The organism is Hyunsoonleella aquatilis, assembly GCF_014270105.1.
In the GTDB taxonomy this organism is placed as follows: domain Bacteria; phylum Bacteroidota; class Bacteroidia; order Flavobacteriales; family Flavobacteriaceae; genus Jejuia; species Jejuia aquatilis.
This window is the reverse complement of record NZ_JACNMF010000007.1, coordinates 1-57,671: the sequence shown is the minus strand read 5'-3', so window position 1 is coordinate 57,671 and position 57,671 is coordinate 1. Positions and strand designations below refer to the sequence as shown.

The window sequence follows — 57,671 nt, the reverse complement described above, 5'->3', positions numbered from 1 at the left end:
CTTTTATCCAATGGATGATGGATAAATTGCTCTGCCCGCCTAACACTGGGAATGCTACTAATTTTGAAAGAATCTGTTCTGTTGTCATTTTATTTGGGCTTCAATACCTTGAATAATTTGGGGTAGGTCGGTGGTATAATCAAACCAACAGGTGTTTTCGTTCTTTTTGAACCATGTTAGCTGTCGTTTTGCAAAACGTCTGGTATTCTTTTTTATTTCCGAAATGGCAAAATCCAGCGTCCACTCTCCATCCAAGTAGTTGAACAATTCTTTGTAGCCTACCGTGTTTAGTGCGTTCAAATCCTTATAGGACAAAAGTTGTTTTACCTCTTCCAACAGACCATCTTTTATCATTAAGTCCACCCGCTGGTTAATGCGGTCATAAATAACCTGTCTTTCTGCCATGAGGCCAATGCTAATGGTTTCGAATGGCCTATCATTTTTCGCCTTATTCAAAAACGAAGAGTATGGTTTCCCAGCACCAATACTAACTTCCAATGCGCGAATGACCCGATGTGGATTGTCGATGGCAATGGTGTCATAGCTTTTACGATCCAAATCCTTAAGTCGATCCTGTAAGTAAGGTAGCCCTTTTTCCTGAAATTCTTTATTTAAAGTATCCCTAATAGAGGCGTCCACATTAGGAAAATCGTCCAAACCATTGGTAACGGCATCAACGTACAAACCTGACCCGCCAACCATTATTACCAAATCGTATTTCCGAAAAAGTTGATTTATCCGGTCGATAGCGTCCCTTTCAAAAGCCCCGACATTGTAATCTTCCATGATGGATTTATGATGGACAAAATGATGTTTGGCTTGTTGTAGCTCTTCTGGAGTTGGCGCAGCCGTGCCGATCTGCATTTCCTTAAAAAACTGCCTAGAATCCGCAGAAATGATTTCAGTACCGAAATGTTGCGCCAGTTTAATACTTAGCGGGGTTTTGCCGATAGCAGTTGGCCCGATGATGGAGATGAGGTGTTTTTTAGAGGTTTTGATACTTTAGTTTTTAAACTGTGGTTGCAAAGATAGTTGCATTTTGAAGAAAATTTATAATGGTTAGACTATCAAAAACGCGATAAAGTAATATTACTTTCGTGAAGAGTCTCTAATTCTTCTTAACCAATATTCATAAATTTTGTCTCTTTCAACAGTGTCTATTGAATACCTGGAATTTTCATTTGAAGGTTTGTACCATGAAAAATTGTTGATCCTATATTCGACCATGACTTCATCAGCTTCGGGTAAGTTAGTGTGCGTTACTTTTAAAAAATTCACTTCAGGTTCCCATAAATTAGTCAAAATCAAATGAATGACCACAGACTTGTTTTCGTTTTTAAACGAATCTAATAATTGAGAAGATACTTGTTTGCCAAGTTTTTCCAGTTCAATGGCTTCCTTGCCCACGATTCTTACCGAAGTTCCATATGTTGTGGCTATTTCTATTGAATTCCAGGAAAGTTTTGAAATGAGATTTTTTACGTAATTCTTATCTATACTCTGGTATATATCCTTTGGAATGGAAGAGCAAGCTAGGAATAAAAAAATAAGAGCGTATTGGAAAATTCTTTGTTTCATAAGCAATAATCCCTTCATTTATATTGGATCACAAGAAGAACAATTCTAAAAAGTTTACTTTGTCACTAACCATACAACCGCTCCCCGCAATTATAACAATACTCAGCTTTGTCCTTGTGGTTTTCCGCCAGGCAGTTTTCACAGGATTTTGAATTCAAAGGTATTTTTGGCTCCGGCCCAGGATTTATTTTTCTGCCCTGTGCGGTATATTCCGCAGAAACAATTCCTGTTGGAACCGCAATGATGCCATAACCCAAAATCATAATCAAAGCCGCAATAAACTGGCCCAATGGTGTAATTGGCGCAATATCCCCAAAACCAACAGTTGTAAGCGTTACAATACACCAATACACGCTTACGGGAATACTGCTAAACCCGCTTTCCTCTCCTTCGATCAAATACATGAGTGTTCCAAAAATGATGCATAAAATAAGTACTGCAAAAAGGAATACAGATATTTTAGCACGACTGGATTTTATTGCTGACATCAGTAAATTGGAAGCCCCGAGGTATCTCGCCAGCTTTAATATTCTGAAAATCCGCAACAAGCGCAACGCCCTAAGCGCAGCCAAAGCGTGGATGCCCCCAAACAACAGTGAAATATATTTTGGAATAGTGGACAGTAAATCCACAATACCATAAAAACTAAACACATAGCGCCAAGGCTTTTTTACGGTGATGATCCTTGCAATGTATTCGATACTGAAAAGTATGGTGATGACCCACTCCGAAATGTTTAAAAAGTTATGATATTTCTCATCGAAGCTTTTAATGCTTTCCAGCATAACCAGAATGATACTGGCCACAATGGTGATAAACAGAATGACATCAAAAAGCTTTCCAGCTCGGGTATCCGCTTCATAAATGATATCATGAAGTTTATGCTTCCAGTTGTTTTTAAATTCGCTCTCAGGCATATATCAAAAGTACTAAAAGATTTACGATTTCTTTTTGAGTACGATTAATGAGTTTGTTTGAGTATTTACGACGCTACTCATCAATTCCTTAAGGTAGGGGTAATAATCGGGAGGATAAACGGCCTCGTTAAAACTTAGGTTAAATATCAGATTGATTTTATTGCCAATTAAACTTGCAGATAAGTTTAAATCTCCTGCTTTATTAGGTAAAGCCAATCTTGTTTTTTTCGGCATTTCAATAACTTCATAAACATCGCCCAGGTCCAAATTTAACATATACACATATTTATCTTTATACCCAAAATCTATCGGATAGGTTCGCTCTTGTAATTTGAATGGGTTTTCCTTAAAAAATGGAAATAAAAATGGGTTTAAGTATATGGTTTCCGATATATCTTCAGCTTGGTAGTTAATTCTGTATGTTTCGGAAAATTGAGGGCTTGTTTTTGTGGAATTTTTTAGAGAATAATCGGAAATAACAATATCCTCGTTACTTTCATCCAATTCGGATACGTAATTATCCGGATTTGGAAAATAGGCTTTTCGTGAACCTAGTGCGTGGTAACCTGTTGTTCTGGTATTTACTATGCCTGTCAGATTTTCTTCATCATCAAAATGAAGTTTGAGGCTATAAAGTGTTGATGATTGAACTCGAGGTCTAATATCTATCCAAGTACTGCCATTTTTAAAATCAACTAAACGGCCAAATTGATTAAGGCACCTAAAGGGAATTTGGCCAAAGGATAAAAATTTGTCGGTGGCATCCAATAAATAAGTGTCGTTATCAATTGTTGCTTGAACAATTAGGTAGTTAAAGTCAGTAAGTACCGGATATAATTTTGTAGCTCGTCCATGGCCGCGAGTTGATAAAAATACGGGTTTAACATCAATACCACTCTCCCTAAGTAAGTTGTGAAGTAAAATATTAATTGCGCCAACATTGCCAGATCTATCTTTTATGATATTTCGTATAGATACGTCTTTGAAAATATGAAAAGATTCATCCCACGTGTAGTTGGTCTGCACGTAATTGTAAATGCCTTTGGCTTTTTTTAACTGGTCTGTTTCGTTTAATACATCTAAACTCAACAATTCTTCAATATCGACCGATTTTTTTATTTGCCTTCCAATATCTTTTTCTGAACGCAATTCTTTATCTACATCTTTCCATGTTTTAGTGTAGTGAGTTACCGTGCCATCCATTCCTCTAAAGGTCTCCAGTTCGTAATCAATTCTTGCGAGATAATCCTGTTTTACGGTCATGTAGTCTTCTTCAATAAAAGCAGGTACATCTTTCATGACATATTTTCCAATGCTACAATCGGCAAAGGCGCCATTATACATTTCTAAGCACCTTTTTTCTATACGCATATCGTTGGTGCTTAACTTTTTTCCTCCTGAGAGTTTAATATGGTACAGCCAATTGCCAGGTATGCTTGTATTGTACTCGCTATATTGCTTTGGGATGTCACCTTGAAACTCCCAACCATGATATTTTCGCATATATGGCGAGCGTAATGTGTAACGGTATGTAATTACAGAACCCTCCTGAATATTAGGTAATGTAAATTTTACTATTGTATAATTCTCGTTATATTCTTCACGATAAACATCCTTGGGGTCTAATTCAGTTGTTTTTACTTTACCATCTACCAAAGTATAGGTGGCGCCAAAAATATTATCCACTCTTTCATATTTACCATTATTGCCTTTGTATAAATAAATAGTAACATTAGCTTTATCAAAACCCTCTTTATTAAAAATTTTAATCTTGCGCATTATGTTGGTTCTTAGATCGTAATCCTGTCTATCAACATAACTTTTTCCATATTCATAGAGTACTAAAGCGTTGGCCGTTGAATCCTTTTCATATGATTTTAGCTCGATATCGGGCAATGAAACCCTAAAAACGGGATCTTTTTCTGATGGTTGAGAATTTAAAATGGAACTACAGGCAATGGAGAGGAGCAGTAGGATTTGTTTTAGCATTTGTGTCAAAAAATTATTTGTTTTATTTTTCTATTGCGTCTTAAGTAACTTTGGATAATGTGTTGGGTATCCCGATTGTTTTGCATGGGGGTAATGATGGATTCGAGAATCTCAAGGTTATTAATTTGATAGTTTAAACTGAAGAATCCTAGACCTTGGAATACGCCGTCTTTAATTAATATGGCACTGCGCTCGTCAATATCGCGCCCCTTGTCGATAAGCACCACATTTTTATTATCATAACTGCTTTTCTCTATTAAGGAAAGCACACGTTTATTGTAATGTTCAGGAGATTCTATACCCAAACAAGCACCTTCACAGGCTTTTATTTCGTAATTAAAACAACTTGATTGGCTATTGTAAAGTCCAATAAGTTTTTGGCATAAGTTATAATCCTCCAAGGCTCGAGTCATAAAGCTTTTGCCACTTTGCCTATTACTAAAGGTAGTAATTGGTTTGCTTTTGCCGTTTACTACTTCAATCTTTAAATTGATGTAATTATTGTTATCTGTGTAGCTGAACAAACCATGGGTGAAACTTGTACGCCTTAGTGCCCTGTTTAAAATCGGTTTATTTTTCTTGATTTCCTCGCTTTCCTTTAGAAGGGCTACCAATTCGCTTCCTGTCGCTTCATAAGTAACTGCTGTTACCAGAGCTTGAAGCTTTTTGGATTTTGGGCTCGTACTTGTAAAATGCTGGTTGATACGTTTTTTGATATTCTTGCTCTTGCCGATATATATGATTTCGCCGTCTTCCTTGTGGATGTAGTATACTCCTGTTATGGTTGGCAGCTCAGCAATGATATCAATATGCTTGGGTTCCAATTGACGTTTTGGATTGAGGCTGACACTGTTTTGGACAATATTTTTTTTGGTGTCCTTATCCAAAAGCATTTTGAATAGCTTTACGGTAGCCTGAGCATCGCCCGAGGCACGATGGCGGTCTGCCACGGGGATCCCGAGGGAGCGAACCAATTTGCCCAAACTATAAGAAGGTTGCCCCGGAATTAAATGTTTCGCCAGTTGCACAGTACATAGGGATTTCCGTTCGTACTCAAACCCCAATCGGCTAAATTCAGTACGCAGAATTCTATAATCGAATTGGGCATTATGCGCCACTAAAATGCAGTCAGACGTGATTTCTACGATGCGTTTTGCTACCTCATAAAACTTTGGGGCATTGCGCAACATACTGCTATTGATTCCTGTAAGATTCACTACAAACGGTTGAATTTCCCTTTCAGGATTGATAAGGCTGATAAATTGATCCACCACCTGGTGGCCGTCATATTTGTAGATGGCAATTTCGGTTATGCCCTCCTCATTATACTTGCCTCCCGTGGTTTCTATGTCTAATACTGCGTAAATGGTGTTAAGCTGTTTGTTGTTAAGGTGTTAAGCTGTAAACTGAACACTGCGACTGCCTACTGATAATTCCTCGCCCCAAATATACTACTTCCAACCCGAATCATTGTGCTACCACATGCAATGGCCAATTGGTAATCCCCGCTCATGCCCATGCTAATGGTTTCAGGTTTGAAATTAGTGGTTTCTAAAGGCTTTAAGTCCTCAAAGGTTTGTTTTAAAACATTGAATTCCTGTTTGATTTGAGTCTCATTATTCGTAAAAGTTGCCATGCCCATCACACCAGTAATTCTGATGTTTTTTAATTCTGAAAATGATTTGGATGTGATGATTTCCTTTGCCTCATATGTGGACATACCAAATTTTGAATCCTCTTCCGCAATCTTGATTTGAAACAAACAATCAATTACTCGATCGTGTTTTTTTGCCTGCTTATTGATTTCTTTCAACAATTTAAAATTATCAACACCATGAATCAAACGCACAAAGTTGGCCATGTATTTTACCTTATTCCGTTGCAAATGACCAATCATATGCCATTCAATATCCTTGGGCATTTCCTCGTATTTTTCAACCATTTCCTGCACCTTATTTTCGCCAAAAGTGTTGTGCCCGGCCTCATAGGCTTCCATAATGGTATCGACGGGTTTCGTTTTGGAAACTGCAACCAAGGTCACGTGTTCCGGTAGTTTTGATTTTATGCTACTAAGGTTTTCTTTTATACTCATTACTTTTACTAAAATTCATAAATGGTGACGCCACTTCTTAATTTGGGTTCAATAAACGTACTTTTTGGGGGCATGGTCAGGCCTTCATCCGCAATGGCTTTCAATTCTGAAACTGTTATCGGAACCAATCCAAAGCCCACAGCGAATTCCCCGCTATCTACTTTTTGTTTTATGGTCACCAAATCATTTCGCCCATGGGAGTAAGATATTCGTTTGTCGTTGCGCAAATCCGAAATTCCTAAAATCGGTTCCAAGATGGTTTTATAGAGAATTTGGGTATCCAGAGCATCCAACGACGAATTGATTTTATAATTGCCTTTTCTAAGATAAAGCGAATAAAACTCACCATCCAAATACATACTGAAATGGTGCTTTTTATTGGGTTTGTAAAGGTCCACCCCTCGGTTTTCAATACGGAACATGGCGTCCAATTTGATCAAAAAACGCTCTTTTGAAAACCCATTCAAATCTTTCACCAGACGATTAAATTCGTAAATTTTAAGTTCTGTTTCAGGAATCAAATACACCATAAAGTTGTTGTAAGCCTCATTTCCTGAATGTGCTTTGTTTTCTGATTTGAGTTGCTCCGCCAGTAAGTTTGAGGATGCTGAACGGTGATGGCCGTCAGCAATATAAATGGTACCTATATCCTGAAATATTCCTCTGATGGTTTCGATATGCTTGGCGTCTTTCAAGAGCCACATATAGTGGGTATCCCTAAAATGTGTGGTGAATTCAAATTCTGCCCGCTTTTTTTCCACCTCGGTAATGATTTTGGTGATTTCAGGTTTATCAGGATACGTTAACAAAACAGGTTCGGCATTAAATCCGACAGTCTTTAAATAATCCTTGAAAATTTCTTCCCGATAGGCAATCGTGTCTTCATGCTTTTTGATGACACCATTTTTGTAATCCTCGGCACTCGCGCCAGCTACAATACCACAAAATGTGTCGCCATTCCGATTAACTATTTTATAGATGTAAAAACACGGCTGGTCGTCCTGCATAAAGATGCCATCTTCCTTAAACTCCAGATATCGGTTTCTAACCAAAGCATAGCGTTCCACGCCTTTAATGTCTTGCTGGTATCTGTAGCCAGGGTTGATAATATGCAAAAACGAAAAGGGGTTATAATTCAATCGGGCTTCAAGCTCCGGCTGTGTGTAGCTTTGATAGGAGCGCGAGGCTACCAATCCAACTTTGTCCCTAGTGGGGCGCACTGCTCTAAAGGGGAGTATTTTTGCCATTGAATTTAGTTTTCAGTCGCAGTCTAAGTATTCAGTTTTGGGTAAGGCTACTTCATAAATTGTGAAGCAACTTTATCAGCTTTCTTATTTTCCGAATAATCATAAAACCCTTCCCCTGATTTTACTCCTAGTTTACCAGCACGAACCATATTTACCAAAAGAGGACAGGGCGCATATTTAGGGTTTTTAAAGCCCTCGTACATCACATTTAAAATAGACAAACAGACGTCCAAGCCTATAAAATCAGCCAATTGCAAAGGCCCCATTGGGTGTGCCATGCCCAGCTTCATAACGTTATCAATTTCTTCAACCCCTGCAACTCCGTTATAAAGCGTTTCAATGGATTCGTTAAGCATTGGCATTAAAATACGATTGGCCACAAATCCGGGATAATCGTTCACTTCAACAGGAACTTTACCCAGGGTTTTCGACAAATCCATTATGGTTTTGGTTACCTCTTTGCTCGTGTTATAGCCATTTATAATTTCGACTAGAGGCATAATCGGTACAGGATTCATAAAATGCATGCCAATAACGCGCTCTGGTTTTGAAGTCACCGACGCAATTTGGGTAATCGAAATGGAGGACGTATTGGTTGCAAGAATTGCCGTTTCAGAGCAGGCCTCATCTAATTCCTTAAAAATCTTTAGTTTCAAATCCAAGTTTTCGGTGGCAGCCTCCACTACCAAGGTTACATTATCAACTCCTTCTTCTATATTGGTGAAGGGTACAATATTGTCCAGCGTATCCTGCTTCTGTTGCACCGTGATTTTTTCCTTGGCCACCATGCGGTCCAAATTGGCGTCAATGGTTTGTAAGCCTATCTTTAAAGCATCTTTATTAATATCAATCAAACAGACTTCAAATCCGTTTTGGGCAAAAGTATGAGCAATACCATTCCCCATGGTACCTGCGCCAATTACAGCAACTTTTTTCATATTTTAATGTTTAATACTCAAAGTAATAGTTTCAATGCATTAATCCATAATATTTATAAGGGCAAGAGTAAAATTCCTCCACTTCGGGAGTCCCGATAGCTATCGGGAAGGAGGGGCTTCTTTTAAAACTGGTTAATAATCATATTGGCCACACGAAGGGCTTCAGTACCATCATGCAAGGTCACCACCGGGGTAGTGTCATTGTTGATAGCATCGGCAAAGGTTTCCAGTTCATCCAAAATTGAATTATTGTCAGGAATTTTCGGATTATCAAAATAGATTTGCTTCCGAACCCCTTCAGCATTTTGCAAAATCATATCAAAATCCCCTGGAATTTCTGGGGCATCCTTCATTTTAACCACCTCGCATTTTTTGGTCAGAAAGTCCACAGAAATATAGGCATCCTTTTGGAAAAACCGTGCTTTGCGCATTTTCTTTAATGAAATTCTGCTGGCTGTTAAGTTGGCTACACATCCATTTTTAAATTCGATACGGGCATTGGCGATGTCCGGCGTATCACTAATGACTGCAACACCACTGGCAGAAATATGTTTCACTTCAGATTTTACGGTACTCAAAATAATGTCGATATCGTGAATCATCAAATCTAAAACAACAGGTACATCCGTACCCCTCGGGTTAAATTCCGCCAAACGATGCGTCTCGATAAACATGGGGGATTTGATATCATCTTTCACAGCAATAAAAGCGGGGTTAAAACGCTCAACGTGGCCCACTTGGCCTTTTACTTTGTGAAACGCAACTAAAGCCCTAATATCTTCGGCCTCGGCAAGGGTATTGGTAATCGGCTTTTCAATAAAAATATGCCTGCCCTTCGTGATAGCTTTAATGGCGCATTCGTGGTGTGACAAAGTGGGTGTTACAATATCCACAACATCCACGGCATCTATTAAATCTTCAATAGAATCAAATGGTCTATAACCGAATTCGTCCGCTACTTTTTTCGCATTGGAGGCATCCGGGTCGTAAAACCCGACCAATTCATATTTTTCAGATTGATTGAGCAGTCTCAGATGAATTTTTCCAAGGTGACCTGCACCTAAAACACCAGCTTTTAGCATAGTTTTATATTTATATCGAAGCTATTATTAGTAAAATATTAATGTGAAAATCGACGGAAATTCCTTAAAAATACGCCATGATTTCAACGCTTAAAGATACTAAATTTAAATTCCGAAAAAATTGTTTTTAGCTTAAAAATGTTTGAGTATTTTGAAGAAGAACTCCTCTACATTAGTGTTGAGGTTTCCTTGTTGAACCTGCCTGCCGGCAGGCAGGATTGTCATTCCCGAGACATCGGGAATCTGATTAAAAGAATTTCGTTTCCTTGAAAATTTTGGACTGAAGTATTAGATTTTTAAACACTCAGTTCGATAGTTCTTTTGAAGAAATTCTTTTATTTTTGGCAGAAATAACCTCCCGAAAACATTGAAAGATACTTTTAAACATCAAGGACTGCGACAGCAATTGGTTAACACCATAGCCGCCAAGGGTATAACAGACGAAAAGGTGCTGAAGGCCATTGGCGATATTCCGAGGCATTTATTTATGGACTCCGGATTTTTGGACCATGCTTATCAGGATAAGGCCTTTCCGATTGCCGCAGACCAGACCATTTCGCAACCGTTTACCGTGGCCTTTCAAACGGAATTGCTAAAAGTTTCGCCGGGGGATAAAGTACTGGAAATCGGTACGGGGAGCGGCTACCAAACTGCCGTCTTATGTAAGCTGGGCGTTAAGGTTTACAGTATTGAGCGCCAACAGGAATTGTTTAAAAAAACGAGCAAGTTTTTACCCAAAATAGGCTATCGCGCTAAAAAACTCATTTTCGGTGACGGTTATAAAGGACTGCCGGAAGAAGCGCCTTTTGATAGCATTATTGTGACCGCCGGAGCACCTTTTGTACCAAAACCATTGTTAAGTCAACTTAAAGAAGATGGTGGGCGTTTGGTTATTCCGGTGGGTGATGATGTGCAGGTAATGACCTTATTTATTCGAAAGGGTCCAAAGGAATTTGAAAAGCACGAGTTTGGGGAGTTTCGGTTTGTGCCGTTGTTGGAGGATAGGAATTAGTTTTGTTAGCTGTTAGCTGTTAGCTGTTAGCTGTTAGCTGTTCGGGATGACTTGTATTTTAATCTCCCAGAATCTTCGTTTCCAACCCATCAATACTTTTCGTATTCTTTTCCTTCCAATAATTTTCAATGCGTTCCCTGCCTTGCTTTTCTGCCCAAGAATTGAGTTGTTGGCGTTCTTCCTTAAAATCCATAAAAGGCACGGCATAGCCACAGGAAGTTTGTACACTTTCAATAGTCATATCCACTATCTGTCGCGTACCCGGTATTTCGGGAAATAGATGGATGTTATCCTGAAAACCTTTGTCCCTTTCGTGATACATTTTAGCGGTTCCGTATAATCTTAAAATCAATGGCTTGCCTTCAAAAGAGCAAAACATCACCGTGATCCTATTATTCTGTAACAAATGGGCCGCGGTTTCATTGCCACTTCCAGTTAAATTCAACCAAAGCACCCTTTTATTATCCATCACTTTAAAGGTGTCGGCCAAACCTTTAGGCGATAAATTGATTCTACCATCGGCCGCAGCTGTGGCCACAAAAAATATCTTTTGGGCCTCTATAAACTCTTTTAATTCAGGGGTAATTTCATCAAAAAATTTCGCCATAGATTTATCATTTTCTTGGTAAATACGCCTTCGGAATAGGGTTTTCTTCAGTTTCTTGGGACCAGTAAATATTCATAATCCACCAACGTTTGCCATCATTCAATAATTGAATGCTGTTAATGCCCCGCATAAAAGGTTTTTCATCATCCTTGCTGTGATAGCATTCATAAGTACTAAATACATGTGCGATATTGCCATAAGCATTTACCTTTCGGTGGATTTCCTTCTCGATAAAGCCATTCAATTTCAGCCACTTATCTGAGCTTTTGATATACTCCGAGGGGCTCATAAATTTAGCTTTGTAAATGTCTTCGCTGTTTTTTCCTGTGGGAATCAATTTGGCATCCGGGTGGAACAAAAACTTAAACTGCTTCCAATTCCGCTCTACATCCTTTTCACCTGAAATTACTTTGTACAGCCCTTTTATCGTTTTGTCTAGCGTTTTAACTTTGGAGCTGTCTATCTTAAATTTTTCTTGGACTTCTTTCTTTTTTTGAAAAATATTCTGTGAAGTTGAAGGTAGCGAGAATGCGCACAAACAAAGTAGTAGGACTAGTTTTTTCATTATAAAAATTTATGGGAACAAATTACTAAATCGAAACCCTATAACGGTTAATATCCTCTTAAATTATTCCAAAATGCCTGTTCGAGTGTCCCAACAGGTTTCGTTGGGATGTATCGAGAACTTCTTACTCTGATTTGTCATTCCGCACTTGATGCGGAATCCACCACAGCCATTCCTAGTGGATTCCTGCTTTCGCAGGAATGACAGCTGTACTCAGTTAAAGTTCGGGTTTTGTCTTTTGGAATTTAATATTATTTGTAGATTTTCTTAATCCTGTCCAAGTTTCTTTTATTATCGCGGTCCTTTATAGTTTCGCGTTTATCGTAGAGTTTTTTACCTCTGGCAAGGGCAATGTCCAATTTTGCAAAGCCCTTATCGTTGATAAATAAGCGCAATGGAATAATGGTCAACCCCGTATTTTGAACCTCTTTCTGTAATTTTTTAAGCTCCTTTTTATTGAGCAACAGTTTTCTTGTGGCCTTGGGCTTGTGGTTGTAATGGGTGCCAAAAGCATATTCCTCAATGGTCATGTTTACCACAAACAATTCCATGCGGTCATTAAACTCACAAAAACTCTCGGCAATGGAAGCCTTGCCACTGCGGATGGATTTTATTTCGGTACCGGTCAACACAATGCCAGCCATGTATTTGTCCAATATCTCGTATTGAAAACGGGCCTTTCTGTTTTGTATGTTCACCGATTTTTGCATGACGGCAAAACTACATAAAATATGAGGTTAATTTGGAATTATTTCATCGTAAACCCTAATTTAACGGTGACTTGCCAATGTTCTACTTTTCCATTTTTTATATTGCCTCGAGACTCTATAACTTCAAACCAACGGAGGTTATCAATTGTTTTTGAGGCTTTTGCAATGGCATTTTGCACGGCGTCATCACTTGAAACTGCTGATGTGCCGACGATTTCGATTTTTTTGTAAATGTGATCTTCCATGATTCTAATATTTTAGTTGATTTATCACTTTAAAAGATACGAAAAATAGGATTTGGGAAAATCAAATTTGTATTTTTGTATCTGCTTTTTTAGAAACCGGAAGTGGTTTATGTTTTTTGCGTTTAAGTGAAAATTAGGCCGTTTTTGTTCATTTGAAGACTTTTTTAAATTGCTTAGCAGGGCTACGGAATGCGAAAAAGACAAAAAATGGGGAAAAACGGGCAATTTTTTAACAAATGGAAAAAGTATAATTCACTTCCAAAAACAAATCAATTTTATGAAGTCATTTGACGTAGCCGTTATTGGTTCTGGTCCTGGAGGATATGTTGCTGCCATTCGCTGTGCGCAACTGGGTATGAAAACCGCAATTATCGAAAAATATAATACGCTTGGGGGTACTTGCCTAAATGTGGGCTGTATTCCTAGTAAGGCTCTTTTGGATTCGTCCCATCATTATGAAGATGCCATAAAACATTTTGAGGAGCATGGCATTGAAATTCCTGGAGATGTAAAGGTAAATCTTGAAAAAATGATTGCCCGGAAACAGGCTGTTGTTGACCAGACTACCGGAGGTATCGATTTCTTAATGAAGAAGAATAATATCGAAGTATTTCATGGCATGGGGAGTTTTAAGGATGCTACCCATATTACAGTTTCTGGAGAAGAAACTGTTGAAATTGAAGCTAAAAAGACCATCATTGCCACGGGAAGTAAACCATCGACCTTGCCCTTTATCGAAATTGACAAAGAACGCATTATTACTTCAACTGAAGCCTTAAAATTGAAAGAGATTCCCAAGCATTTGATTATTATCGGTGGGGGAGTTATCGGTTTAGAATTGGGCCAGGTCTATAGAAGACTGGGTTCTGAAGTAACTGTAATTGAATATATGGACCGCATTATTCCAACGATGGATGGTGGATTATCCAAGGAATTGAACAAGGTATTTAAAAAGGCAAAATTCTCGATGCAGGTATCACATAAAGTGAAATCTGTGGAAAGAAAAGGCGATGAGGTTATCGTAAAAGCAGACAATAAGAAAGGTGAAGAAGTAGAGTTCAAAGGCGATTATTGTTTGGTATCCGTTGGTCGTCGCCCATACACGGATGGCTTAAATGCGGAAGCCGCTGGCATAAAATTGGATGACAGAGGCCGGGTAGAAGTGAACGATCATTTGCAAACTTCAGCGACAAACATTTATGCGATTGGAGATGTGGTAAAAGGGGCGATGTTGGCTCACAAAGCCGAGGAAGAAGGCGTGTTTGTTGCCGAAACCATGGCAGGTCAAAAACCGCATATTGATTATAATTTAATACCGGGTGTGGTTTATACTTGGCCAGAAGTTGCAGCCGTCGGCAAGACCGAGGAGCAATTGAAAGAAGCTGGGGTGGATTATAAAGTTGGTCAGTTCCCAATGCGTGCCTTGGGAAGGGCCAGAGCGAGCATGGATATTGATGGTTTTGTAAAAATCCTAGCCGATAAAACTACTGATGAAATTTTAGGGGTACACATGATTGGTGCCAGAGCGGCCGATATGATTGCCGAGGCTGTGGTGGCGATGGAGTATCGCGCTTCTGCTGAAGATATTTCAAGAATGTCGCATGCGCACCCAACGTTTACGGAGGCTATAAAAGAAGCGGCTTTAGCGGCTACCGATAATAGGCCGTTACATGTTTAAAGAATTGTTTTTTTAATATATATTGAAAAGCAACCTAGTTTTGGGTTGCTTTTTTTTCTTTAAGAAATGAAACAAATAAGTCTATCCATTATTTGTGCCATACTAGTTCTGAGTTTTCATGAATTGAGAAGTGGGACACCAAGCGATTTGACTTCTGAAATAAACCTTAGAAAATTTGAGCAAACTGAAACTGAAATAGAGTGGTCTTCATATAGAAAACTAAAATGGGAAGACTTTAAAGGAAAACCGGATACTATAAACTTTCCCAATTCAAATGCTGTAACTATTTCGTCGATACATTTCAAGGGCAATACGCCAAATCTATTTGCAAATGGAAGCCTTTCCGTTACAGCAGTGTTTAATCAATTTGAGAGTTGGGTTTTATCAGGAGAAGAATCTGATAATCTCCTAAAGCATGAACAACTTCATTTTGACATTACTGAAATTTATGCCCGAAAAATAAGAAAGGTGTTAAAAGAAGTTGGAGTAGCGTCTTATAAAGAAGAAGAAGAAATATGGGATATGTTGCGAAAGATTAAATATGAATATGAAAACCGTCAGAAGGAATATGACAGTTTAACAGTGCATGGCATAGATAGAGATGCTCAAGAGGAATGGGATTCAATAGTTAAGTCAGAACTTAGTAGTTACAATTTGTATAAACAAAAATAAATTATTTTCATGTTTATAAAAGCTTGGCTTTTAGGGTGTTTATTTGTTATATTTAGGTGCGGAAATTTCCCAAATTTGCTAATACTTCCTTTAAGGAAAATAATTGTCTTTCGTAATAAATTACCAGTCGCTTTGGATTTGGCCCTTGCTTATTTTTGGTTTAGCTATTGAATATAACCAATAAATAATCCACCCTTCATGAAAAAAATAATCCTTTCCCTCATTGCACTTTGCTTCTGTTTTCATATTAACGCCCAACAGCAAGAATTATCCCCCATTCTTTTTATTTATGATGCTAGTGGCTCCATGTGGGGGCAACTTCAAAATAGCACCAAAAAGCAAATTGCCGCGGAAGTACTTACCGCTACTGTCAACAATCTACCTGAAAACCAAAACATCGGTTTATTAGTGTATGGCCATAACCGAAAAGGCGATTGTAACGATATTGAATACATGGTGGATTTGTCCAACAATTCAAAAGAGAAGGTGACGAGTACCGTAAAAGGCCTTAATGCTCTAGGGAAAACGCCTTTGGCCCGTTCGGCAAACATGGCCATAAATTCCCTTAGGCAGTCTAAAACCAAGGCCACCATCATTTTGATAACCGATGGGATTGAATCCTGCGATGGCGATATTTGCGATATCGTTTCCAAGGCTAAATTAGAAGGTATTGACTTCAAATTACATATTGTCGGATTTGGACTGAAAGAAGGCGAAAAGGAACAGCTAAAGTGTGCGGCCACTACCGGTGACGGGGATTATTACGATGCCAATAATGCCGATGGTTTGGGCGACGTACTGATTGAAGCCACATCAGAAACCGTGGATGACCCCGAAGGGAATTTTTCAGTATATGCCACTAAAAATGGTGAGCCGGTGGATGCTTGGGTTAAGGCTATTGAGGCAGGTACTGAAAAAGAAATTGATGCGGTAAGAACGTATCGTGATACGGCATTTTTGTATTTGCCTGCTGGAAAATATAGCTTAAATGCCCGTCCATTGGAAAATTCAAAAATTAAAGGGATTGCTATTGATGTTGAGAGCAAAGAAGGCGAAATGGGGCACCAAACCATAAGTTTTGACGGTGGGAAAGTTAGCGTTACTACGACGAACAATGGTGAAAGCTGGGACAGCACCTGCAGGGTATACACCCAAGATGGTACATTTGTTACAGGAAGTCGGACTTATGGAAAAGCACGGGTTTTGGAAGTGAATGCAGGTGTATATGATATCAAGGTTCAGGCGTTGCAAATCAAAGGCCACGAAACGGAATATATTATAGAAGATGTTAATATTGAGCCTGGAAAAACCATTGATGTGGTACACAATTTCGAATCGGGTATAGCGATGATAGGTGCAAAAAGTGGTGGTGAACTTGTGGATGCTGTGGTGAAGGTCATAGAAAAAACTTCAAACAAGAATGTGGCAAGTAGTAGGACTTACACTTCCGAAAACAATAATCCAAGACGATTTATTTTGAATCCCGGGACTTATGAAATAAAAATGACTACTCTGGGAAAACATAAAGGGCATAATAAAACCTTTACCATTGAAGTGAAGGCTGGGGAAACCATAACTGAAATCATAAACTTTTAATCATGGCACATCACGTATTTAAAGGCTATAGTATTCTGTTTTACTTTTTGATGAGCATTTTCTCATTTTTTATCGGGCTATACTATGCCGGGATGGTAGAAGCTGGGAAAAATCAAGGTTTGGCCGGTGGCGCTATTGTGTTGAGTTATGGTGTGGTTGCTGGGCTAATCGGTCTGGTTTTGGCGATATTCATCGTTTATAAATCCAAAAGAAAACTAATTTTTTGGGGCAATATTGTTTTGGGGATTTGCATTGTAGGATTTTGGGTAAATGCCCATTTAAAATATAAAGAAAAACAAAAGGCGAAGGAATTGGAACGGGAGCAATTCGAAAAAAGAAAACCAAAGCCCACGACACCAACCTCACCTGTGGATTCCAATGTAAAATCCAAACCTATGGCGATGTTGGTTAATGGTTCTGAACAAGATAAAAAAGATGCAGGTTTGGGTATGTTTGCTCCAAATATTTCAGAAAGTAAAGCTTTGTATTTCTACGGCAACCCTAATTTTCAAAAATCCAGATTGGAACATGCACCTATTGACAGCATCACCTTTAAAAAAAGGGAATACGGCGGTTTTGAAATTGCTACTGCCCCGTCGTGGTTAATGCCCGATCATCTTAAGTTAGATTACGATATGCTGTATTTTAAGGTGAAATCGGTCACTCAGGATTTTGTTGAAGTTCGTGTGAACAACCTCACCAACAGAACGTCTTTTGTTGATAAATATCAAGGCAGGATTGCCTATTGGCCCGAGTTTTTGCTTGGTGTGCATAGCGTGGAATTTATAAATCCCCAAACACAGACTGTTTATGTAAAGCCCTTGGAACATGCAGGAAAAGTGTCCATACCGCATAGTTTTATGAAGCCGGTTAGGATAACCAGAAACTGGATGCATGTTGAGCTAATTAACCATGGTTTTGATACTGTTGGTAAAGGGTGGATACAATGGACAAAAGATGGGGAGTTTCTAATTAGGTATAACTTGTTGAGTTAGAATTGTTTAATAATTTAACATTTTGTTTAAACAAAGCAGTCTAAATTCCTTATTTTTGCAGTTCTGAAACTTGGTTTATGAATTGCCCAAAACTATTGTGTTTTCTAACGTTATTATGCACATCTATTTTTGTTTCCGCTCAGGAAAAATTTACGATTAGCGGTACGGTTACCGACGCGTCTAACGGGGAAACAGTTTTTGGGGCTTCAGTGTTTTTTGAAGGTACTACTGTTGGGGCTATCACCAATGAATACGGGTTTTATTCTATTACCGCTGATGAAGGCGACTATAAGTTGGTGGTGTCATATGTGGGATACTCCACTTCTGTAAAACAGGTGAGCCTAAATTCTAATCAAAAAATAGACTTTGAAATAGCCGAAGCCTCCACTGAGTTGGATGAGGTTGTGGTGATTGCTGAGGAATCCGACAGGCTAAATATCAAAAGTCCTCAAATGAGCGTTACCAAGCTAAAAATGGGAGCCATCGAAAAGATGCCGGTGGTTTTGGGCGAAACAGATATTATTAAATCCATTCAATTGTTACCGGGTGTTACCAGCGTTGCCGAGGCCTCTACGGGATTTAATGTGCGCGGAGGGGCGGCCGATCAAAATTTGGTGTTGCTCGATGAAGCTATTATCTACAACACGTCTCATTTGTTTGGATTGTTCTCGGTTTTTAATACCGATGCTATCAAAGATATCAAGTTGTATCGTGGAGGAATCCCAGCGAGGTTTGGAGGACGGGTGTCTTCGGTGTTGGATGTGCGCCAAAAGGATGGTAACAGCAAGAGATTTGAACTGAACGGAGGACTGGGGCTCATTTCAAGCCGATTGTCTGCCGAAGGGCCTTTGTTCAACCAAAAGGGTTCATTTTTGGTGGCTGGACGGGGCTCCTATGCCCACTTGTTTTTGGAGGCTTCGGATTTGGAGAACAGCGCCAAATTTTATGACTTAAATCTGAAGACCAATTATAACATCAATGCGAATAATAAGTTGTATTTGTCGGGTTATTTCGGCAGGGACGACTTTAATTTCGGCGCAAATTTCGATAGTGGGTACGGAAATGCCTCGGGCAACTTAAGATGGAACCACGTTTTTAACGACCGTTTGTTTTCAAATTTGTCCCTAATTTATAGCAAATATGATTATCTCTTGGATTTTAAATCCTTTGAATTTGATTGGATTTCTGAAATTGAAAACTATAACATCAAATATGATTTGAGTTATTTCAAAAATGAAAAATTACAGATAGATTTTGGATTGAATGCCATTTTGTATGATTTCAATCCTGGTGAAATCAACCCCACATCCGATACTTCGCCGATTAACCCATTGTTGCTGGATCAAAAAAGGGCATTTGAAAACGGATTATACATTAGTGCAGAACATAAAATCAGCGATAAATTGACTGCAGCTTATGGAGTACGCTACAGCTATTTCATCAGAAGAGGAGGTCAACCTTTAAATGAGTATCAAAATGGCCTGGCTGTGGTCTATAACCCTACTTTGGGCATCTATGAAGAAGGTAATATCTTGGGAGAACGGGTTTACGATAAGGATGAAACTATCAAAACCTACGGTAATTTGGAGCCCCGATTGGCAGTTTCTTACCAATTAAATAATAATACCTCCATAAAAGCGGGCTACAGCCACACGGCGCAGTATATTCATTTATTGTCCAATACGCTTTCGGTTACCCCATTGGACGTTTGGACGCCGAGTGGTAAATTCATCAAACCGCAATTGTCTGACCAGTATTCTCTCGGTTATTTTAAAAACTTTAAGGATGAAGCATATTCCTTGGAGGTAGAGGCTTACTACAAAACCGTGGACAATCGCATCGATTATGTAGATGGCTCAGATTTAATTGGTCAGAATACCATTGAAACTGAAATTTTAAATGGCGAATTAAGGGCTTACGGTTTGGAGTTTTTACTAAGAAAGAATAAAGGGGATTTCACGGGATGGCTGGCTTACACGATTTCTAAGGCAGAACAGCGTACGCCGGGAGGTGCCTCAGGTGGCCCGGGTATTAATAACGGCAATTGGTATTATGCACCGCATGACCGCACCCATGATGTGTCCGTCACCGCAAGCTATAAGTTGAATGATAAATGGACTTTTGGAGCCAATGCAATTTATCAAACCGGAAGGCCGGTAACTTATCCCGATGGGCAGTACACCTATGAAGGTTTGAACATTGCAAATTTTTCCGATAGAAACTCCAGTCGACTTCCAAATTACCATCGTATTGATGTTTCGGCCACTTGGGTGCCCAATCGAAAGCCGGATAGGCGTTGGAAAGGAGAGTGGGTATTCGGTATTTATAATATTTACAATCGCAAAAATGCGGCCTCCATTGCCTTTGGGCAAAACAGGGAAACGGGAGCCAATGAAGCCACAAGGACGGCAATTTTTGGGATTGTGCCTGCACTATCCTATAATTTTAAGTTTTAAGTTATGAAGCATCACATTTTAAGATATATCGTTGCTAGTTTTTTATTTACCGCATGTACGGATGTGATTGATGTGGATGTGCCCGAAGCACCGCCAAGATTGGTGGTGGAAGCTTCTATAGATTGGGAGAAAAGTACCTCAGGTGCCCTTCAGACTGTAAAACTAAGTATGTCTACTCCTTTTTTCGAGAATTTGACTGATACAGCCGTCACCGACGCTAGTGTCAAGATTACCAATGATACTTCCAATCAGGAATTTATTTTATCCCATCAAGGTGATGGAATCTATAGCACTTTTGAATTTGTACCACAATTGAATCAGTCCTACACGCTTGAGATTATTCATAATGGCGAAACCTATACGGCACAGGAAACCATGACACCAGTGGTAGATATTGATGAAATAAGCCAAGCGAGGGAAGGCGGATTTGATGGCGACGCATTGGAAGTAGATATCTATTTTAATGACCCGCCAAATGAAGAAAATTTCTATTTGTTTCGATTTGAGGAGCAAGGAGATTTGCTCCCCGAATTATTAGCGATTCCTGATGAATTTACCGATGGTAATAGAATGAAGGTGTTTTTTGAAAAAGAGGACGATGAGGACTCGGGAGAAGAAGAATTTGAACCCGGGGATACCGCGTTCATTAGTTTTTATGGAGTATCTAAACAATATTTCAACTACATTGATTTGCTGATTGACCAGTATGAAAATGCCGAAAACCCCTTTGGTACCGTTCCTGCCCGTTTAAAAGGGAATGTGATTAATGCCACAAACCCCGATAATTATGCTTTTGGGTATTTCAGATTGGTACAAGTGGTGTATGCCAGCTATACGTTTCAATAAATAAGTTAGAGCTTAAAATCAGCATGTTGCCAGCTTTCATCAAATAGTTTTTGATATTTAGCAGTGTTGGTTTCATCCTTCAGGTTTTCATACGCCATTTTAATACCGTGGTATGCCCAACCGTTTTTCGGTAACCGCTTCAAATCCTCAAGATAGGTTTCAATAGCCAATCGGTGTTGCCCATTCAGCATTAAAACTTTTCCTAGGTGATGTCGGATGGAGAAAAACCAATCTGGTGGTTCGTTGTAATTTAAGGCATCCTCCATTGCAACTGCCTCTTTTAATAAAACAATGCTGGCATCATAATCTTTTTCGTGTGCAAGAATTTCAGCCGTTAAAACCTTTTCGGCTATTTGCACTAACTCATATACAGAATTAATGTCCCAAACCGTTATTTCACTGATGGATTCATCTTTGGCCAAAGTTTCCAAAGCCGAAAGCTCTAATTTTGCCTTTTCAATTTCACCCTTCCCTAAATAGGCCATGCCTTCCGCATAATGTCGAATAGCCTTGGGGTATTTAAGGTTGTATGTTTCCAACTTCATATTTAGAATATCATCCCATTTTTCGAATTTCACGGCTACGTAATACGGAATGGTATAGTAGTGTTGCAAGGTGCCCCAACCAGGTGCTGCCATAATTTCAGGGTGCACATGTTCTGATACTTTATTGGCTCCAATCATGGCCCAATGGCTATTGCCCTCCAATGTTGCCGTGGCAGCCATAAAATGATAATTATGGGGGGTAATAAGCTAAAGGGTAGGCGCCTTGAGCGTGACAGGTAGTAACATAAGCACTATCTGCTTTTACGGCCGCAATATTGGATAGCGTACCTTTGTGGTAGTCCCCAGTTCGAATATAGGTATGGGAGGGCATGTGCAATAAATGCCCAGATCCGGATACCAAACCATCATCAAAAGCCTTTGCCGATGGGTAGGAGCGCTCAGGCGTGTTTGACGCTTCAACGGCATGAATATAAAAATGGTGAGCCCCTGGATGCCCCGGATTTTGTGCTATCAGTTTTTCCAAAAGGGTTACGATTTCTGGAGTCCAAGGTTTTGGTTTGCCTATTTCATTATACAAATCCCATGGGTGCAAGTTCATAATGGATTCGGCATATAATGAACTGATTTCGGTATCATTGGGATATTTTTCGAATAGTTTTTTCATGGCCTTGGAATAATCAATATCCAATTGGCTTCTGTCCTCAGGAGCTTCGGGGGCATAGCGCAACGCCATGGCTTCAATAAATGCCTTTTCTTTTTCCGTTGCATTGGATGAAAGGGCTTTTGCTTTTTGAATCGCCTCATAAGCGCGTTCATAATTATCGGGTTCCATGCCAGCGTTGTAATTTGGTCCCAAAACATATGCAAAACCCCAATGTGTCATGGCACACTCTGGATCCAATTTGGAGGCATAATAAAATGACCGTGCCGCCTCGGCATGATTAAACGCATAAGCCAAAGCCATACCTTGATTAAAATATTGCTGTGCCAAATTGTTTTTTGTACTAATAGGGTAGTCAATCACATCATACCCGTCTAATAAAGGAGCAACATTGTTCCCCTTATACCACTCAGCATCCGTAACTTGAGGTACGCATGCGTATCTGGAATTGATGGTTGTTTTCGGTTCAGTAACTTCTTGTGTTTCTTTGTTTTTTTTACATGAACAGAGCAGAATTAGTGTGGCTAAAATTAGGGTTAGATGTTTCACTTGTGTAAGTATTTGATTGTTAATCTTTTAATAATTTGTAATTTACTAAAATTTTAGTATTCTGCACAAATGAGAAAAATTTAAAGCTGAAGCGTGAGTATGGAATGCGTATCTTATTAGCAGTTTTTTAGTACATAATCATATAAATTTTACTTTTTTTGCAGTTTGGAAGTGACTTTTTCAAAACCACTGTGTCTTAAAACTAATCAACTAGCGAAACGCTATAATTGGAAACCCTAAACGACATTAATAAACAATCGGACGAGGATCTGGTAAAGGCAATTGTTAAAACCAACGACACATTGCTTTTCGAGGTGTTGTATGATAGATATGCCTCGTTGGTTTATAACAAATGTTACGGTTTTGCAAAGGATGCGGATGAGGCCAAGGATTTGACCCAAGACGTATTTTTGAAGCTCTTTGTCAAGCTGGCCAGTTTTAAAGGGAAATCTAAATTTTCAACATGGTTATATGCGTTTACGTATAATCATTGTGTAAATTACGTTACCCGAAATACAGCTAAAAAGTTTGAAAAGCAGTCGGTGGACTACAAGGACATCGAAAACCTTTCAGAAGAGGAAGATGACAATAGTTTTGTGGATATGAGGGTGGATCAATTGAAAGTCGCTTTGGAACTGATTTCTCCAGAAGAGAAAATGATTTTGTTGTTGAAATACCAGGATTTCCTAACAATAAAGGAAATTGAAAGTGTTTTAGGTATTGGAGAAAGTGCGGTTAAAATGAGAATTAAACGCGCAAAGGATAAGCTAGTAACAGTATATAACGAGAACTTTAATTAATGGAGAATCCATTTAAACATATAAACCAACCTATCAAGGAAGTTCCGCCAGAACTGAAGTCTAAGGTAATGAGCGATATTGCCATGGCTAAGTTGATCATGGAGCTTGCCGCATTGTTCTCATATAATATCGGTGATATTATTGAAACTGTTGTAAAAAACAGGAATAAAGAAAATAACCAAAACCTAACTTAATTTTTTTAAATCATGGATAAAATTACATCATGGAAAGATAAAGCCCTAGAATCATTGACCACCTTGTGGCCCGATGTGGCTCAGGTATTGCTAAATCTTTTGGCAGTCTTTGTATTGCTATTTGTGGGTTGGCTTTTAACAAAGTTTATCGTTCGCATTGTTAAAAAGGCGCTAAAACTGGCTAAAGCCGATAAATTGGACGACAAGATAAACGAAATAGAAATTGTTGAAGGCAAAAAATTGCAGTTTGATACGGTAAAAATCGTTTCAAAATTTGTGAAATGGGTCATGTATATCATGTTGCTGATTATGGCCTTGGATGTCATGGATTTGACCATGATTTCTGAAAGAATTAGTGAACTCCTTGGGTACTTGCCCCAGTTGTTTACCGCATTGGTAATTTTTACGGTAGGATTGATATTAGCAAATTTGATAAAAAAAGGCATCCGTTCCTTTTTTGAATCCATGGACTTGTCCGGGGCAAAAATCATCAGCCAAGTGGTGTTCTTTATCATTTTGACCTTTGTTTCCATTACTGCGCTTAACCAAGCGGGTGTGGATACTGAAATTATCACGAGTAACATCACTATGATCTTGGCGGCCTTTTTGCTGGCCTTTTCATTGGCCTTCGGATTCGGTGCTCAAAAAGTGGTAGGCGAATTATTAAAAACGTTTTATGCCAGAAAAACATACGAAATTGGTCAAAAAATAGAGTTTAACGATATTAAGGGTGAGGTGGAATCCATCGATGGTATTTCGGTTACCTTAAAAACAAGACAGGGCAAACTGGTAGTGCCTATCAAAGACATTGTAGAGAGTCAAGTAAGCATTCAGGATTAACTTTAAGTTAGGGTTAAAATTTGGTTGGTTACTTTTCTGGATGCCGAAACGGCTCTCTACATCTTATCATCCCTTTTCAATTATTTGGAAAGGGATTTTTGTTTTTGAAACTATCTAGAATAAATTTGGGAATTATTAAACGCAAAAAGCTATTCTAGTTTGAAGGCCAAAATTGGTTTCCTAAACCTATCCGAGCTGGAATGACTATTTTTAAAACTTTTCCAGGACTTCCAGAACATGTTTTTTGTAGCTTCGGCTAATAGTTAATGCCGTTTTGTGTATCGTGATTTCTTCGTTGGTAAATGACGAAATATGTTTCAGCGCAATGATATAAGAACGGTGGATTCTCAAAAAAGCCTTATTTGGTAATTTGGCTTCCATAGTGCTTATGGTTTCTCGTGTCACTATGGTTTCATTGGCCAAATGAATCTTGATATAATCACTGTAACTTTCAACATAAACGATGTCTTCAAAATCTACTTTTATCATACGTCTGTCCGCCCTTACAAACATAAAATCATTCATATTTGATTCCTGATATGCATCAGAATTGGAGTCCCCATAAATGTCAAAATAATTGTTCACCGCTTTTAATAACCTTTCAAAGGATATGGGCTTTAAAAGATAATCAACCGCCTGAAGTTCAAAACCCTCTACAGCAAAGTCTCGATAAGCCGTGGTAAAAATTATTTTGATGTCTTTGCCAATGGATTTGGCAAAAGAAATCCCGGATATTTCGGGCATATTAATATCCAAGAAAACCAAATCAACATGGTTGTCCCTTAAGTAACTAAAACCTTCAATGGCATTGTTGCAACTTTCAACGGTTTTAATATTGGGAATTTTAGAAAGGTGAGAAGCAATGATTTCTTGTGCAATGGCTTCGTCATCAATAATTAAACACGATATGTTTTTATTTTGGCCCAAATATTAAATGTTTTGAAGTATGAGATTCGCCTTAAAAATACCATTTTTGCGAACAATTTTTAGGTCGTAATTATCTTTATATAGCAAGTCCAATCGTTTTTTAATGTTGGTCAATCCAATACCTTTTTTTAATGTTTCCTCTTCCGAAGTTGTGTTTTCGATGTAAAAATGAATAGCTCCATTTTTGCAATTAATGTTAGAAGTGATATCAAGGCTTCCGTTCTTAATGGCACCGTGCTTAAAACTATTTTCAATAAAAGGGAGGAGTAGCATAGGCGCTATTTTGATGTCTTCAGAAATATTGTTCGTTGTAAAATCAATATTCAAGGTTTTATTGAACCGCATTTTTTCCAACTCGATATAATCCTTAATGTGCTCAATATCTTCAGTTAATAAAACAAAAGGTTTATCTACTTTATACAATAAATAGTCCAGCAAATTAGAAAGTTTCAAAATCATTTCTGGGGTTTCGTTAGCCTTTTTTAATGCGAAACCGTACATGGTATTCAACGTATTGAACAGGAAATGGGGATGAATCTGCATCTTTAAATAATTCAATTCTTGCTCTTTCAGTTTTAACTGCGCTTCCAAAATCTTCTTTTCCAGTTTACTGGTTTGTTGCGAGTGCTTTATGTTCAGTTTTAGAAGTTTATAACCGCTGGCAATGATGACGACCATATAAACTGCTATGGCCACAAAAAGCAGACTACGGCTAATAGGCGCCATGTTGGTGTATTGAAAATTTGATAGGTACACTAGCCCATAAATCACCGAAATAACAATAAGATACGTTGAGATAATAAACGTACTTAAACTGTAAAATGCAAAGCGAACGTATTGCTTCGTAAAAAGATAATCGGGAATTAATTTGTAAATCGACACGTAGGTAGTAGCAATAGTAATGGGCATTAAAAAAAGCGAAAAGGAGAGGATATAGCTGAAGTCTTCACTATCAAACCCAAAAAAATAAGTATAGAACAGGAGCACACCAGACCAAAAGAGTATGTGCAAAACAATCTGAGCTATTTTTTTTAAAGCGAGTTTAACGGGTTTCATGACTTATATTAAGCTACAATAATACCATATTTTGTTAAGCCACTATCATTTTTGTAGACGAGTAACGGGTTTAGGACGGGTTTCTGCATTAGGCTATTTAGTGCCTTAAATCTGTAATCTATCGCATTTCTATTCTTAGAGTTAGCATGTGTGCTAAGTTTGTTTTATATCTCACATAAAATATAAACAAATGAAAAAACTCTTAATCCTCTTGCTTGTTTTGAGTACGACATGCTTTTCTCAACAAGAAAAGTATAAACAGTTAGATTCTCTTTTTAGCCTATTAGAATCTAAAAATAAGACTATGGGAAGTATTGCAGTAATGAAAAATGGAAAAATGGAGTATACTAATGCTATAGGTTTTCAGTATAAAACTGAAAATGGGCAAAAAGAAGCTACCGAAAAATCAAAGTATAGAATAGGGTCTGTTACAAAAATTTTTACGGCAACCATGATTTTTCAATTGATTGATGAAAATAAACTATTTTTAAATGATAAGTTGTCTAAATTTTATCCTGAAATTCCAAATGCTTCTAAAATATCAATAGCGAATCTTCTAAATCATAGCAGTGGGTTGTTTAATGTAACAGAAGAGCCTGATTTTCATGAATGGATGGTTAGGCCATCATCACAAGAAAAAATGTTAGATAGAATAAAAAGTCACAAAGTGAATTTTGAATCAGGTGAAAAAAATGCTTATAGCAATACTAATTATATACTTCTGGGATTTATTCTTGAAAGCATTGAAGGTAAATTATATGGAGATATTCTAAAAGATAAAATAACGGATAAGTTAAATTTAGAAAACACGTATTATGGAGGCTTGATAGATATTGAAAATGGAGAATGTCAGTCTTATTATATTAAAAAGGGAAAACTAAAACAGGCAAGGGAAACACATATAAGTAATCCGGCAGGAGCAGGAGCCATTGTTTCCAATACAACCGATATGGTAATTTTTATAAATGCACTTTTTAATAATGAATTAATAAGCCCAAATAGTTTTGAGGCTATGACAGGATTGTCTAAGGATCCTTATTGTAGTGGTATAATGTTCATGAAAAAAGGAGAACGGACCATTTATGGACATGGAGGAGCTATTGATGGTTTTCAGGCCTTCTTACTTTATGCTCCTGAAACAAAAACTGCGGTAGCAGTCACCTCGAATGCCACTAAATATGCTACTCAAGCTATGGTTTTTCATGCTTTAGATGCTTCCGAAGGTAAGACTTTTCAAATGCCCAATTTTAATAGAATTGAATTGTCAGAAGAAGAGGTAAAACGCTACGAAGGTATTTATGAAAATAGTGAATTTCCTTTCGATTTATTTTTTGTGGCTAAAGGAAAAACTTTACGAGCAGGGCCGAATGCTGAACAGTTAAATAACTTGGTTGCAACAAAGAAGGATGAATTTTCATTTGAATCAATGGGAGTGACTTTAAAGTTTGATCTAGAAAATAATACGGTGCTCTTCAATGATCAAACTTCGGCCCCCAAGCTTTTCACAAAAAAACAATAAATTTATAAGTATGATTAATACTATTTCACCATTTGTTCAAAGTTTGTCCTCAGAGTTGTCAAAACGATTCCAAGAAGGTGGTCCCTTCTTTATGTTTCTGATTTTAATTAGCTTGTTACTGGCACTGTTTTTTTTGACTATGGGATTCCTAAACTTAAAAAAGAACATTAATAGGTCTAAAAAAATGACACTTTTAGCTTCAGATGCTAGCTTACTAGGCTTAGTATTGGGATTTATGGGATCCATAATTGGCATGATTGAAGCTTTTGATGCTATAGAGGCTTTGGGCAATATAAGTCAACAAATGATGGCAGGTGGACTTAAGGTGGCATTTTTAACATCCCTCTTTGGTTGCATTACCTTTGTTCTTCCAAGAATTGGTATTATCATTTTAAGGGGTTTGCAAAAGGGGTGATGCTTTAATTTGTTAGGGCAAGGACGGATAACAGCGAATTTCGATTGAAATCAAAAAATATAAAAGGGCTTCAATTTGAAGCTCTTTTTCATTCGGAATTTAGCAAAGGTTACTTCCTTTTCCGTTTCCGATTCGCATTTTTATCTCCACGACTTTTAGGCTTTTTGTATTTTTTGGCCATTTCCCGGCGATAGGAACCTCCCAGATTTACCTTTTTGTTTTTGTCCTTTTTTTCATGGAAGGCTGGCCCCGGAGTATCTTCGTCCGGGCGTTTGGTTGGGTTGTTCCGTTCTTTGAGTTGTGGACGTTCTTCATCTATTAATTCGGTGGAGATTTCAACGGTTTCAGGTAACTCTAAAACTGGGATTTCCATTTGCATCAATGCCTCAATCTTTTCAATCGCTTCCTGTTCTTTTTCAGTAGAAAATACCAATGCTTCACCTTTACGCTCCGCACGACCAGTTCTTCCGATACGGTGCATATAATTTTCGGGATATTCTGGCGTGTCAAAATTAATCACATGCGAAATATTGTGGATATCCAATCCACGCGCCATCACATCCGTAGCAATTAAAATACGATGCTCACCTGAACCAAAAGCTTCAATGCTTCGCAAGCGGTAATTTTGTGTTTTATTGGAATGAATCACGCAGATATCGTTGTTAAAATGTGCCTCCAGTTTTTCAAATAGGCGATCCGCCATCCGTTTATAAGCTACAAAAATCAACACTTTGTTGAATTCATCTACAGCATTTAATAAATGTATCAACAAATTCAGTTTCGTATAAAAGTTAGGCACTTTGTAGCGGTTTTGGGAAATATTTTCCAAAGGTGTTCCAGAAACTGCAATGGAAATGCGAATAGGGCTTCTAAAAAAATCAGAAATCAACTCATCAACGTCTTGGGTCATTGTAGCCGAAAACATGATGTTTTGTCTGCGTTCGGGAAGGATATCAAAAATATTCACCAGTTGGTGGCTAAAGCCTAAATCTAGCATCACATCTACCTCATCAATTACCAATTTTTGAATGGACTTAAGTTGTAAAACTCGACTTACGGCCAAATCGTATAAACGCCCTGGGGTGGCCACGATAATATCCAAACCTTGTGCAACAGCCTGTTTTTGCGTATTGATATTGGTGCCTCCGTAAACCCCCAAAACACGGTTGTTAATGTATTTGGACAGCTTTTCAATTTCCTCAACAACTTGCACCACCAATTCCCTAGTTGGCACTAAAACCAGCACCCGCGGATTATCCTGCTTAGAAAATTTTAAATTGCGGAGAATAGGCAACATGTAGGCAAAAGTTTTGCCCGTACCCGTTTGGGCAATACCCACAACATCCCTTCCGGATGCAACCACGTTAAAAGCCTCTGCTTGAATTGGAGTGGGGGTGGAAAATCCCAAATCATCCAGGGCATTATAAAGAGGTGTGTTTAGATTGAGGTCTTGAAAGTTCAAATCAAACTGTTTAGCCAACAAAGTTAAGGGTAATAAACGGGTTAGACCAAAAGGGCTTCATTAATTTCGATATGGTACGTAGCCCTAAAAGTATCATTCGCATTCAATTGAAGGATGCCTTCCTTGGTGGTAAAGTTTTGATCGGTGTTTTCTGAATCGGCAATGCCAAGCCAAGGTTCTATACACACATAATCGCCATTGGGTTTTGCCCATATCCCCAAATAGTCAAAATCGTGATAGCTAACCGATAATATTTCACCTTGATTTTGGCTCTTTAAAGCTACTTTTTTAGATTTCAAATCCTTAAAAATCAGGGCATCGTCATTAAACAAGTTGTGGGATAAAGGTATTTTCTTGGTGTTTTCTAGCATCGGTCTGGTTTCCGATGAAAACAGTCCGGCACTGTTCAAAAGATGTATTTTTGAGGTTTCGGAATGTTCAAACTCTAAATAATAATCCTCATAATCTTCATTTTGAAACACGGGACATTTAAAGGCGGGATGCCCTCCCATGGAAAAGTATAGGGGTTGGTCATCTAAATTTTTGATGATATGTAACAACTTTACAGTGTTATCCTTCAATGTGAATGTAATCTGAAATTCAAACTTAAACGGATAAACTTTTAGGGTATCTTCGTTATAGGTCAATCCAAAGGTTAAACTATTTTCAGTTTCTCCCAAAAGTTTAATCGCTTCGCTATGCCTAAAAAAACCATGTCGTGGCAGTTGATACGTTTTGCCTTCAAATTGATAGGTATTGTCCTTTAGTCCACCAACAATAGGGAACAGATTGGGCGCATAGCTTCCCCAAACATTGGGATTGGCGTCCCACATAAAATCGGTTTTACGTTTTATCGAACGTATGCCACAAAGTTCCGCACCGGTTGGTTTTACGGCTATTTTCAGTTTGTCATTCTCTAAATGATGCATGGACTTTCATTTTTGAGTAAGATACAAAAAACACGAATTTTTAAGTATTTAAAGTACCTTTGCTTTTTGAATTTTTAAAATTGAGAACAACCCGCAACCGTAGCATAGCAGATGTTGAAACGTTTAAGCACCAATTATTGCATTGGGCACAACAATTTGATGATGTGGTTTGGTTGGATTCTAATCCCGACGGAAATGGGAACCAAAAATATTCGAGCTATGATGCGATTTTAGCGGTGGATGCCTTTACGAGTATCCAAACTGATTTTTCAGATGGTTTTGAGAAACTGAAGGAGTACCAAAGCACCACAAATGAATGGGTTTTTGGCTTTCTGACATACGATTTAAAAAATGATGTTGAGGATTTAGTTTCGACGAACGATGATGACTTGGACTTCCCTGATTTGTATTTTTTTCAACCTAAAAAATTGTTTTTTTTGAAACGCAATCAGCTTGAAATTAAGTATTTAAATTCAGTTGATGATGAGCTTGAAGAAGATTTTGATTGTATATTGAACGGTGATTTTCACACTGAGCGCAGTCGAAGTGCATGCGATAATGTAAAAATCAAACTAAAAATTCACAAGGACGAGTATTTTAATAAAGTTAATAGAATACTTGAGCATATCCATCGAGGTGATATTTACGAAGTGAATTTCTGCCAGGAATTTTATGCGGAAAACACCTGCATCCATCCTTTGGAAACCTATCAAAACTTGAATGCTATTTCTAATCCGCCCTTTGCTTCCTTCGTTAAACTTTATGATAGATATGCGTTGTGTGCTTCGCCTGAACGTTATATTAAAAGAAAAAATGAAACCATCATTTCTCAACCGATAAAAGGTACAGCAAAACGTTCAAAAAATCCAGAGGAAGATTTGCAATTAAAGACCGCTTTGCAAAACGATGAAAAAGAGCAAAGCGAGAACATTATGATTACCGATTTGGTGCGCAACGACCTTTCAAAAACAGCATTAAAGGGAACGGTAAAGGTTGAAGAATTATGCAAGGTTTACACTTTTGATCAGGTGCACCAGATGATATCTACGGTAACCTCAAAAGTGGACAGCAAAACACATCCGGTTGATATTATCAAAAGTACTTTCCCTATGGGTAGTATGACTGGAGCTCCAAAGATTTCGGCCATGAAAATCATCGAAGCCCTAGAGGAGACCAAGCGTGGCTTGTATTCAGGTGCTATTGGTTATTTTGATCCTGAAGGCAATTTTGATTTTAATGTGGTAATTCGCAGCATTCTTTATAATGAATCAAAAGAATACATTTCCTATTCCGTTGGGGGAGCCATTACCGCGAAAAGTGATCCATTGAAAGAATACGAAGAATGTCTAATTAAAGCTAAAGCGATGCGTGAGGTTTTGGAAAACTAATTTAGGTGCTCCTTAAAGTCTTCTATCACCAGTTCTAAAATACGTTCTACCCGCTTTACCTCTATATTTTTGATTTTAGAGATATCCTCAAAACTCAATTTTCCGAATACAAATAAATCTACGATATCCGACACCCTCAATGGAAGCCAAGTATAGAATTTTCCCAAAAGATGTTTGGTGCGCCTAGTGGAAATATCAGAGATATCGAACGCATTTTGAATCTGTACATTATTATCATCATAAACAAAAACATGTTTATCCCTGTCGTTCTGATGATAGGAAATATCACTAAGTTCTTCGTGCATCACGAAATCAAAATCCTCATCAACAGTAAATTGCTCATCCAAACCGTCCAACTCGTCTTCCAAAATACCAGTAGTGCTCATCGTATTTTGGTGAAAAGCTTCCTTCTGAAAAAGTTCATCCAAATCGGCATCTACAATTTTAAAAAGTTCAATTTTTATTTCAGGTGTTTCTGCATCAATATTATAGCCTTTTTCATAAAACTTTGCAATGCCTTCATCTATGATATCGTTGGATCTGTACATGTTCCTAGGAACAATTTTGGTCGATTCAGCAACATACAACCGGTGTTTTACGTAAGCCTGTAAATGTTGGGTAACCGAAACCACTTTTTTGTCGAATTCAATTTTAGTGGATCTATCGTTTAATTGGTCTATTGTGCACATGATTTCAATGTTTTTAATTGCCTGTTTAAAGGTACGAAAGCACCAAAACGAGCGCATGATTTTTGTCATATGAAAATCGATTTATAATACTTATATCCTATGCAAAGTCGTATATTTGAAGTTATGCTGGAACGGTTTAAGACGCACATAAAGTCTCAATTGAATTTTCTAAAAGAAGCAAGGATTTTAGTCGCTATTTCCGGAGGTATGGACAGCGCAGTTTTAACTCATTTATGCCACAAATCGAATTTAAATATTGCCTTGGCCCATTGCAATTTCAATTTACGTGGAATGGAAAGTGATGCGGATGAAGACTTTGTTTTAGAGTTGGGCGAAGATTTGGATTTAGAGGTGTTTGTACAGCGATTTGATACTCAGGCATATGCTGAAGATAATAAACGGTCCATTCAAATGGCGGCGCGTGAATTACGCTATAATTGGTTTACCGAGTTGGCCGGACAAATGCAGTTCGATTATATTTTGACTGCCCACCATGCAGATGATAATTTAGAAACGTTTTTGATCAATTTCACAAGAGGTACGGGGCTGGAAGGTTTAACAGGGATTCCTGAAGTCAATGGCAAATTTGTGCGCCCTTTGTTACCTTTTTCAAGTGAAGCTATTTTAAAGTATGCCAAAGAGAATAATATCAAGTGGCGAGATGACAGCAGTAATGCATCTGTAAAATATCTTCGGAATAAATTACGTCACGAAGTGGTGCCTATTCTAAAAGAAATCAATCCAAGTTTGTTGCAAAGTTTTCAGACTACTTTAGGTAATTTAAATGATTCCTCTGTAATAATAAAAGAAAGCATAGATGAGTTTTTAAACAAAGCCATCGAAAACATAAGCGATAGCCAAGTGAGATTTAAAATTGCTGAATTCAAAAATTTGGCAAACCCTAAGCCTTATTTATTTGAATCACTAAAAGAATTTGGTTTTACTGAATGGAATGACGTTTTAAATTTGTTGGATGCTGAAACTGGAAAGCAAGTGTTTTCAAATACCCATCGATTGATAAAAAACCGCGAGTACTTATTGTTAAGTCCGATCCAATCTGAAGATGATGAAGATATTCTAATTTCAGAAGAAGAAACAAAAAAAGAAACACCTATTGGTATTTTATTTTTTGATGAAGCTGATGCTATTTTAAAGCATGAATCCAATACCATTTATGTTGATAAAGACAAGCTGAAATACCCATTAAAGCTCAGAAAAAAACAACAAGGTGATATTTTTTATCCATTGGGAATGAAAGGTAAAAAGAAGTTGAGCAAATATTTTAAGGATGAAAAGATGTCGCTTTTGGAAAAAGAGCAGACTTGGTTGTTGTGTTCTGGTGATGCCATTGTTTGGGTGGTGAGTCATCGAGCGGATGGTCGTTTTAAGGTGACTGTTGAAACCAAACAAATCCTAAAAATTAAATTAATCTAACTTGTCATTCCGCACTTGATGCGGAATCCACTTTGATTAAACAGTATAATGATATTACAGGGGCAAATAGTTGACATTCAAAACAAACGCATTTTCAAAGGTGAAATCACTGTTGAGAACGGAAAGATCACATCTATTATTGAAAAGGAACACGATACCAGGCATTATATCCTGCCCGGTTTTATCGATGCCCACATCCACATTGAAAGCTCCATGTTGGTACCATCCGAATTTGCAAGAATTGCTGTAAAACACGGCACAGTGGCCACCGTTTCCGACCCGCACGAAATTGCCAATGTTTTAGGAGTTGAAGGCGTGGGGTTTATGATTGACAATGGAAAACAAGTACCGTTCAAATTTAATTTTGGTGCGCCATCTTGCGTGCCGGCTACCAATTTTGAATCGGCGGGAGCCAGTATTGATTCCGATGGGATTAAAGAACTTTTGCAAAACCCTGACATTAAATATTTGGCGGAGATGATGAATTATCCTGGAGTCTTATTTGATGACGATGAGGTAATGAAAAAAATCGCCTGGGCCAAACAATTTGGGAAGCCAATTGATGGCCATGCCCCGGGTGTGAAAGGCGAGGATATCACAAAATATATCAATACAGGGATTTCTACTGACCATGAATGCTTTACTTATGATGAAGCGCTTGAAAAACTTCAAAAGGGGATGAAGATTTTGATTCGGGAGGGGAGTGCTGCCAAAAATTTTGAAGCCTTAATCGATTTGCTACCAGAGCATTTTGAAAACATGATGTTTTGTAGCGATGATAAGCATCCTGACGATTTGCTGGTGGGTCATATCAATCAATTGTGTGCAAGGGCTGTTTCAAAAGGGATGGAAGTATTTAAGGTACTGCAAGTGGCGTGCATCAATCCAGTTAAACATTATAAATTGGATGTTGGATTGTTGCAAGTTGGGGATGCGGCAGATTTTATAATTGTTGAGGATTTAAAAGAATTCAAAACACTTCAAACGTACATAAATGGAACTTTGGTTTTTGATAAGGACAAATCATTAATTCCTAAAGCTTCTTTTGAGAACCTAAACAATTTTTACTGTAAAAAGAAAAAGAATTCAGATTTTAGATTGGAATCTTCCGCCAAAAAAATCCGTGTCATCGAAGCGTTGGAAGGGCAATTGGTCACTAACGAAATCATTGAAAATGCTTCTATTGTAAACGGTAATTTGATTTCAAATGTTGAAAAGGATATACTAAAAATAAGCGTTGTCAATCGTTATGTTGACCAAAAGCCGGCAATAGCATTTATCAAAAACTTTGGTTTAAAAAATGGAGCGATTGCCTCCTCTGTGGGGCACGATTCACATAATATTATTGCTGTTGGGGTTTCAGATGAAGCGATTTGTAAAGCGGTAAATCTCATCATTGAGCGCAATGGGGGTATTTGTGCCATTTCAGATTCAGAAGAAAAAGTGATTTCACTTCCCGTGGCAGGAATTATGAGCGATATGGATGCCGAAACCATTGGGAAGGCTTATGCCGAATTGGATGCATTTGCAAAGGCATTAGGAAGCCAATTGAACGCGCCATATATGACGTTGTCCTTCATGGCACTGTTGGTGATACCAGCATTAAAATTAAGCGATAAAGGCCTTTTCAATGGAAATGGGTTTGAATTTACCTCTGTTGAATGTTGATGCTTACGAACTCCTCTTGTATTTCCCTGAAAATCTAGCAAAGGCTAAGGTTTTTTAGTATGGAAGGTTGAAATTTATTCCCAATTCTTCGAAGTGCTCCAGTTGCTTAGTCTAAATGTTCTGTCATTTCTGCGTGGGCACGAATCCATTTTTGGATTTGCATGGATTCCGCATCAAGTGCGGAATGACAGGAATGTTAAACTCCAAACGTTTATACTTACTTTTTCAACGCTTCAGGAAATTGTTCAATCACAATACCCCATAATTCTGGAAGCACAAAAACCACAAAAAGCGTTAAAATGATAATCGAAATCACATTCATCACAATGCCCTTGCTAACCATATCTGGAATTCTTAAATAGCCCGAACCAAATACAACGGCATTTGGCGGTGTTGCAACGGGAAGCATAAATGCACAGGAGGCGGCCACGGCAGTACCGACCATTAATACAAACGGATGCATATCAATTGTTAGAGCCATTGGGGCCAAAACAGGTAAAAGCATGGCGGTGGTAGCTAAGTTAGATGTGATTTCCGTTAAAAAGTTAACCGAAGCAATCAACAGTAAAATCAAAACAATAGTGCTTACACCAACCAAAGTGGTCATTTGATTTCCTATCCAAAGGGCGAGGCCACTGGTTTCAAAACCTTTGGCCAAGGCCATGCCGCCACCAAATAAAAGGATAATGCCCCAAGGTAAATCGCGGGTATCTTTCCAGGACATAATGTTCTTTTTTTTCGTTTTCGACGGAATTAAAAATAGTACCAGTGCAAAAACAATAGCAATGATAGTGTCATCAATATGGGGCAATATCTTTTTGAGCAAAAAGGAACGCGTTATCCAACAAAAGGCCGTGGTTGCAAAAACTATGGCGACTATTTTTTCCTCATAAGCCATTTTTCCCAATGTCTGCAGTAGTCGTTTTATTTCCTGTTTGCCTCCGGGAAATTCTTTTTGATCAAAAGTGAAGGCAAACGATGTTAAATATTTCCAGCAGATTGCTAAAAGAATCACCGAAATAGGAAACCCAAAAATAAACCATTGCGAAAATGTAATTTCATAACCGTAAGTTTCGGAAACAACGCCGGCCAAAACCAAATTGGGCGGTGTGCCAATTAAGGTAGCAATTCCTCCAATGGACGCACTATAGGCAATGGCAAGCATCAAGGCTTTTCCAAAAATCAAATTTTCGTCTTCGTCGGTTTTAGGATTGTCCTTTAGCTGTTTGATAATGGCAATGCCAATGGGAAGCATCATCACGGATGTGGCTGTATTCGAAATCCACATCGAAAGAAATGCTGTGGCCACCATAAATCCTAAAATAATCTTTTGAACGTTGGAGCCAATTACATTAATAATATTCAGGGCGATGCGTTTGTGCAAATTCCACTTTTCAATGGCAATGGCAATAATAAAACCGCCCAAATATAAGAACACAAATTTATGCCCAAAAGAGGCGGTGGTCGTCCCAATATCCAGACTTCCAGAAAGCGGGAAAAGTACAATGGGCAATAAAGCCGTAGCTGCAATGGGAATGGCTTCGGTAATCCACCAAACGGCAATCCAAGCCGTGGAAGCCAAAACGCCATTGGCCTCGTCCGATAGGCCTTCGGGAGCAAAAAACAACCGAATCAAAATAAATAACAAAGGGCCCAATATTAAGCCAATTTGTTTTGATGTTTTCATGAAGCCAGTTTGAAAATTATGTGCTTAAAAATAGTTTATTTTTTATAGGATGAAGACAAAAGCATAAGATGTCATGGGTAAAATTAGAAAATAAAAGGATAAGATCCTTCAACATAAACCTATGTTAAAGTGATAGATTGGAACTTTATTCATAGCAATTTTTAATACCTTAATAGCAAAAACAGAGATTATGCCAGCATTCAACTTAAAAATTAATAACAAAACGTATTCTGTGGAGGCAGATGCAGACACTCCTTTATTGTGGGTGTTAAGAGATAAAATTAACCTTGTCGGCACCAAATTTGGATGCGGTATTGGGCAATGCGGCGCGTGTACCGTTCATGTAGATGGCAATGCCATGAGAAGTTGTTTGTTGCAGGTAGCCCAGGCAGAGGGTATGAATGTTACAACGATAGAGGGGCTTTCAGAGCATGGCGATCATCCAGTACAACAGGCTTGGAAAGAGGTTGACGTGCCTCAATGTGGGTACTGTCAGGCAGGGCAAATCATGACTGCTTCTGCTTTTTTGAAGGACAATCCTAGCCCTTCCGAAGAACAAATTAGAAATGCCATGCACGGTAATATCTGTAGATGTGCGGCCTATAACAGTATTGAGGAGGCTGTAAAAGTGGCCTCTAAAAAGTTAAGTTAATCAACCTATTAAACATACAACAATGATTCCTTCAAATAAAAATTCATTCAGTAGAAGAGATTTCCTAAAAACCTCTGCCTTGGCAGGTGGCGGTATGATTATTGGGTTTAACTTATTCAATGCGTGTAAAGCAGATGTTCAACTCCCGGTAGATTTAAGTCAGCTTAATTATAAAGATTTCAATGCATATATTAAAATATCTACAGAAGGGAAGGTAACTATTTATTCCGTAAATCCAGAAATTGGCCAGGGCGTAAAGACGTCAATGCCCATGATAATAGCAGAAGAATTGGATGTGGCTTGGGAAGATGTGTATGTTGTGCAAGCACCACTGGATACAGAGAATTACAGCAATCAAACTGCGGGAGGGAGTCAGTCTATTAGAAGAAGTTGGCAACCGCTACGAGAAACAGGAGCCACCGCGAAGCAAATGCTAGTAAATGCGGCGGCGGCAGCTTGGGGTGTAGAAGCAAATACATGTTCGGCAAAAAAAGGTGTAATTTCTAATGCTAATGGTGATACTTTAGGGTATGGCGATGTGGTAGACGCTGCAGCTGTTTTAGATGTTCCGAAAGATGTTACTTTAAAAGACCCTAAAGAATTTACCATTATAGGTAAAGGGAAAAGTAATGTAGATATTGATAAAATCATCACAGGAAAACCTTTATTTGGATTAGATTATAAGGAGGAAGGAATGGTATATGCTTCAGTATTACGACCGCCTGCATTCGGACAATTATTAGAGTCTTATGATGCCTCAAAAGCCAAGGCGTTGCCCGGTGTTATAGATGTAATTACCATTGGAGAAAAAGCCAGAGCTATGTTGAGCAAAGGCAGACCAAACTGGAGCGTCAAATTAAGTACTACGGATAAAGTAGTAGTGATTGGAAAAACAACCTGGGATGTTATTAAGGGTAAAAAAGCAATAACGGCTACCTGGAAAACGGATACAAGTCTAGAAAGTTCGGATGGTCATGATGAAAAATTATTGAATTTAGTAAACGGTAAAAAATTTAGAACGCGACGTAAGGATGGCGATGTAAAAAAAGCATTTGCCGATGCGGATAAGGTTATAGAACGGGTGTATACATCCACGTTTTTACCACATAACACGATGGAGCCAATGAATTTTTTCGCCAACGTAACATCTGACAAGGTACATTTAGTAGGGCCAACACAAACGCCAGAAGCAGCGGAAGAAGGAGTGGCGGCTTTGTTGGGACGATCTGTGGATGATATTCATGTCGATTTAACAAGAATGGGTGGCGGTTTTGGCAGGCGTTTATATAACGACTATGTTATGGAGGCGGCCGAAATTTCGGATGCGATCAAGAAACCTGTTAAAATGATATCTACAAGAGAGGATGATATGACAACAGGTGTGTATAGACCTGCTACCAAATATAAAATTGCAGCATCCATTAAAGATGGGAAACTCACGGGATATCATTTAAAAGAGGCCTGTATAAACGGCAATATGTACGGTTTGATTCCAAACTTTTTTCCAGCAGGTGCTATTGAAAATTATCAAGTAGATAGTGCACGATTAAGGAGTAATATTACTGTAGGAGCTTGGAGAGCACCCTACACCAACTTTTTGGCAACTGCAGAACAAAGTTTTTTTGATGAACTTGCTGAGGAGTTAGGGATAGACCGCGTAAAATTGCACATGGATTTATTGGAGAATGTTAAAAAGAACCCGGACCCAAACATAGAGTATAGTCCAGATAGGTTGCAAGGTGTTTTGAAAACAGTAGTTAAAAAATCCAACTGGGGAAATACTCCTGAAGATGTTTACCAAGGTTTATCTGTGTATTATTGTCATAATACCCACGTAGCTGAAGTGGCAGATGTTGTGCTGAAAAATGGTGTGCCATTTGTTAAAAAGGTAACCTGTGCTATAGACTGTGGTATTGTTGTAAACCCCTTAGGAGCCATGAATCAGGCACGAGGAGGTGTTTTGGATGGCATAGGTCATGCTATGTATGCTGATTTTGGTTTTAAAGATGGTAAGCCATTGGCTAATAATTTTAATGGGTACCAATTGATACGAATGGCGCAAACCCCTAAAGTTGAAGTGCATTTTATTGAAAGTGATATTGCACCAACAGGTCTAGGCGAACCAACATTACCACCGGTAGGTGCGGCCGTTGCAAATGCCATTTATAAGGCCACTGGCAAGCGTTTGACGAAGCTACCTTATATGAATAATATGAATGGTGAGGAGAAAATTTTAGGGTAAACCCATTGGTGCAACAATAAAAAGCCTTGGGAACAATGGCCTTTTTCGTTATAGTATGACACACGAATTTAAACAAATTATTGAGGAGGCCATTAAAGCAAAGAAAAACGGATTAAAGTCTGTTTTGGCTTCGGTTGTAGATTTAGACGGTTCCTCTTATCGCAGGCCCGGTGTTCGTATGCTAATTTTGGAAGACGACACTATGATTGGGGCGGTAAGTGGCGGTTGCGTTGAAAAGGAAGTGTTGTTGCAAGCACAATCGGTTTTTAAAACTGGGCAATCCAAAATAATGACCTACGACGGTAGATACCGTTTGGGATGTGAAGGTGTTCTGTATATTTTATTGGAGGAAATTCAAACGGATACTAGATTTGAGCAGGCTTTTTTCAGATGTTTAAATGATAGAAAAACATTTGAAGTCATATCCCGTTATAAAAAGGAAGCAGGTGTTTTTGAAGGTATAGGTTCAGATGTGAAAGTCGAAAAGGATTATTTTCCCCTTTCATTTAAAAGTGAAACACATTCGGAGGGATTGGTATTTTGCATGGAGATGCCGCCTTGTTTTAAATTGATGATTATCGGTGCGGAACACGATGCCGTTCAATTATGCCAATATGCGTCTATAACGGGGTGGGAGGTTACCATTATTGCCGGTGTTTCAGAAGCAAAGACGATCGAGAATTTCCCTGGAGCAAATGCTTTAATCACCACCACACCTGAGAATTTGGATGTCAATAATATTGATAACCAAACTGCGGTGGTTTTGATGACACATAATTTTGCATACGACTTACGCTATTTGGTAGCATTAAAAGAAACAGCTCCCAATTACATTGGGCTTTTGGGTCCAACAAAACGGCGCGAGGATTTATTATCCCAATTTATCGAGTATTGTCCCGAAGTTTCTGATGCATTTTTAGAAACTATTCATGGGCCAGCGGGATTGAATATCGGTTCTGAAACACCTCAAGAAATTGCAATTTCGATAGTTTCTGAGATTTTGGCTGTAACACGAAAACGAAACCCAATATCGTTGAGTAAAACAACGGGAAGCATTCACTCTAAGCATTAATCTTGTCTCAATCTTCACATATTGCCATTGCCGTTTTGGCGGCAGGTGCTTCAACAAGAATGGGATGCCCGAAACAGCTTTTAAAATGGGGCGAAAAATCATTGATTCAACATGCAATTCATACATCAAAAAATACCTTGGCTATGGAAGTCATTGTGGTTTTGGGTGCAAATTCAGAGGATATAACTTTTGAAATCAATACTGAAGCAGTTACCGTTATTGTAAATAATGAATGGCAACAAGGTCTTGGGAAGTCAATTGCCAGTGCTGCTCATTTCGTTTTAGATTCAAAAGAAAAGGTTGATGGCCTTTTAATCGTTTTGGTGGACCAGCCTTTTGTGACTTCGGATTACTTAAATGAAATGCTAAAAACATTCAATCCCAATAAAAAAGAAATCATTGCAACTTCATATTCTAAAGAAAAAATTGGGGTTCCCACATTATTTGACAAAACATATTTTAGGGAATTGTCGCAACTATCTGGTGATGATGGCGCAAAAGGTATTATCAAAACACACAAAGATTTAGTAAAGGTAATTACTCCGAATTTTAAGAACATTGATATCGACACCCAAGCTGACTATAAAATCCTTTATAATTTAAGCGATAATTAATCTTCTTTTCTTTATTTGCTATATTTAGAGCATGAGCAAATCACCCATCGATAAAGCCCTAACACCTGAAAAGTTTCAAAATTTAAAAGTGAAAACCCCGCCTTCCAATACTGCGGGGTTAGGGGGTTTAAAGGCTGCCACGTCCCATGCGGTAAAGTACATCAAGCCCGGTAATATTCTGAAAATCACGCAGAACATCAACCAAAAAGGAGGATTTGACTGCCCTGGGTGTGCTTGGCCCGATCCAGATGATGACCGGTCGAGTCTCGGCGAATATTGTGAAAACGGGTTGAAAGCCATGGCGGAGGAAATGCAAAAAACAGTAATTGGCAGGGATTTTTTTGCGGATAACTCGGTGGACGAATTATCCGAATGGTCTGATTTTGAAATCGGCAAATCCGGACGCTTGGCAGAACCCATGTATTTGCCAAAGGGCGCAACGCACTATCAGCCTATTTCGTGGAATGATGCATTTAAAAAAGTTGGGAATCATTTAAATAGCTTATCGAACCCTGATGAAGCGGTGTTCTACACTTCGGGCAGAACCACCAACGAAGCGGCTTTTTTATACCAACTATTTGTTAGGGAATTCGGCACCTCAAATTTACCAGATTGCTCCAACATGTGCCATGAAGCCAGTGGAAGTGCTTTATCCGAAACTTTAGGTATTGGCAAAGGCTCGGTAACTTTAGAGGATTTGTATAAAGCAGAAATAGTGATAGTGGTGGGCCAAAACCCAGGAACGAATCACCCCAGGATGCTTTCTGCACTGGAAAAAACAAAGAAAAACGGCGGTAAGATTGTGGCTATAAATCCTTTGCCCGAGGCTGGGTTAATGAAGTTTACGGATCCTCAAAACCCTGTAAAAATGCTTACTGGTGGTACAAAATTATCGGATGTGTTTGTGCCGATAACCATCAATGGGGATGTTGCCTTTTTTAAAGCTTTATTATTGAAATTACTGGAGAGGGAAGAAGAAAAGGGAGGTGTTTTTGATAAAGCATTTATTAAAGAATATACTAACGGATATGAGGGTTTTATTGCAGATTTAAAAACCTATAATTTTGAAGATTGTTTGGAAGCATCGGGTGTTTCAAAAGAAACTTTTGACGAAGTTTTTGATCTGGTTCTAAATAGGAAAAAGATTATCATTTGTTGGGCCATGGGTCTGACCCAGCACGAGAATGCCGTGGATAACATCCGAGAATTGGTAAACCTATTGCTTTTAAAGGGGAGCATCGGAAAAGAAGGTGCAGGTACATGTCCCGTGCGCGGCCATTCCAATGTACAAGGTGATAGGACGGTTGGTATTTGGGAGTCCGCACCACAAGCTTTCTTGGATAAAATTGAAGCCAAATATGGCTTTAAACCTTCCACTAAACACGGTTACAGCGTTATCGATGCCATAAAAGCGATGTACGAAAAGAAAGCCAAATTGTTTTTTGGACTGGGTGGCAATTTCATTTCGGCAGTTCCTGATACCGCCTATTCTGCACAAGCTTTGGCCAACTGTAATTTAACCGTCCACGTCAGTACAAAATTGAACCGGTCTCATTTGGTCACGGGAAAGGAAGCTTTGATTTTACCATGTTTGGGTAGAGCTGAAAAAGACTTTCAGAAAACAGGAGTGCAAACCCAAAGTGTTGAGAATTCTATGGGAGTGGTGTCTTCCACAAAAGGTGTTTTAGAACCCTGTTCCGATGCTTTAATGAGTGAGGTAGCGGTTGTTTGTGGTATTGCCCATGCCACGTTGAAAAAGCGATCAAAAGTGGATTGGTTGCGTTATCAAGAAGACTATGATTTGGTACGAAACGATATTGAAGAGGTGGTGGACGGCTTTAAGGACTACAATGAACGCTTGCAAGAACCAGGCGGATTTTATCTACCAAACGGCGCGCGGAATCGTAAGTTTAAAACAAAAACGGGAAAGGCAAATTTCACAATTAACAAACTCCCGAGTTGGAAATTGAAGGAGGCCGAATTAATCATGATGACCATCCGTAGTCATGATCAGTTTAATACCACCATTTACGGAATGGACGATCGCTATCGCGGTGTTTTTAATGAACGACGTATCATTTTCATGAACCGTGAGGATATGAAACTACGTAGTTTGAAAGAATACGATGTGGTCAACCTTAAATCCGAATATAATGGCGTTATTCGAGAAGCCAATAATTTTAAAGTAGTTGGCTATAGCATTCCAAAAAATTGTTGTGCCACGTATTTCCCTGAAACTAACGTATTGGTGCCATTGGATAGTTTCGCGCATACTGCAAAGACGCCCGCATCAAAAAGCGTGAGGATTACAGTTGTAAAAGTTTAGGGTTTCAGCAAAATCTAATCCTATAATTTTCTTTTTAAATAATTATGTATAGCCCAATTTGAGAAATTGACAATAATGTGTTTTCTACGTAAATTTTAGGCGTTTTGATGTTTAAAAATACGTATAAATACTTAGTTTTGTATGCAAATACGTAATTATGAAGCGCATTATTGTTGTTGGAAATGGTATGGTTGGCTATAAGTTTTGCGAGAAATTTGTAGAGAAAGCCGAAAGTGGAGATTATAAAATCACTGTGTTTGGAGAGGAACCCAGACCAGCTTATGACCGAGTGCATTTGAGTGAATTTTTCGAAAACCAAGATGCCAAGGCTCTGGAAATGGCACCTGCCGAATGGTATGCAGAGCATGATATTGACTTGGTCGTAGATGAGCGCGTTGCGGATATCAACCGAACTTCAAAAACAATTACAACGGCAAAGGATCGTGAGTTTTCCTATGATTATCTGGTGTTGGCAACGGGGTCTTCTCCTTTTGTGCCACCAATCAAGGGAGTAGAAAAGGAAGGCGTATTTGTTTACAGAACCATAGAAGATTTAGAAGGCATGCTGCAATATGCGGCTAAACTTAAGGCGGAAAAACCTAATGCCAGAGCGGCAGTTTTGGGTGGGGGATTGTTAGGTTTGGAAGCCGGTAAAGCCGTGATGGATATGGGCTTGGAACCACATATTGTGGAGTTCGCACCTAAATTGATGCCAAGACAGCTGGATTCTAGAAGTAGCCAGGTTTTAAAACTGAAACTAGAGTCCATAGGGCTTAATATCCATTTGAGCAAGGCGACCAATCAAATTTTAGGAAATGGTTCAATTACTGGTATGGAGTTTGGCGAGGATGATATGCTGGATGTAGATATGCTCGTAGTTTCTGCGGGAATTAGACCAAGGGACGAATTAGCGAGAGCCTGCGGTTTGGAGGTCGGCGTCCGCGGTGGAGTAGTGGTTGACAATACCATGAAAACTTCGGATGACAATATTTACGCTATTGGAGAAATTGCCTTATACAACCAAATGATATATGGCTTGGTGGCCCCAGGTTATGACATGGCGGCTATTGCCGTAGAGCAGATTTTAGGCAAAAGCGATGCAATAATGCCGAAGGATATCGATATGTCCACAAAATTGAAATTGATCGGTGTGGACGTAGCTAGTTTTGGGGAGCCCTTTATGCCTGCTTCAAAAGGACATTCCATCATTTTTGAAAATAAAACGCAACATCTGTATAAAAGAATTAATGTAAGCCTCGACGGCAAAAAACTATTGGGAGGCATCTTGGTGGGAGATGCCAATGACTATAGTATGTTGCATCAAATCTATTTAAACGGGATGGCCATTCCAGAAGATCCCTCTCAGTTGATATTGCCGGCCAGCGAAGGTGGTGCAATACTTGGGGATGTTATGGACTTACCGGACGAAGCACAAATATGTTCTTGTGAAAGCGTGACCAAAGGGCAAATTTGTGGTGTGATTGAAAGTGGGGAGGCCACGGATTTGGGAGATGTTGTAAGTTGTACAAAAGCAGGTACTGGCTGTGGTGGTTGTAAGCCAATGGTGGCAGATTTGACCAATGCTACACTAAAGTCTTTAGGAATTGAAGTTAAGGATTCCATTTGTGAACACTTTGATTTTAACAGACAAGATTTGTATAAAATCATTCAAGTAAAAGGCTATACCAAATTTAATGAAGTGTTGGACAATCACGGTAAAGGAGGACACGGCTGTGAAATATGTAAGCCCGTAGTTGCATCATTAATGGCAACGATTCATGCAGATACCGCTAATAAAGAATATGCCATTCAAGATTCTAACGATAGGTTTTTAGCGAATATTCAACGTAACGGAACCTATTCCATAGTGCCGCGTGTACCGGGTGGTGAAATTACTCCAGATAAATTAATTGCTCTTGGTGAAATTGCAAAGAAATACGATCTCTATACGAAGATTACCGGTGGTGTCCGTATTGATTTATTTGGTGCCACGCTAAACCAGCTTCCACTAATTTGGAAAGAGTTGATAAGCCATGGTTTTGAAAGTGGTCATGCCTATGGCAAATCTTTAAGAACAGTAAAAACCTGTGTTGGCTCCACATGGTGCCGTTACGGTATGGATGAAAGCGTAAGCTTCGGTATAGAATTGGAAAATCGTTACCGTGGTATTCGTGCGCCTCATAAAATTAAAGGTGGTGTATCTGGATGTATTCGTGAATGCGCAGAAGCCCGCGGTAAAGATTTCGGTCTAATTGCTGTGGAAGGTGGATGGAATTTATATGTTGGTGGCAACGGTGGTGCAAACCCCCGCCATGCCGAGCTGTTTGCCGAGCAAATTGACAATGAAACAGTAATCAAATATTTGGATAGGTATCTAATGTTTTACATGAGGACAGCTAAGCCTTTACAGCGTACTGCAGCATGGCAAGAAAAACTGGAAGGTGGATTGGAGTATCTAAAAGAAGTGATTATTGACGATAAATTAGGTATTGCTGAAGATTTGGAAAAAGAGATGCAAACTTTGGTGAATAGGTTTGAATGCGAATGGACACAAGCGGTGAACGACCCCGAAATGATGAAGCGCTTCAATCATTTTGTGAATAGTGAGGAAGAAGATGATAACATTGTTTTTGTGCCAATGCGGGACCAAAAAATGCCCGAGCCTTGGGTGTAGCGAGTATTGAGTTACGATTTAAAGCCAACGATCTAAAGCACAGATATTGTGATGTTGGTTTTGGATATAAGTTAGCGGATAGACCCGCGTTAGGGATTGAAGCGGCATCCTTTTTTGAGGCACGAGAAAAAGATATAGCGGAAAGCCCGACCCTCCCGATAGCTATCGGGAGTGGGTAACGCCCAAATTATTGAAAACTAATAAATTGAACTGAACTTGTTTCGGTTTTTTATAATACATCAAAAATGATTGAAATTCTGGATAAATACAGTGGTACTAAACTGGAAGATGTGAAGGTTTGGTTTAAAGCGGCAAAAGTTGAGGATTTTCCCAGGGATGGCGGTGCCTGCATTAAGTATAAAAACAAGCAAATTGCTGTGTTTAATTTTGAACGGCTCAATAAGTGGTATGCTTGCCAAAACCTTTGTCCTCATAAAATGGAAATGGTGTTAAGCAGAGGAATGATTGGGGATGATAAAGGCATACCAAAGGTGGCTTGTCCATTGCACAAAAAGACGTTTTCGCTGGAAAACGGGGAAAATCTCAATGGGGATTTGGATGCTATCGCTACCTACCCCGTAAAGATAGAAGAAGGTTTTGTTTATGTAGGGTTTCAGGAATGAAAGCTATTGGATTAGTTCGTGGATAGATGCATAGGATGGCTATAGTTAATGGTAAAGCCAAAGCATGCGGTAATTTAAGAACTGGAACTTAAAAGGTTATTAAAATTTACTTAGACAATTGTAAATGTTCTATAAGTTGCCGCAAAAGCTTTGGTGATTGCAGCCTTCAATACAATGAGGGACAAACTTTTGCTAGATAAGTAAAATTCTCGTATACATTTTCAGATTAAAAAGAGTAATTCTGTATCTTGGCTTTTGTAGAACGTAATCTCTGAATACCATATGAAGCCAACCAGATTTGAAACCGCAATTGCACTAATTGATAAAGCCAACTCCGAAGATATCAATACCTATCAGGTTGCGGGGATGGAATACCCGAAGGAATTGCTGTATTCGCAACGTATGACGCGAAAGTTGTTGCAGTTTGAGCCCAATGCCTCAAAAGCACTTCAAATCGCGGCTCGTGCACAACACATCTGCCGATGGAAAATACCAAGGGATGAATACCCAATGGATCGTGTGGGATACCTAAAATGGCGCGAAACGCTGAAAAGAATGCATGCTGATTTAACCGGCGATATTTTAAAACAAGTGGGTTACGACGATCAGTTTGCGGATAGGGTGAAAGCCATTATTTCAAAAAAATTGATCAAGAAAAACGAAGAATCCCAAACCTTGGAGGACACAATATGTTTAGTGTTTTTGGATTATTATTTTGAGGAATTTGCTGAAAAACACCCTGATGAAAAGATTATAGATATTCTTCAAAAAACATGGAAAAAGATGTCAAATAAAGGACATGAAGCAGCACTTAAGTTGCCCTTTTCAGAAAAAGGTTTAGCGCTTGTAAAGCAGGCTATAGCTTAAAAACTTCAGTACGATGGTATCAAACGGTAATTCATTAGACCAAAGGACTTTTGATAAACTACGCCGTTTATACATTATTGGGTTTAGCACCATTGCACTTTCGGTAATTCTTAGCCAGATTTTGATTCGTAATCATTTGCAAGGTCAAGAAAGCGATTCTACCGTGATCAATATTGCGGGACGACAGCGTATGTTGAGCCAGAAATTGGCAAAGGATGTTGTGTCGCTTTCTGCAACTTCAAGCCAGAAGGAAAAAGTATTTATCAAAAACGACTTAAAACAAACCTTATCGCTTTGGGAGTTCTCGCATCATTCGCTTCAAAATGGGAGCGACAGTCTAGGTTTGCCCAAGAAAAACAGTAAGGAAATTGTACTTAAGTTTTCAAAATTAAATCCCATTTTTGATACTATTGCCGAGGCCTCAAAATCGATTATTTCCAAAATTGAAAACATTCCGTCACTTCCCTTAAGTACTTATTCTAAGGATATTGAAACAGTTCAGGCCTACGAAGGTGATTTTTTAGCACAAATGGATGCTATTGTAAACCAATATGATGCTGAAGCAGAGGAAAAAGTAGAATGGCTCGGACAATTGGAATTGTGGCTTATGGCCTTGACGCTGTTGATCCTATTGGGGGAGTTCATTTATATATTTTGGCCGGCAGCCAAATCTGTGAGAGTGACTTTGGCAGAATTGCTCGGTGCTGAACGGCATGCAAAAAAAATGGCGCGGGATGCCGATGAATTGAGCAAAGCTAAAGAAAGCTATATCCAGGAGCTTAGTGCCCTGACAAGAGCCATGGATAGCACCCTGCTTTTTGCAAGGATTTTGCCCAATGGCAAATTGGTTCATATGGGAAGCAAGTTTTCTAAATTATTTCAATTTTCAAAATTCAATGATAATGTGCTGTTTTGGAATTTGTTGTCTTCCATAGAAAGCGAACAGGAAACCATTGAAACTATCATAACCAATCATAAAAAGACGGGCTGGCAAGGTGAGGTAAAGGCCACTTCCAAAGACGGTACTGATGTTTGGCTGGAGATGGCTGTAATTCCCTTTAGCCCCTATGAAGAAAAATCGGAGCTATTGATTATTGCTTCAGAAATTACGGAACGCAAGGTAGCTCAGTTGGAAATTGATAGGTTGACCACCAGGAGCTTTGAGGAAAAAATGAGCCAACAGAAAATCATTTCCAGCAAAATTATAGAGAATCAGGAAAAAGAGCAGAACCGCATTGCCAAGGATGTGCACGATGGTATCGGACAGATGCTTACCGGTTTAAAGTTCAATTTGGAAAGTATAGATACTAAAGATGTCAAAAAAGCATCGGCCAAGGTAGAGCATTTAAAAGAACTCACTTCAAACATTATTAAAGGAGTACGAACGGCAACGTTCAACTTGACCCCTCCTGAACTTGCTGACCATGGAATTGTGCCTGCCCTAACGAAATTGACGCAAGAATTGGCGCGATTAACAGGCAAGGAAATAGTGCTATTCAATAAATCGGATTTTAACCAACGGATGGATTCATTGGCTGAAATCAATATTTACCGCATCACGCAGGAGGCTATCAATAATGCTATTAAGTATGCAGAATCCACACATATTTTGGTGTCGCTTTCGCATAGCAAGAAAATGCTAAGTATTGTGATTGACGATAACGGTAAAGGTTTCGACCCCAGTAAAATAAAGCGCGTAAAAACAGGTGATGGAGGTATGGGGATGACTTTTATGAAGGAGCGCATCAAGTATATAGACGGCCGTATGTTTCTGACTTCGGAAGAGGGCAAGGGTACGCGGGTGACTTTGAATATTCCTTTAAATAATAATTAGCAATGAAAAGAGAACTTATCAGTTCAGGCTCATCTTTTGAAGAAGAAATTGGTTATTCAAGAGCATTGGTTCAAGGCGATTGGATATTCGTTTCGGGAACCACAGGTTATGATTACGATACTATGACGATTAGTGATGATATTGTAGTACAAACCGAGCAATGTATGATAAACATTGAAAACACATTGGTTAGAGCGCATGCAAGTCTATCCGATGTTGTTCGAGTTACCTATATTTTGCCAGATGCCAGTGAATTTAAAAGGTGCTGGCCTATATTAAGAAAATACTTTGGAGATATTAAACCTGCGGCTACTATGTTTTCCGCGGTGCTTGCGGATGAAAAGATGAAAATTGAGATTCAGGTAACGGCTCTAAAAGGTAAATAGAAGAGAGGTTATTGAACAAAAAGGCTTAATCCACTTTTAAAACCTGCAACTCCATATCCTCCTTTTGAACTTCATTGCGTTTTGAGATACAGGTATAGGTGCGTTCTGAAGTTGCGGTAATGTTTATCTGAAATATTTTACCAACCGCATGCTGTAAATCCTTTTGTGATACTTTGAGGCATGTCAGTGTAAAGGAGCAATCCGAAAGCCATTGGACCCGACTGTGAATCACTAATCCAGTTTTACTGTTGGTTTCGATTTGCGTGGAATCAGTTCTTGAGATACTCCAATCTGCGTACAAAGGGCTCGCATACTTAAAACTTCCGGTTTTAAAGTTGGAGCACTGTGCCTCTTGACCAAAAGTAGTTAGGGAGAATGAGTAAAACAGTATGATGACCAGTTTTCTCATGATACTATGGTTTTGTTTGGCTATTATAAAGATACGGATTTTTAATATTTAAAATCAGAAATAATGTTTTTCTGCTTTAGAAAAACATCAAAAAAAACTTAATTTTATGGAACTAAAGTCTTTAAAAGTCAATTTTTTTGTGCCTCACATGGTATGAAATAGCTTGTTTTTTGAGTCAGTTCTTTGCTGTGCAACGTTTTTATTTATTCTAATTCTTCAACCTTAACTCTAAAGCTTCCTGATACGTTTGATTTAAAAGTTGCTACAGTGTATGTGAGTGTACCATAATATCCCATGGATGATTGCTGTCCTAGGGGAAAATTTAATTTAGTATTGTCCGAGTAAATCAGCAATAAATAACTTCCTTTTTTTTCGGCATTAAAGATCCAAGTTTTTTTCAATAGAGAGGATGATCTAAATGATGGGGGTAGAAGTTCACTACTCAATTGCGTTATTTCAATTTTTTTATTATTTAACTTATCACGCACCTGTAATAAGGGGACAAAAATTAGATTTTCAAATCCTAGAGGAGAGCAAATAGACTCAATTGTTATTAAGTAAGTTCCTGATTTTGGAATGTCAATCTGTGCAGTTTCGTAGAGGGATTCAATCTTATTAGAGTCGGAACCCATAAAATAATAAAGACTTAGATCTTCTTTCCCTAGCGTCAGTCTTTGAAATTTTTTTAATTCTAGTTTTGATTCAGGTACTATCTTAAGACTATCAATATGTGTTTTAAATGCTCTGGCTTTAATATTTTCATACCCTCTTCTTGGAAGGGTTTGACAGCTTAAAACAAAAATAAATCCAAGAATAGTTATTATTTGTTTCTTCATTTTCGTTAAAATGTTTTACAACCTCCTCTGTTTATGGTATAGTGGGGCACTCCCCACGGAGACCTAGTGTTGGGTGTGGTTCTTTACTTCAGTCTATTTTTAATATCCATTCGTTGGTGCAAAACTCTAACTATTTCTACGATATCATTTTCCTCTTTTCTATAAAATATCAAATGAGATTTTATGTTAGTCACTAGATAATTCTTTCGAGTTTGTTCTGCTGACTTTCCTGTCATAAAGTTATCAGCAATAAATTCAATTTCCGTAATTATCAAGCGGTAATATCTATCAGCTTGTTCTTTAGACCATTTATTAAGCGTATAAATCCAAATTCTATCTAAATCCTCAATCGCTTGTTGGCTTATGCGATATCTGTTTTTACTCATAAATGTTTACGATGTAATTCTTTCAGATGTTGTTTTGGGTCAAAATTTTCAACAAATCCGCTATTTTCACCAACTTCGAGAGCTTCAATCAGTTCTCTTTCCTTTTTTTCTTCGCGCTCTAACAAACGTAATGCAGAACGAATTACTTCGCTAACCGAACCATATCTTCCAGAATTAACTTTTTCTCTTATAAAATTCTCAAAATAATCTCCGAGTGAAATTGATGTGTTTTTTCCCATTTTGACTATATTTTTACTCAAATATACCAAATCTTGGTAACGTAGCCAAGTTGCGCACATCGGTTTGGCGATGCCTAGTTGCCTGTTTCAGCAATCATGTAAGCAAATACAAATATAAAATTCCTGAGGAATTTTGTGCAAGTAGGCAAGCAATAGCAATGAATTATGCGCGTTGTTGGGAACTTGCATTAATTGATTTATGGTAAAAATGACTTTTGAAATTGTTACTCGTAAGGTATTCCAGGGGTGTCTGTTGAGTCAAAGATTTAAATTCCTTAATGAAATGACTTTGGTCAAAATATCCATTTTCCAGGACAGTATCTAAGTAGGCTGGATTTTTGTTGAGCAGTAGACTTTTAATTACTTCTTGAAATCGTGTAATTTTTTGAAATTCTTTGGCCGTTATTCCAAATTGTTTTTTAAATCCTCTTTCAAACTGTCGAAGACTTAAATAAGAACTCTTGGAAATTTTTTGGATCGTATTACTCTTAAAATTATAATATAATTCTTCAATTATTGAATCCCATTTATCATTGTCTTCGTCGTGATGTTCTTTAAACGTACTTCTTAAAAACAACTCAACCTCCTTAATTTTAAACTCAATATTTGGGTTTTTATCAAGCTTATTTAATAATTCCTCACCTTTTTCCTGCCATAAATTCTGAACAGAATAATATGTATCATTAAGTTCAGAAAACGGGACTGAACAGAAGTGTCTAAAAGCACCACTTTTAAAACGCACAGACAAGAATGATACGCTTTTATCTTTGTCAAATTTGAACATTTTCCTAGGACAAACAGTATGTGCCCTTGGAAGTCTATTATTATTTATAGAAAGCGGTTTATCCAGATGAAATAACAGTTCTAGTCCTGTTCCAGGTAAAACAGCAGGAAGTTCAAAATAATCAGAACTTTTTTTTTCAAAAGTATAGAACCTGTCTATGTACTTTGACAGAAAAGGCGTTGGCTTATAAGACTTATTTTTAAGCATCAAATTTCTCAATAATGGGTTCCTGGGTTAACATCGGTGTTATAGAATTTATAAAGTTATTAAAATGTGCTGAGGAATTATGTTTTTCAAGAGCTTCTGCGTTTTCGTATTTTTCATAGAAAAGGAATTCATTTTCCTCAAGCAAACTTTCAGATATTTTATAACTTAAACATCCTTTTTCAGAAAAACTTTCATCAGCCATAGATTTTGCTAATTTCGAAAAATTTTCAGTTTCCGCTTTTTTTATACTTACTTGAATTACTACTACTATTTTCATTTCGATATGTTTTATACGGCAAAAATGAAAAAGAAGAATCTACCAGAATTGTAAAAAAACGACTTTAACAAATTGGGTATTCGTTTTTTTAAACCCACTATTTTTCTTCTATTAAATTGTTTTTTATGAACTCCAATGCATCTGGAATTGAACTATCAACGCATGTTTTGTTGTGTTTTCCGTTTGTAACCCTAAATTCATGTTCAATATTCTTTTGATGAAATAATATATGCAATGCGGCATTCGGAAGCGAATGGAAATCGTCATCGCAGGTTTGGATATACCACTTTTTACTTTTCAGAATTTTTACATCTGCCTTTTCGGCGATATAGAGCGCATTGTTATTTACGTATACTTTGTTTGTTCTTTCTTCTGGGGTCAGGTTTTCTCCATACAAATGCGCATGAAAGCGTTGATAATATTTTTCTAAATCTTCTACCATTTGCTTTTTGGTACTTATTGCTCCCATGAAACTTACGCAAATACCAAACTCTTCAGGGTTTAACATGGTAAATCGTAATGCTCCAAATCCTCCCATTGACGACCCCATAACAACGGTTTTTTGCGAAGATTTTGTCAACGCGTATCGCTTTTTCATTTCCGGAATAAACTCGGAAATAAACATTGTTGCGTATTTCTCTTTACCTGCATAGTCATCGATATACCAAGATTTTCCTGCATTTGGGCAAATAATAATTGTTTCTGGAAAACTACCATTTATAATTAAAGAATCAATTTGTTTGATGATACCTTTGGTATGAGGACTATTATTATTACCACCAAATCCATGCAAGAAATAAATTGTAGGATATGCTTTTATAGTGTCATAATTGGGCGGTAAGTATATATTGTATTTAACTTCTTTATTTAAAACTTTACTTTGAAGAATTTGATTTTCAAGAACTTCTCCATTTTGTCCAAAAATTGAGATATTTATAAAAAGGGTGAAAACTATCAAAAGGTATTTTTGATTCATATCGAGATTTAATAATGTACAACGTCCACTGTGTATGGCGTAGTGGGGCGCGCCCCGCGGAGAGCCATTGTTGCGCCATATTCGCTATACGCAATGATGTGTGTAGTTTCGTGTGGAGCTCTCGTGGGCCCGTCCAAAGTTAGCCTAAAATTTGCAGGGGCGCAATAAACAGTGGACGATGTGGGATAATTAGTGAAAGGGGAGTCGCGCCGTGGCGTGACGGTTTCACGTGCCGCAGGCAATTATCCCACATCGTGCTTGTATAAGATTAGTTGCGTTGATTTAGCGATAAAGTTAGCAAATAAATCACAAATAGAAAGTCCGCAAGGACTTTCGTAAGTAGGCTTTTACCAGCAATTAATTTTATACGGTGTTGTGTGTAGTTTTTTATTTACTTTTCAATTTTATTATAATTTTTGAGAGTTTTTAACGCCCATAATGTCTGTATACCAGCCCATTCTAATTTTGTTCCTTCACTAATTCCATACCAAGTATCCCAACGACCATCATTTTTCTGTCTATTGATTAGTTCTTTTAAATCAGATTCGATAATCTCTTTGGTGAATAACGAATATAGAATACTTTCGGAAGATGTTGCATAATTTAAACTATGCGGTTTTCCGTAAAGTCCCCAGCCTTCATCAGATTTATCTTCGCAAATTATTCCGTTATTTGATATCCAGTTTTTTATGTCATTGATTGTTTTTTTTGCTTTATCTTGATTTTTAGTATACTTTAAAAAAGTTAACCATCTTGGTACACATAAATAGCAAAAAATATGTTTATCTTTTATTCTCTCAAATTCACTCCAAACAAACTGTTCCGCTTTTTTCATCCAAGGAATATCAATCTTATATTTTTCCAAAATTCCAAGTAGTGGTGCAGTAGTGCTTAAAGCTCCCCATTCTTTAACTGTTTTAAAATGTTCTTCACAAGGATAGGTGCTTTTGGGTCTAAACATCCACGGAATTCCACCTTCTTCTGTTGTTATACTTTCAAAATAAGGCATAAAGTCATTTAGAATGATTTGTTTGGTCAAATAACCAACTTCATCAAGGGTTTCAAGTGCCATAATGCTAAAGAGAGGTTGACTTTCTGGTGATGCTGTATCTGGTTCCATTCCGTGTCCAAATCCACCATCAGGATTTCGGTAAGCATATACTGCGTGAAAAACACCATTCATATCTCCGTTTGCAAAATGAAATTCAAATAAACGTCTTTCAATCATTCTTGCATTTGTCAATATAAAATCTCTTGCTTTTAGAAAGTTATTTTTCGGTAAAATCATTTTGTTTTCAAGATTGGGTTTAATTACACACAACGTGTTTGTGTATGATTTCGTTGCGTGGTTTAAGCACTAAAGTTAACAAATAAATCACAGATATAAAGTCTGCGAGGACCTTCGTAAGTAGGCTAGAACTAGCAATGAATTATACACTGCTTAAGTTTGTCTTTCATTAAATTTAACCAATAATCAGAAAGAACAAAAGAGAGAAATAAGGTTAGTATACACGGTGAAGCTTTGGACTTATACCTTCATCTTTCATTCCATTTAAGAAATATAATACAGTTCGTATTCCAACAAAGATTGCTAAAATCAACGCAATGCCATAGATGTATTGGATTAATTTCCAAATAGACCAATAAATAACTTCTTTATCAATTTTGTTCAAGTATCTATTTTTTTATTCCGCTTTCAAATTCTTTCAGCGTTATTTTATTTTTCCTTTTTGAGTATTCTCCGTAAGCAATTCCGTTGTCATAATCGACAGTCAGATAATCAGTCCAACAAGAGAAGAAATCATAATCGTCTTTTTTTCCGAGTTCCGAATTTTCTTTAATTAGAGTTGGTGCAATTAAATAATATTTTCCAACTTCAAAATCCGCAATATAAGGTCTGCATTGTGCTCCGTCATCTCCCCAAATTTTAATTCGCTTTCGCGATTCAATTCCTTTATAATTTTTTACTATTTCGACAGTCATCGAAAAAGGCATTTTTTTGTCATAACCATCTATTTCGTAATCAAGAAAATCAGAATATTCAACCACTTTCACAAGTGCAACAAATTCCATTCCGCTTGAAATTTGGCTAAAAGAACAATCTCCTTCGCATTCGCAGTCACAAGCAAATGAGTTGAAGGAAATCAACATCATTGTAAGAAGTAATATTTTCTTTAGAAACGTATTTTTCATAATGTCACGTCCTGAAATATGGCTACAGGTTAATAATTGATTTTACGCTGCATTTGTATATACCATTTCAGGTGTTTTAAAATCTAAAGATAAATGTAATCTTATAGAGTTGTATAAGTTGATAG

Annotated in this window: 56 protein-coding genes (1 of these 56 running past the window's edge); 25 read left to right on the top strand and 31 right to left on the bottom strand. The window is 38.1% G+C overall.

Translation table 11 applies throughout. The features are described 5' to 3' along the window. The 10 genes from argE to H7U19_RS16265 all read right to left on the bottom strand — a co-directional run. Positions 1 to 88 carry the 5' end (the start) of an acetylornithine deacetylase gene (gene argE / locus H7U19_RS16310; protein WP_186563949.1) on the bottom strand. Its footprint begins 1,085 nt before the window's first position, so the window shows 88 of its 1,173 coding nt (coding positions 1-88); its start codon is at positions 86 to 88; the stop codon falls past the left edge of the window. Continuing rightward, positions 85 to 999 (bottom strand): tRNA (adenosine(37)-N6)-dimethylallyltransferase MiaA, encoded by a 915-nt coding sequence (gene miaA, locus H7U19_RS16305; RefSeq protein WP_186563991.1) that lies wholly within the window; start codon positions 997 to 999, stop codon positions 85 to 87. The genes argE and miaA overlap by 4 nt, the downstream gene beginning before the upstream one ends. Before the next feature lie 90 nt (positions 1,000 to 1,089). Next, positions 1,090 to 1,578, bottom strand: coding sequence for a hypothetical protein (locus H7U19_RS16300; RefSeq protein WP_186563948.1), 489 nt, complete (start codon positions 1,576 to 1,578; stop codon positions 1,090 to 1,092). A gap of 65 nt (positions 1,579 to 1,643) precedes the next feature. After that, entirely contained in the window at positions 1,644 to 2,495 is an 852-nt protein-coding gene (locus H7U19_RS16295; protein WP_186563947.1) for an ion transporter, read from the bottom strand. Between the two features lie 21 nt (positions 2,496 to 2,516). Next, a complete protein-coding gene (locus tag H7U19_RS16290; protein WP_186563946.1) occupies positions 2,517 to 4,484 on the bottom strand; it encodes a transglutaminase family protein in 1,968 nt (655 codons plus the stop codon). Positions 4,485 to 4,489: 5 nt separating this feature from the next. Beyond that, entirely contained in the window at positions 4,490 to 5,851 is a 1,362-nt protein-coding gene (locus H7U19_RS16285; protein ID WP_186563990.1) for an exonuclease domain-containing protein, read from the bottom strand. A gap of 56 nt (positions 5,852 to 5,907) precedes the next feature. After that, a complete protein-coding gene (locus H7U19_RS16280; RefSeq protein ID WP_186563945.1) occupies positions 5,908 to 6,576 on the bottom strand; it encodes a YggS family pyridoxal phosphate-dependent enzyme in 669 nt (222 codons plus the stop codon). A gap of 8 nt (positions 6,577 to 6,584) precedes the next feature. Continuing rightward, positions 6,585 to 7,823 (bottom strand): DUF1015 domain-containing protein, encoded by a 1,239-nt coding sequence (locus H7U19_RS16275; RefSeq protein WP_186563944.1) that lies wholly within the window; start codon positions 7,821 to 7,823, stop codon positions 6,585 to 6,587. Between the two features lie 47 nt (positions 7,824 to 7,870). Beyond that, positions 7,871 to 8,761, bottom strand: a complete 891-nt coding sequence (locus tag H7U19_RS16270; protein ID WP_186563943.1) for a 3-hydroxyacyl-CoA dehydrogenase family protein — start codon at positions 8,759 to 8,761, stop codon at positions 7,871 to 7,873. A 122-nt stretch (positions 8,762 to 8,883) separates the two neighbouring features. Beyond that, positions 8,884 to 9,843: a Gfo/Idh/MocA family protein gene (locus H7U19_RS16265; protein WP_186563942.1), complete on the bottom strand. Its 960-nt coding sequence runs from the start codon at positions 9,841 to 9,843 to the stop codon at positions 8,884 to 8,886. 367 nt (positions 9,844 to 10,210) lie between these two features. Between H7U19_RS16265 and H7U19_RS16260 the strand changes: the two genes are divergently transcribed. Continuing rightward, positions 10,211 to 10,855: a protein-L-isoaspartate(D-aspartate) O-methyltransferase gene (locus H7U19_RS16260; RefSeq protein WP_186563941.1), complete on the top strand. Its 645-nt coding sequence runs from the start codon at positions 10,211 to 10,213 to the stop codon at positions 10,853 to 10,855. Between the two features lie 58 nt (positions 10,856 to 10,913). Here H7U19_RS16260 and H7U19_RS16255 read toward each other — a convergent pair whose 3' ends face one another. The 4 genes from H7U19_RS16255 to H7U19_RS16240 form a co-directional block, all read right to left on the bottom strand. Next, on the bottom strand, positions 10,914 to 11,462 hold the full coding sequence (locus H7U19_RS16255) for a pyridoxamine 5'-phosphate oxidase family protein (RefSeq protein ID WP_186563940.1): 549 nt from the start codon (positions 11,460 to 11,462) through the stop codon (positions 10,914 to 10,916). A gap of 7 nt (positions 11,463 to 11,469) precedes the next feature. After that, entirely contained in the window at positions 11,470 to 12,027 is a 558-nt protein-coding gene (locus tag H7U19_RS16250) for a hypothetical protein (RefSeq protein ID WP_186563939.1), read from the bottom strand. Positions 12,028 to 12,278: 251 nt separating this feature from the next. Beyond that, the gene (gene smpB, locus H7U19_RS16245) at positions 12,279 to 12,737 is read right to left on the bottom strand and encodes an SsrA-binding protein SmpB (protein WP_186563938.1); all 459 of its coding nucleotides are present in this window, start codon (positions 12,735 to 12,737) and stop codon (positions 12,279 to 12,281) included. Between the two features lie 38 nt (positions 12,738 to 12,775). Next, complete coding sequence (locus H7U19_RS16240; protein WP_186563937.1) at positions 12,776 to 12,982, bottom strand: dodecin; 207 nt, start codon at positions 12,980 to 12,982, stop codon at positions 12,776 to 12,778. 277 nt (positions 12,983 to 13,259) lie between these two features. Here H7U19_RS16240 and lpdA point away from each other — a divergent pair, with 277 nt between their 5' ends. The 6 genes from lpdA (at position 13,260) to H7U19_RS16210 (ending at position 21,225) form a co-directional block, all read left to right on the top strand. Continuing rightward, positions 13,260 to 14,660, top strand: a complete 1,401-nt coding sequence (lpdA, locus tag H7U19_RS16235; protein ID WP_186563936.1) for a dihydrolipoyl dehydrogenase — start codon at positions 13,260 to 13,262, stop codon at positions 14,658 to 14,660. 66 nt (positions 14,661 to 14,726) lie between these two features. Further along, a complete protein-coding gene (locus tag H7U19_RS16230) occupies positions 14,727 to 15,332 on the top strand; it encodes a DUF922 domain-containing protein (RefSeq protein ID WP_186563935.1) in 606 nt (201 codons plus the stop codon). 198 nt (positions 15,333 to 15,530) lie between these two features. After that, positions 15,531 to 16,928 (top strand): VWA domain-containing protein, encoded by a 1,398-nt coding sequence (locus H7U19_RS16225; protein ID WP_186563934.1) that lies wholly within the window; start codon positions 15,531 to 15,533, stop codon positions 16,926 to 16,928. A gap of 2 nt (positions 16,929 to 16,930) precedes the next feature. Then, positions 16,931 to 17,923 (top strand): hypothetical protein, encoded by a 993-nt coding sequence (locus H7U19_RS16220; protein WP_186563933.1) that lies wholly within the window; start codon positions 16,931 to 16,933, stop codon positions 17,921 to 17,923. Between the two features lie 77 nt (positions 17,924 to 18,000). Next, a complete protein-coding gene (locus H7U19_RS16215; protein WP_186563932.1) occupies positions 18,001 to 20,379 on the top strand; it encodes a TonB-dependent receptor in 2,379 nt (792 codons plus the stop codon). A 3-nt stretch (positions 20,380 to 20,382) separates the two neighbouring features. Continuing rightward, positions 20,383 to 21,225, top strand: a complete 843-nt coding sequence (locus tag H7U19_RS16210) for a DUF4249 domain-containing protein (protein ID WP_186563931.1) — start codon at positions 20,383 to 20,385, stop codon at positions 21,223 to 21,225. A 5-nt stretch (positions 21,226 to 21,230) separates the two neighbouring features. Here H7U19_RS16210 and H7U19_RS16820 read toward each other — a convergent pair whose 3' ends face one another. Continuing rightward, a complete protein-coding gene (locus H7U19_RS16820; protein WP_222597460.1) occupies positions 21,231 to 21,950 on the bottom strand; it encodes a tetratricopeptide repeat protein in 720 nt (239 codons plus the stop codon). Positions 21,951 to 21,960: 10 nt separating this feature from the next. Then, the gene (locus tag H7U19_RS16815; protein WP_222597459.1) at positions 21,961 to 22,941 is read right to left on the bottom strand and encodes a tetratricopeptide repeat protein; all 981 of its coding nucleotides are present in this window, start codon (positions 22,939 to 22,941) and stop codon (positions 21,961 to 21,963) included. 227 nt (positions 22,942 to 23,168) lie between these two features. Here H7U19_RS16815 and H7U19_RS16200 point away from each other — a divergent pair, with 227 nt between their 5' ends. Genes H7U19_RS16200 through H7U19_RS16190 form a run of 3 tightly spaced genes read left to right on the top strand, consistent with a single transcriptional unit; the run spans position 23,169 to position 24,775 of the window. Further along, positions 23,169 to 23,741 carry an RNA polymerase sigma factor gene (locus H7U19_RS16200; RefSeq protein ID WP_186563930.1) on the top strand — a complete coding sequence of 191 codons (573 nt, stop codon included), beginning with the start codon at positions 23,169 to 23,171 and terminating at the stop codon, positions 23,739 to 23,741. Further along, complete coding sequence (locus tag H7U19_RS16195) at positions 23,741 to 23,935, top strand: hypothetical protein (RefSeq protein WP_186563929.1); 195 nt, start codon at positions 23,741 to 23,743, stop codon at positions 23,933 to 23,935. The genes H7U19_RS16200 and H7U19_RS16195 overlap by 1 nt, the downstream gene beginning before the upstream one ends. Before the next feature lie 12 nt (positions 23,936 to 23,947). Beyond that, on the top strand, positions 23,948 to 24,775 hold the full coding sequence (locus H7U19_RS16190; RefSeq protein WP_186563928.1) for a mechanosensitive ion channel family protein: 828 nt from the start codon (positions 23,948 to 23,950) through the stop codon (positions 24,773 to 24,775). Between the two features lie 210 nt (positions 24,776 to 24,985). Here the strand turns inward: H7U19_RS16190 and H7U19_RS16185 are convergent, their stop codons facing one another. Together H7U19_RS16185 and H7U19_RS16180 are read right to left on the bottom strand one after the other, a co-directional pair. Beyond that, a complete protein-coding gene (locus H7U19_RS16185; protein ID WP_186563927.1) occupies positions 24,986 to 25,702 on the bottom strand; it encodes a LytR/AlgR family response regulator transcription factor in 717 nt (238 codons plus the stop codon). Positions 25,703 to 25,705: 3 nt separating this feature from the next. Further along, on the bottom strand, positions 25,706 to 26,758 hold the full coding sequence (locus H7U19_RS16180) for a sensor histidine kinase (protein ID WP_186563926.1): 1,053 nt from the start codon (positions 26,756 to 26,758) through the stop codon (positions 25,706 to 25,708). Positions 26,759 to 26,948: 190 nt separating this feature from the next. Here H7U19_RS16180 and H7U19_RS16175 point away from each other — a divergent pair, with 190 nt between their 5' ends. Together H7U19_RS16175 and H7U19_RS16170 are read left to right on the top strand one after the other, a co-directional pair. Then, positions 26,949 to 28,277, top strand: coding sequence for a serine hydrolase domain-containing protein (locus tag H7U19_RS16175; protein ID WP_186563925.1), 1,329 nt, complete (start codon positions 26,949 to 26,951; stop codon positions 28,275 to 28,277). 10 nt (positions 28,278 to 28,287) lie between these two features. Then, positions 28,288 to 28,692 carry a MotA/TolQ/ExbB proton channel family protein gene (locus H7U19_RS16170; RefSeq protein WP_186563924.1) on the top strand — a complete coding sequence of 135 codons (405 nt, stop codon included), beginning with the start codon at positions 28,288 to 28,290 and terminating at the stop codon, positions 28,690 to 28,692. 109 nt (positions 28,693 to 28,801) lie between these two features. Here H7U19_RS16170 and H7U19_RS16165 read toward each other — a convergent pair whose 3' ends face one another. Together H7U19_RS16165 and H7U19_RS16160 are read right to left on the bottom strand one after the other, a co-directional pair. Beyond that, positions 28,802 to 30,154: a DEAD/DEAH box helicase gene (locus H7U19_RS16165; protein ID WP_186563923.1), complete on the bottom strand. Its 1,353-nt coding sequence runs from the start codon at positions 30,152 to 30,154 to the stop codon at positions 28,802 to 28,804. 41 nt (positions 30,155 to 30,195) lie between these two features. Continuing rightward, positions 30,196 to 31,083, bottom strand: a complete 888-nt coding sequence (locus H7U19_RS16160) for an aldose 1-epimerase family protein (protein WP_186563922.1) — start codon at positions 31,081 to 31,083, stop codon at positions 30,196 to 30,198. An 80-nt stretch (positions 31,084 to 31,163) separates the two neighbouring features. Here H7U19_RS16160 and H7U19_RS16155 point away from each other — a divergent pair, with 80 nt between their 5' ends. After that, entirely contained in the window at positions 31,164 to 32,471 is a 1,308-nt protein-coding gene (locus tag H7U19_RS16155; protein WP_186563921.1) for an anthranilate synthase component I family protein, read from the top strand. On the opposite strand, the gene H7U19_RS16150 is transcribed toward H7U19_RS16155, so the two are convergent. Continuing rightward, complete coding sequence (locus H7U19_RS16150; RefSeq protein WP_186563920.1) at positions 32,468 to 33,160, bottom strand: hypothetical protein; 693 nt, start codon at positions 33,158 to 33,160, stop codon at positions 32,468 to 32,470. The genes H7U19_RS16155 and H7U19_RS16150 overlap by 4 nt on opposite strands. Positions 33,161 to 33,259: 99 nt before the next feature. Between H7U19_RS16150 and tilS the strand changes: the two genes are divergently transcribed. Beyond that, a complete protein-coding gene (gene tilS, locus H7U19_RS16145; RefSeq protein ID WP_343069115.1) occupies positions 33,260 to 34,594 on the top strand; it encodes a tRNA lysidine(34) synthetase TilS in 1,335 nt (444 codons plus the stop codon). Positions 34,595 to 34,642: 48 nt separating this feature from the next. Continuing rightward, a complete protein-coding gene (gene ade, locus H7U19_RS16140) occupies positions 34,643 to 36,262 on the top strand; it encodes an adenine deaminase (protein ID WP_186563919.1) in 1,620 nt (539 codons plus the stop codon). Between the two features lie 217 nt (positions 36,263 to 36,479). Here the strand turns inward: ade and H7U19_RS16135 are convergent, their stop codons facing one another. Beyond that, positions 36,480 to 37,949: an SLC13 family permease gene (locus H7U19_RS16135; protein WP_186563918.1), complete on the bottom strand. Its 1,470-nt coding sequence runs from the start codon at positions 37,947 to 37,949 to the stop codon at positions 36,480 to 36,482. A gap of 190 nt (positions 37,950 to 38,139) precedes the next feature. Between H7U19_RS16135 and H7U19_RS16130 the strand changes: the two genes are divergently transcribed. The 10 genes from H7U19_RS16130 (at position 38,140) to H7U19_RS16085 (ending at position 51,239) form a co-directional block, all read left to right on the top strand. Beyond that, positions 38,140 to 38,601 (top strand): (2Fe-2S)-binding protein, encoded by a 462-nt coding sequence (locus tag H7U19_RS16130; RefSeq protein WP_186563917.1) that lies wholly within the window; start codon positions 38,140 to 38,142, stop codon positions 38,599 to 38,601. A 22-nt stretch (positions 38,602 to 38,623) separates the two neighbouring features. After that, positions 38,624 to 40,843: a xanthine dehydrogenase family protein molybdopterin-binding subunit gene (locus tag H7U19_RS16125; protein ID WP_186563916.1), complete on the top strand. Its 2,220-nt coding sequence runs from the start codon at positions 38,624 to 38,626 to the stop codon at positions 40,841 to 40,843. A 55-nt stretch (positions 40,844 to 40,898) separates the two neighbouring features. Further along, positions 40,899 to 41,915: an XdhC family protein gene (locus H7U19_RS16120; protein WP_186563915.1), complete on the top strand. Its 1,017-nt coding sequence runs from the start codon at positions 40,899 to 40,901 to the stop codon at positions 41,913 to 41,915. Between the two features lie 2 nt (positions 41,916 to 41,917). After that, complete coding sequence (locus H7U19_RS16115; RefSeq protein ID WP_186563914.1) at positions 41,918 to 42,529, top strand: nucleotidyltransferase family protein; 612 nt, start codon at positions 41,918 to 41,920, stop codon at positions 42,527 to 42,529. Between the two features lie 31 nt (positions 42,530 to 42,560). Then, positions 42,561 to 44,855 carry an FdhF/YdeP family oxidoreductase gene (locus tag H7U19_RS16110; protein ID WP_186563913.1) on the top strand — a complete coding sequence of 765 codons (2,295 nt, stop codon included), beginning with the start codon at positions 42,561 to 42,563 and terminating at the stop codon, positions 44,853 to 44,855. A 157-nt stretch (positions 44,856 to 45,012) separates the two neighbouring features. After that, positions 45,013 to 47,529 (top strand): nitrite reductase large subunit NirB, encoded by a 2,517-nt coding sequence (gene nirB, locus H7U19_RS16105; RefSeq protein ID WP_186563912.1) that lies wholly within the window; start codon positions 45,013 to 45,015, stop codon positions 47,527 to 47,529. A gap of 245 nt (positions 47,530 to 47,774) precedes the next feature. Then, positions 47,775 to 48,152 carry a nitrite reductase small subunit NirD gene (gene nirD / locus H7U19_RS16100; RefSeq protein ID WP_186563911.1) on the top strand — a complete coding sequence of 126 codons (378 nt, stop codon included), beginning with the start codon at positions 47,775 to 47,777 and terminating at the stop codon, positions 48,150 to 48,152. Positions 48,153 to 48,434: 282 nt separating this feature from the next. After that, a complete protein-coding gene (locus H7U19_RS16095; protein WP_186563910.1) occupies positions 48,435 to 49,019 on the top strand; it encodes a DUF4202 domain-containing protein in 585 nt (194 codons plus the stop codon). A gap of 13 nt (positions 49,020 to 49,032) precedes the next feature. After that, entirely contained in the window at positions 49,033 to 50,853 is a 1,821-nt protein-coding gene (locus tag H7U19_RS16090; RefSeq protein WP_186563909.1) for a sensor histidine kinase, read from the top strand. Between the two features lie 2 nt (positions 50,854 to 50,855). Next, complete coding sequence (locus tag H7U19_RS16085) at positions 50,856 to 51,239, top strand: RidA family protein (protein ID WP_186563908.1); 384 nt, start codon at positions 50,856 to 50,858, stop codon at positions 51,237 to 51,239. A gap of 25 nt (positions 51,240 to 51,264) precedes the next feature. Here H7U19_RS16085 and H7U19_RS16080 read toward each other — a convergent pair whose 3' ends face one another. The 9 genes from H7U19_RS16080 to H7U19_RS16040 form a co-directional block, all read right to left on the bottom strand. Next, positions 51,265 to 51,648, bottom strand: coding sequence for a hypothetical protein (locus H7U19_RS16080; protein ID WP_186563907.1), 384 nt, complete (start codon positions 51,646 to 51,648; stop codon positions 51,265 to 51,267). A 203-nt stretch (positions 51,649 to 51,851) separates the two neighbouring features. Further along, a complete protein-coding gene (locus H7U19_RS16075; RefSeq protein WP_186563906.1) occupies positions 51,852 to 52,484 on the bottom strand; it encodes a hypothetical protein in 633 nt (210 codons plus the stop codon). An 83-nt stretch (positions 52,485 to 52,567) separates the two neighbouring features. Continuing rightward, positions 52,568 to 52,870 (bottom strand): type II toxin-antitoxin system RelE/ParE family toxin, encoded by a 303-nt coding sequence (locus tag H7U19_RS16070; protein ID WP_186563905.1) that lies wholly within the window; start codon positions 52,868 to 52,870, stop codon positions 52,568 to 52,570. Beyond that, positions 52,867 to 53,109, bottom strand: a complete 243-nt coding sequence (locus tag H7U19_RS16065; protein ID WP_186563904.1) for a type II toxin-antitoxin system ParD family antitoxin — start codon at positions 53,107 to 53,109, stop codon at positions 52,867 to 52,869. Before H7U19_RS16065 ends, H7U19_RS16070 begins: the two co-directional genes overlap by 4 nt. Positions 53,110 to 53,272: 163 nt before the next feature. After that, a complete protein-coding gene (locus H7U19_RS16060; RefSeq protein ID WP_186563903.1) occupies positions 53,273 to 54,100 on the bottom strand; it encodes a helix-turn-helix domain-containing protein in 828 nt (275 codons plus the stop codon). Next, entirely contained in the window at positions 54,093 to 54,377 is a 285-nt protein-coding gene (locus tag H7U19_RS16055) for a putative quinol monooxygenase (protein ID WP_186563902.1), read from the bottom strand. Before H7U19_RS16055 ends, H7U19_RS16060 begins: the two co-directional genes overlap by 8 nt. Before the next feature lie 97 nt (positions 54,378 to 54,474). Next, complete coding sequence (locus tag H7U19_RS16050) at positions 54,475 to 55,353, bottom strand: alpha/beta hydrolase (protein ID WP_186563901.1); 879 nt, start codon at positions 55,351 to 55,353, stop codon at positions 54,475 to 54,477. 391 nt (positions 55,354 to 55,744) lie between these two features. Further along, a complete protein-coding gene (locus H7U19_RS16045) occupies positions 55,745 to 56,641 on the bottom strand; it encodes a hypothetical protein (RefSeq protein WP_186563900.1) in 897 nt (298 codons plus the stop codon). Positions 56,642 to 57,030: 389 nt separating this feature from the next. Next, the gene (locus tag H7U19_RS16040) at positions 57,031 to 57,426 is read right to left on the bottom strand and encodes a hypothetical protein (protein WP_246454837.1); all 396 of its coding nucleotides are present in this window, start codon (positions 57,424 to 57,426) and stop codon (positions 57,031 to 57,033) included. Positions 57,427 to 57,671 lie beyond the last annotated feature (245 nt).

Coding starts and splice junctions, on each gene's coding strand:
- nirD (WP_186563911.1), top strand. CDS start 47,775: ATGATTGAAATTCTGGATAAATACAGTGGTACTAAACTGGAAGATGTG.
- ade (WP_186563919.1), top strand. CDS start 34,643: ATGATATTACAGGGGCAAATAGTTGACATTCAAAACAAACGCATTTTC.
- H7U19_RS16055 (WP_186563902.1), bottom strand. CDS start 54,377: ATGAAAATAGTAGTAGTAATTCAAGTAAGTATAAAAAAAGCGGAAACT.
- H7U19_RS16095 (WP_186563910.1), top strand. CDS start 48,435: ATGAAGCCAACCAGATTTGAAACCGCAATTGCACTAATTGATAAAGCC.
- smpB (WP_186563938.1), bottom strand. CDS start 12,737: ATGCAAAAATCGGTGAACATACAAAACAGAAAGGCCCGTTTTCAATAC.
- H7U19_RS16040 (WP_246454837.1), bottom strand. CDS start 57,426: ATGGAATTTGTTGCACTTGTGAAAGTGGTTGAATATTCTGATTTTCTT.
- H7U19_RS16290 (WP_186563946.1), bottom strand. CDS start 4,484: ATGCTAAAACAAATCCTACTGCTCCTCTCCATTGCCTGTAGTTCCATT.
- tilS (WP_343069115.1), top strand. CDS start 33,260: ATGCAAAGTCGTATATTTGAAGTTATGCTGGAACGGTTTAAGACGCAC.
- H7U19_RS16045 (WP_186563900.1), bottom strand. CDS start 56,641: ATGATTTTACCGAAAAATAACTTTCTAAAAGCAAGAGATTTTATATTG.
- H7U19_RS16160 (WP_186563922.1), bottom strand. CDS start 31,083: ATGCATCATTTAGAGAATGACAAACTGAAAATAGCCGTAAAACCAACC.
- H7U19_RS16210 (WP_186563931.1), top strand. CDS start 20,383: ATGAAGCATCACATTTTAAGATATATCGTTGCTAGTTTTTTATTTACC.
- H7U19_RS16215 (WP_186563932.1), top strand. CDS start 18,001: ATGAATTGCCCAAAACTATTGTGTTTTCTAACGTTATTATGCACATCT.
- H7U19_RS16090 (WP_186563909.1), top strand. CDS start 49,033: ATGGTATCAAACGGTAATTCATTAGACCAAAGGACTTTTGATAAACTA.
- H7U19_RS16300 (WP_186563948.1), bottom strand. CDS start 1,578: ATGAAACAAAGAATTTTCCAATACGCTCTTATTTTTTTATTCCTAGCT.
- H7U19_RS16240 (WP_186563937.1), bottom strand. CDS start 12,982: ATGGAAGATCACATTTACAAAAAAATCGAAATCGTCGGCACATCAGCA.
- H7U19_RS16230 (WP_186563935.1), top strand. CDS start 14,727: ATGAAACAAATAAGTCTATCCATTATTTGTGCCATACTAGTTCTGAGT.
- H7U19_RS16120 (WP_186563915.1), top strand. CDS start 40,899: ATGACACACGAATTTAAACAAATTATTGAGGAGGCCATTAAAGCAAAG.
- H7U19_RS16280 (WP_186563945.1), bottom strand. CDS start 6,576: ATGAGTATAAAAGAAAACCTTAGTAGCATAAAATCAAAACTACCGGAA.
- H7U19_RS16175 (WP_186563925.1), top strand. CDS start 26,949: ATGAAAAAACTCTTAATCCTCTTGCTTGTTTTGAGTACGACATGCTTT.
- H7U19_RS16265 (WP_186563942.1), bottom strand. CDS start 9,843: ATGCTAAAAGCTGGTGTTTTAGGTGCAGGTCACCTTGGAAAAATTCAT.
- H7U19_RS16065 (WP_186563904.1), bottom strand. CDS start 53,109: ATGGGAAAAAACACATCAATTTCACTCGGAGATTATTTTGAGAATTTT.
- H7U19_RS16195 (WP_186563929.1), top strand. CDS start 23,741: ATGGAGAATCCATTTAAACATATAAACCAACCTATCAAGGAAGTTCCG.
- H7U19_RS16250 (WP_186563939.1), bottom strand. CDS start 12,027: ATGAAAAAACTAGTCCTACTACTTTGTTTGTGCGCATTCTCGCTACCT.
- H7U19_RS16110 (WP_186563913.1), top strand. CDS start 42,561: ATGAGCAAATCACCCATCGATAAAGCCCTAACACCTGAAAAGTTTCAA.
- nirB (WP_186563912.1), top strand. CDS start 45,013: ATGAAGCGCATTATTGTTGTTGGAAATGGTATGGTTGGCTATAAGTTT.
- H7U19_RS16150 (WP_186563920.1), bottom strand. CDS start 33,160: ATGTGCACAATAGACCAATTAAACGATAGATCCACTAAAATTGAATTC.
- H7U19_RS16295 (WP_186563947.1), bottom strand. CDS start 2,495: ATGCCTGAGAGCGAATTTAAAAACAACTGGAAGCATAAACTTCATGAT.
- H7U19_RS16190 (WP_186563928.1), top strand. CDS start 23,948: ATGGATAAAATTACATCATGGAAAGATAAAGCCCTAGAATCATTGACC.
- H7U19_RS16130 (WP_186563917.1), top strand. CDS start 38,140: ATGCCAGCATTCAACTTAAAAATTAATAACAAAACGTATTCTGTGGAG.
- H7U19_RS16220 (WP_186563933.1), top strand. CDS start 16,931: ATGGCACATCACGTATTTAAAGGCTATAGTATTCTGTTTTACTTTTTG.
- H7U19_RS16080 (WP_186563907.1), bottom strand. CDS start 51,648: ATGAGAAAACTGGTCATCATACTGTTTTACTCATTCTCCCTAACTACT.
- H7U19_RS16085 (WP_186563908.1), top strand. CDS start 50,856: ATGAAAAGAGAACTTATCAGTTCAGGCTCATCTTTTGAAGAAGAAATT.
- lpdA (WP_186563936.1), top strand. CDS start 13,260: ATGAAGTCATTTGACGTAGCCGTTATTGGTTCTGGTCCTGGAGGATAT.
- H7U19_RS16180 (WP_186563926.1), bottom strand. CDS start 26,758: ATGAAACCCGTTAAACTCGCTTTAAAAAAAATAGCTCAGATTGTTTTG.
- H7U19_RS16075 (WP_186563906.1), bottom strand. CDS start 52,484: ATGAAGAAACAAATAATAACTATTCTTGGATTTATTTTTGTTTTAAGC.
- H7U19_RS16125 (WP_186563916.1), top strand. CDS start 38,624: ATGATTCCTTCAAATAAAAATTCATTCAGTAGAAGAGATTTCCTAAAA.
- H7U19_RS16060 (WP_186563903.1), bottom strand. CDS start 54,100: ATGCTTAAAAATAAGTCTTATAAGCCAACGCCTTTTCTGTCAAAGTAC.
- H7U19_RS16820 (WP_222597460.1), bottom strand. CDS start 21,950: ATGGCTGCCACGGCAACATTGGAGGGCAATAGCCATTGGGCCATGATT.
- H7U19_RS16070 (WP_186563905.1), bottom strand. CDS start 52,870: ATGAGTAAAAACAGATATCGCATAAGCCAACAAGCGATTGAGGATTTA.
- H7U19_RS16255 (WP_186563940.1), bottom strand. CDS start 11,462: ATGGCGAAATTTTTTGATGAAATTACCCCTGAATTAAAAGAGTTTATA.
- H7U19_RS16050 (WP_186563901.1), bottom strand. CDS start 55,353: ATGAATCAAAAATACCTTTTGATAGTTTTCACCCTTTTTATAAATATC.
- H7U19_RS16225 (WP_186563934.1), top strand. CDS start 15,531: ATGAAAAAAATAATCCTTTCCCTCATTGCACTTTGCTTCTGTTTTCAT.
- H7U19_RS16170 (WP_186563924.1), top strand. CDS start 28,288: ATGATTAATACTATTTCACCATTTGTTCAAAGTTTGTCCTCAGAGTTG.
- H7U19_RS16270 (WP_186563943.1), bottom strand. CDS start 8,761: ATGAAAAAAGTTGCTGTAATTGGCGCAGGTACCATGGGGAATGGTATT.
- H7U19_RS16275 (WP_186563944.1), bottom strand. CDS start 7,823: ATGGCAAAAATACTCCCCTTTAGAGCAGTGCGCCCCACTAGGGACAAA.
- H7U19_RS16135 (WP_186563918.1), bottom strand. CDS start 37,949: ATGAAAACATCAAAACAAATTGGCTTAATATTGGGCCCTTTGTTATTT.